The organism is Variovorax sp. YR566 (assembly GCF_051992195.1).
Lineage (GTDB): Bacteria > Pseudomonadota > Gammaproteobacteria > Burkholderiales > Burkholderiaceae_C > Variovorax.
This window is the reverse complement of the sequence record NZ_CP197092.1, coordinates 2,726,153-2,782,276: the sequence shown is the minus strand read 5'-3', so window position 1 is coordinate 2,782,276 and position 56,124 is coordinate 2,726,153. Positions and strand designations below refer to the sequence as shown.

The window sequence follows — 56,124 nt, the reverse complement described above, 5'->3', positions numbered from 1 at the left end:
GACACCACGCTGGTACAGACGGTCGTCGGCTCGTCGCTGAGCATGGGGCTGCGCAACGCGGTGATGGGCGTGGGCGCCCTGGCCGTGCTGATCTGGACCAATCCTTACGTGATGGTGCAGGTGCTGGGCATCCTCGTGCTGGTGGTTCTACCGAGCATGTGGTTTGGCCGCCGCGTGCGCAAGCTGTCGCGCGCCAGCCAGGACCGCGTGGCCGATTCGAGCGCCATTGCCGCCGAGGTGCTGAACGCCATCCCCGTGGTGCAGAGCTACACGGCCGAAGGCCGCGAGGCCGCGCGCTTCAACGGCTCGACCGAGAACGCCTTTCGCACCGCCGTGCGCCGCACCAAGGCACGCTCGGTGCTGGTGGCGTTCATCATCATCGCGACCTCGGCAGCGCTGCTCTGGGGCCTTTATCAGGGCACGCAGGCGGTGCTGCGCGGCGACATCACGGCCGGCCACCTGGGCCAGACCGTCGTCTACGTCGCCATCCTGGCCAGCGCGACTGCGGTGCTCGGCGAGGTGTACGGCGACCTGCTGCGTGCAGCCGGCGCGACCGAGCGGCTGATGGAGCTGCTGCATGCGCCCGCCGCCATCTTTTCACCGCCGAGCCCGACGGTCACGCCCGTCCCCGTGGCGGGCAGCACGATCAAGTTCGATGCGGTGACCTTCCATTACCCATCCCGACCAGGCACACCGGCACTGCGCGATTTCAGCCTCGAAGTCGCGCCGGGCGAAACCGTGGCCCTGGTGGGATCGAGCGGCGCGGGCAAGAGCACGGTGTTCCAGTTGCTGCTGCGCTACTACGACCCGCAATCGGGCCGCCTGCTGCTCGACGGCGCGCCGCTGGCCTCGCTCGCCCTGCCCGACCTGCGCACCCGCATCGGCCTCGTGCCGCAGGACGCGGTGATCTTCTCGACCACCGCGTTCGAGAACATCCGCTACGGCCGTCCCGAGGCGACAACCGAGGAAGTGCATGCCGCAGCACGCGCCGCCTTCGCCCACGACTTCCTCCAGGCGCTGCCCGAGGGCTACGACACCTTCCTCGGCGAGCGCGGCGTGCGGCTGTCGGGCGGGCAACGCCAGCGCATCGCGATCGCGCGCGCGATCCTGAAGAACCCGCCGCTGCTGCTGCTCGACGAAGCCACGAGCGCACTCGACGCGGAAAGCGAGCGCATGGTGCAGGCGGCACTGGAATCGGCAATGGAAAACCGGACCACGCTGGTCATCGCTCACCGGCTGGCAACAGTGCAGAAGGCCGACCGCATCGTGGTGCTGGACCACGGCGGAATCGTCGAGCAGGGAACGCATGCGACGCTGGTCGCGCAGGGCGGTGTGTACGCGCGCCTGGCTGCGCTTCAGTTCACGGCCTGAACGGCCGCAACCGGCCGGTCAATTACTGCAGGGTTTCTTTCAGCGCCGCCGGAATCGGCAGCGCCATCACCGGAATGCCTTCGTCGAGCAGCGCTTCGGTCTGCTCCGGCGTCGCCTGGCCGCGAATGCCGCGCTCCTGGGCTTCGCCGTAGTGCATCTTGCGGGCTTCGTCGGCAAAGCGGTCGCCGACGTCTTCGGTCTTTGCCAGCACCTCGCGCACAGCGCGCATCCAGCGGGCTTCGGGTGAGAGTTCGGCGGGAACGTTCGAGGCAGCAGCCGGTGCCGCAGCCTCAGGCGCCTTGGCATTGCCCAGATTGAGGCGCGGCGCGCTCAGCAGCTTGACGATGGCGGTGTCGCCACAGACCGGGCACTCGACCAGTCCGCTGGCCAACTGGCTGTCGAAGGCCTCGTTGGACGCGAACCAGCCCTCGAAGCCGTGGCCGTGCGCGCAGCGGAGATTGAGAACCTTCATCCGCGGATTATCCCGCGTGGCCTTCCGCAGGGGCAGCCTTCCAATCCAGTGTCCATGCGCCCGAAAGGACGTTCTGCAGCCAAAGCGTGCAGGTCAGGGTCTTGGCGTCGGTCACTTTGCCGTCACGGCACCAGCCGGCCAACTCATTGGGCGTGGCCGTGAACACGTCGAGAAACTCGCCATGATCGAGCTGCCGCTCACCGAGTGAAAGGCCGCGCGCAAAGTAGATGTGGATGATTTCGGTCGAGTACGCCACCGCCAAGTGCATCGCACCCGCATACGCCCATTCGCGCGCGGTATAGCCGGTTTCCTCAATCAGTTCACGCCGGCCGCAATCGAAAGGGTCTTCGCCCGCATCGAGCTTGCCCGCCGGAAATTCGATCATCACGTGGCCGACCGGGTAGCGGAACTGCCGCTCCAGCACCACTCGGCCGTCGTCCAGCAGCGGAATCACCACCACGGCGCCCGGATGCACCACGTATTCGCGCGTGGCGCTGTGGCCATCAGGCAGCCGGATGGTGTCGCGCCTGGCTTCCAGGAACTTGCCCTTGAACAGCTCTTCGCGGCTCGTGAGCTCTTCCTTCAGATGGGAATCGGTGGTGTCGATGGGCGTGGTCATGTCGTCCTCGTCAATGCCTGTGCTTCATCAGATAGCGCCAGGTGAATCCTGGAAAGGCCAGCACGATGAACAGCGCGCCAGTCACCGCATAGAACTCCCAGCCCTGCGGGGCAATCTGCCCTGCCCTGCGCTCGAACAGCAGCCCGATACCGCCGGCCAGAAAGTACAAGACCACCAGTTCGGCGAGACGCACCGCGAGCGACTTGGGCTTTGTCGCCAGCGGCACGACGCCGAACAGGCGGTCGTTGAAGAACGGCAGGTTGGCAGCCACCAGGGCCACCAGCAGAACGACCCAGACCGACGCGGTTTGCGACACCAGGCCGGGCCGCGTCAGTGGGCCAGGGTTGCCACGATCGCGTCGTAGCAAAGCGTCATCAGGCCGCCGGGCACGATGCCCAGGATCAGGATCAACGCGCCGTTGATCGTGAGCACCGTGCGCACGTCGCGCGGCGCCGACACGGTGGTGGCCGTGACGGGTGCGTCGAAGTACATGACCTTGACCACGCGCAGGTAGTAGAACGCGCCGATCAGCGACATCATCACCGCGAACACGGCCAGGCCGATGTAGATGGCGTGACCCGATGCAATCAGCGCCTGCAGCACGGCCAGCTTCGCGTAGAAGCCGACCAGCGGCGGCAGGCCGGCCAGCGAGAACATCGCAATGGCCATCACGCCGGCGTACAGCGGGCTGCGCTGGTTCAGGCCAGCCAGGTCGGTGATCTCTTCGCTTTCGAAGCCTTCGCGCGCCAGCAGCAGGATGATGCCGAAGCTGGCCAGCGTGGTCAGCACGTAGGTCACGATGTAGAACATCGAGGCGCTGTAGGCGTACTGGGCGTTGTAGGTGCCCTGCTGGTCCGAGCCGGCGACCAGGCCGAGGAGCATGAAGCCCATCTGCGAGATCGTCGAATAGGCCAGCATGCGCTTCAGGTTGCTCTGCGCAATGGCGGCCAGGTTGCCAACCAGCAGCGAGGCGATGGCGAGCACGGCCAGCATCTGCTGCCAGTCGATGGCAAGCGGCTGCAGAGCGTCGACCAGCAGGCGGATGATGATCGCGAAGGCAGCCAGCTCGGGCGCGGCGCCGATCAGCAGCGTGATCGCAGTCGGAGCGCCCTGGTAGACGTCAGGCACCCACATGTGGAACGGCGCAGCGCCCACCTTGAAGGCCAGGCCGGCGACGATGAACACCAGGCCGAACACCAGCACCTGGTGGTTCACCTTGCCGCTCGCGATGGTCTTGAACACTTCGTTGACGTCGAGCGAGCCGGTCGCGCCGTACATCATCGACAGGCCATACAGCAGGAAGCCGCTGGCCATGGCGCCGAGCACGAAGTACTTCATCGCCGCTTCGCTGGCCACCGCGTTGTCGCGGCGCAGCGCCACCAGCGCATAGCTCGACAGCGTGAGCAGTTCGAGTCCCAGGTAGATCAGCAGGAAGTTGCTGCCCGAGATCATCACGAACATGCCCAGCAGCGCGAACATGCTGACGGTGAACATCTCGCCGCCGCGCAGCATCTCGCGGTCGGCCGCATAGGGACGGCCGTAGACCAGAGTGACCATCAGGGCGACGGTGGCGAAGCACTTGAGCCAGTTGCCCATCGGGTCGCTGACGACCATGCCGCCGAAGCCGTAGATCGTCTTGGCGTCAAGGGCCTGCAGGCCCGACAGCACGGCGACCACGGCAAGCGTGGCCAGCGTCAACACATAGGTGCGGGTACGGCGCGGGCTCGTGTCCGACAGGTCGACCAGCGCAATGATGCAGGCCATGACCAGCAACACGATTTCGGGGTAGATCGTGACCCAGCTGAGTTTGTCAATCATCTCGTTCTCTTCTTCAGCGTGGCATCAGGAAGGCAGCTTCGAAACTGCCACGTGGCGCAGGAGCTCGGTCACCGAGGCGTCCATCGCGTCGGTGAACGGCTTCGGGAACAGGCCCATCCACAGCACAGCAATGGCCAGCAGTGCCAGCATCAGGAACTCGCGAGCGTTGATGTCGCTGAGTTCCTTGACGTGGTCGTTGCCGACCGGACCCAGGTACACGCGCTTGTACATCCAGAGGGTGTAGGCCGCGCCGAAAATCAGCGCGGTGGCGGCGCCAAGGCCGATCCAGAAGTTGGCCTTCACGGCGCCCAGGATCACCATCCACTCGCCCACGAAACCGGCGGTACCCGGCAGGCCGCAATTGGCCATGGCGAACAGCAGCGCGAACGCGGCGAACTTGGGCATGGTGTTGACCACGCCGCCGTAATCGGCGATCTGGCGCGAGTGCACGCGGTCGTACAGCACGCCGATGCCCAGGAACATGGCGCCCGACACGAAGCCGTGCGCAATCATCTGCACGATGCCGCCGGACACGCCGAGCTCGTTGAAGATGAAGAAGCCGAGCGTCACGAAGCCCATGTGGGCCACCGACGAATAAGCCACCAGCTTCTTCATGTCCTGCTGCACCAGCGCAACCAGGCCCACGTAGATCACGGCGATCAGCGACAGCGCGATCATGAGCCAGGCCCATTCGTGCGAGGCGTCGGGCGCGATGGGCATCGAGAAGCGCAGGAAGCCATAGGCGCCCAGCTTCAGCATGATCGCGGCCAGCACGGCGGAGCCACCGGTGGGCGCCTCGACGTGCACGTCGGGCAGCCAGGTGTGCACCGGCCACATCGGCACCTTCACGGCGAAGGCCGCGAAGAAAGCAAAGAACAGGAAGGTCTGCGCGGTCGAACCCAGCGGCAGCTTGTGCCAGGCCAGGATGTCGAAGCTGCCGCCCGACTTGTTGTACAGGAAGATCAGCGCAACCAGCATCAGCAGCGAGCCGAGCAAGGTGTAGAGGAAGAACTTGAACGCCGCGTAGATCTTGTTCGGGCCGCCCCAGATGCCGATGATCAGGTACATCGGGATCAGCGTGGCTTCGAAGAACACGTAGAACAGCACGCCGTCGAGCGCGGAGAACACGCCGATCATGAAGCCCGACAGGATCAGGAACGCGCCCATGTACTGGTTCACGCGCTCGGTGATCACTTCCCAGGCCGAGATCACGACGACGACCGTGATGAACGACGTCAGCAGCACCAGCCAGAGCGACAGGCCGTCGATCCCGAGGTGGTAGTTGACGTTGAAGCGTGCGATCCAGCCCGTCTTTTCGACGAACTGCATCGCGGCAGTGCCGTTCTGGAAACGCGTGAACAGCGGAACCGTGACCAGGAAGCTCACGATGGCACCGACTAGCGCGACCCAGCGCACGCCCTTGGCATGCTCGTCACGGCCAAACGCCAGCAGCACGGCGCCGAATGCGATCGGCACCCAGATGGCAAGGCTCAACAAACCCATTTTTCTTTTTCTCCAGCGCTAGGCTCAGCGTTTGAACCAGACGAAGTACGTCATCAGGATGAAGATGCCGAGCAGCATCGCGAAGGCATAGTGGTAGATGTAGCCAGACTGCATCCAGCGCACCACACCCGAAATCCGGCCGATCACTTTCCACGAACCGTTGACGACGGCTCCGTCGATCAGGGCCTGGTCGCCACCCTTCCACAGGCCGGTGCCAAGCGCGCGCGTGGCGCGGGCAATGACGTTCTCGTTGAACCAGTCCATGTAGTACTTGTTCTCGAGCAGGCGGTAGATCGGGCCGCAGGCGCGCTTGATCGCAGCCGGCAGCGCCGGGTTGATCATGTACATGTACCAGGACAGGACCACACCAGCCAGCGCCAGCCAGAACGGCGCAGCCTGCAGGCCGTGGATGGCCATGGCCACCGGGCCGTGGAAGGCTTCTTCCAGTTCCTTCATGGCGTGGTGCCTGGTGCCGTCCACGACGATCGCGTTCTTGAAGAACTCGCCGAACAGCATCGGCTCGATCGTCATGAAGCCGATCACCACCGAGGGGATGGCCAGCAGCACCAGCGGCAGCCAGACGACCCAAGGCGATTCGTGCGGCTTCTGGTCATGGCCGTGACCATGATCGTCATGACCGTGGCCATGGTCGTCATGGTGCGCATCGGGGTTCTGGTCGTAGCGTTCCTTGCCGTGGAAGACCAGGAAGTACATGCGGAACGAATAGAACGCCGTGATGAACACGCCGGCCAGCACCGCGTAGTACGCGAAGTTCGCGCCCCACAGGTGGCTTTCGTGCACCGCTTCGATGATGCTGTCCTTCGAGTAGAAGCCGGCAAAGAACGGCGTGCCGATCAGCGCGAGCGACCCTAGCAGCGAGGTGATCCAGGTAATCGGCATGTACTTGCGCACGCCGCCCATCCAGCGGATGTCCTGGTTGTGGTGCATGCCGATGATCACCGAGCCGGCGCCGAGGAACAGCAGCGCCTTGAAGAACGCGTGCGTCATCAGGTGGAACACCGCGACCGAGTAGGCCGAGGCACCGAGCGCCACCGTCATGTAGCCGAGCTGCGAGAGCGTCGAGTACGCGACCACGCGCTTGATGTCGTTCTGGATGATGCCCAGGAAGCCCATGAACAGCGCGGTGATGGCGCCGATCACGAGGATGAAGCTCAGTGCCGTGTCGCTCAGCTCGAACAGCGGCGACATGCGCGCCACCATGAAGATGCCGGCCGTCACCATCGTTGCCGCGTGGATCAGCGCGGAGATGGGCGTCGGGCCTTCCATCGAGTCGGGCAGCCACACGTGCAGCGGGAACTGGGCACTCTTGCCCATCGCGCCGATGAACAGGCAGATGCAGATCACGGTGATGAGCATCCACTCGGTGCCCGGGAACGTGATACCGGCCAGCGTACCCGCCTTGGCGAAGGCTTCGGTGTAGTTCAGCGTGCCGGCGTAGGCGGCGATCAGGCCGATGCCGAGGATGAAGCCGAAGTCGCCCACACGGTTGACCAGGAAGGCCTTCATGTTCGCGAAGATCGCGGTCGGCTTGTTGAACCAGAAACCGATCAGCAGGTACGACACCAAGCCCACCGCTTCCCAGCCGAAGAACAGCTGGAGCATGTTGTTGCTCATGACGAGCATCAGCATCGAGAAGGTGAACAGCGAGATGTACGCGAAGAAGCGGTTGTAGCCGTCGTCTTCTTCCATGTAGCCGATGGTGTAGATGTGGACCATCAGCGACACGAAGGTCACGACGCACATCATCATGGCGGTGAGGCCGTCGACCATGAAGCCGACTTCCATCTTCAGGCCGCCCACGACCATCCATTCATAGATGGTTTCGTTGAAGCGAGCGCCGTCGGCCACCACGCTCTTGAGCGTCATGGCCGAGATGATGAAGGCGACCAGCACGCCCAGGATGGTCAGCGAATGCGTGACCTTGCGGCCGATGTGATTGCCGCCGAACTTGGTGCCGAACAGGCCGGCGACAGCGGCGCCGACCAGGGGTGCCAGCGGCACGGCCAGCAAGGTGGATGCGGAAAGGGTTGCGCTCATGTTGCTTTCAACCCTTGAGCGAGTTGAGTTCGTCGACGTTGATGTTCGACTTGTTGCGGAACAGCAGAACCAGCAGCGCCAGCCCGATGGCCGACTCGGCCGCGGCCACCGTCAGGATGAAGAACACGAAGATCTGGCCGTGCATGTCGCCCAGGAAGTGCGAGAACGCCACGAAGTTCATGTTGACCGCGAGCAGCATCAGCTCGATGGCCATCAGCAGGACGATCAGGTTCTTGCGGTTCAGGAAGATGCCGATCACGGACAGCGCGAAGAGCATCGCGCCGAGCGAAAGAAAGTGTCCGAGCGTGAGCGTCATGCCTTGTTTTCCTTTGCAGCGTCCGCAGCTTCAACCACAGGCTCGGCAGCACGCGTTGCCGGCATCTGCACGATGCGCACGCGATCGCGCGCTTTCACGCGGACCTGGTCGGCTGGGTTGACGTACTTGCTGTCCTTGCGGGTGCGCAGCGTCAGCGCGATGGCGGCCACGATGGCCACGAGCAGGATGACCGCGGCAATTTCCAGCGGGTAGAGGTATTCGGAGTAAAGCAGCTTGCCGAGTTCGAGCGTATTGGAAGTGTTGGCCCCCAACGCACCGGCAGCAGCGCGCGGCTCGCCGAGGCGGAAACCGCCCATGAGCACGGCCGCCATTTCGAGCGCAATCAGCGCACCGACGCCTGCCGCCAGCGGAAAGTGCTTCCAGAAGCCCTCCCGCAAGCCGTCGACGTTGATGTCCAGCATCATCACCACGAACAGGAAGAGCACCATCACGGCGCCGACATACACCAGCACGAGCGAGATCGCGAGGAACTCGGCGCGCAGCAGCAGCCAGATGGCCGATGCCTGGAAGAAGGCCAGAACCAGGTACAGAGCGGCGTACACGGGGTTGCGGGCGGTGATGACGCGGAACGCTGCAAACAGCAGCACCACGGCAAACAGATAGAACAGACCGGTCTTGACGTCCATTGGAATTCGAATTGGTACGGGGTTCGGGCTGGTCGGAATCAGCGGTACTTGGCGTCAGCCGCCTTGTTCGCTGCGATTTCTTTTTCGTAGCGGTCGCCCACGGCCAGCAGCATGTCCTTGGTGAAGTACAGGTCGCCGCGCTTTTCGCCGTGGTATTCGAAGATGTGCGTCTCGACGATCGAGTCGACCGGGCAGCTCTCTTCGCAGAAGCCGCAGAAGATGCACTTGGTCAGGTCGATGTCGTAGCGCGTGGTGCGGCGCGAGCCGTCGTCGCGCACATCCGATTCGATGGTGATGGCCAGCGCCGGGCAGACAGCCTCGCAGAGCTTGCAGGCAATGCAGCGCTCTTCGCCGTTTTCATAGCGGCGCAGCGCGTGCAGGCCGCGGAATCGCGGCGACAGCGGCGTCTTCTCTTCGGGGAACTGCACCGTGATCTTGCGGGCAAAGGCGTACTTGCCGGTAATGGCCAGGCCCTTGAACAGCTCGAACAGCATGAAGCTGCCCAGGAAGTCCTTGAGCGAGAACGGCGCGGACGGTGTTGCGGTGTGCGCAGCAGACATGATGTTGGCGCTTCCTGTTATTTCCAGATGTTGAACGGCGTCTGCATCCAGCCACCGACCACGACCAGCCACACGAGGGTGACGGGAATGAAGATCTTCCAGCCCAGACGCATGATCTGGTCATAGCGGAAGCGCGGGAACGTCGAACGCACCCACAGGAACATGGTGACCACGCAGAAGGTCTTGAGGCCCAGCCAGATCCAGCCCGGAATGATGCTCAGGAATTCGAACGGCGGCAGCCATCCGCCGAGGAACAGCACGACGGTCAGGATCGAGACGAGCCACATGTTGGCGTACTCGGCCAGGAAGAACATCGCGAAGCTCATGCCCGAGTACTCGATCATGTGGCCGGCAACGATTTCGGACTCGCCTTCCACCACGTCGAACGGGTGGCGGTTGGTCTCGGCCAGGCCGGAGATGAAGTACACGACGAAGATCGGCAGCAGCGGCAGCCAGTTCCACGACAGGAAGCCGACGCCCATGTTGGCGAACATGCCCTTGCCTTGGACGTTCACGATCTCGCTCATGTTCAGGCTGCCGGTGACCATCAGCACCACGACGAAGCAAAAGCCCATCGCGATTTCGTAGCTCACCATCTGTGCCGAGGCGCGCAGCGCGCCCAGGAAGGCGTACTTCGAGTTCGAGGCCCAGCCGGCGATGATCACGCCGTACACCTCGAGGGAGGTGATGGCCATCACGAACAGCAGGCCGGCGTTGATGTTTGCCAGCGCCACGTCGGGGCCGAAGGGAATCACGGCCCATGCGGCGAGCGCCGGCATGATGGTCATGATCGGGCCCAGCAGGAACAGGCCCTTGTTGGCGACCGTCGGAAGAATGATTTCCTTGGTCATCAGCTTGAGCGCGTCGGCGATCGGCTGGAGCAGGCCCAGCGGTCCGATGCGGTTCGGGCCGATACGGATCTGCGTGAAGCCGATGGCCTTGCGTTCCCACAGCGTGAGGTACGCCACAGCCAGCATCAGCGGGATCACGACCACGATGATCTTGATCAGCGTCCAGATAAAGGGCCAGACCACGGCGGTCCACCAGCCTGCGGCAACCAGCCCCTGGCCGAAGCCATGAATGGTGTCGATGATCATGCCAGTGCCTCCTCGGCACGCGCCGACGCGTTCGATCCAGCCGATGCATTGCGCGCGTCGGCAGTCAGTTGCAGCGACGGTGCGCGGCGCACGATCGAGTCGAGCTGGTAGATGCTCGCGACCACGGGTGCAGCAGTTGCACCGCTGGAAGCGACGGCATTGGCGGAGGTGGCGTTGTTCAGCGCATTCGCCGGCACCGCGCCCTTGTCACCGATGCTGGCCAGCACCTCGGTGGTCGATTCGAACGCGAAGCCGGGCAGGCCCAGCAGGTTGGCCAGCACGCGCAGCACCTTCCACGCCGGGCGCGTTTCGCCTTGCGGCTTCACGACGGCATGGAAACCTTGCAGGCGGCCTTCGGCATTGACGAAGGTACCGGGGGTTTCCGTGAACGGAGCGATCGGGAGCAGCACGTCGCTGAACTCGAGGTTGGCCTTGAAGGGGCTCAGCGTGACGACCATTTGCGCATTGCCGATGACATCGGCAGCGGCGGCGCCAGCGGCCGAGTCGAACACCGGCTCGGTGTTCAGCAGCATCACGGCCTTCAGGCCGGAACCGGCAGCGAGCATGCGACCTGCATCGAGGCCGCCGTTCTTCGGAAAAGCGCCGACGATCTGCGCGCCAACGGTGTTGGCGGCTTCGGTCAGGTAGCCGACGGTGGCGCCCGTCTGCGCACCGATCCAGTTCGCCAGGGCCAGCAGGCTGCTGGCTTGTGCGTGATGGGCGGCGGCATTGCCGAGCAGGATGGCCTTGCGTTCGCCGCTCAGCAGCGAGGCTGCGATGGCTTGCGCGGCGGCGTCAGGCGCGTTCTTCGGTGCCAGGGGCGCGGCTGCGCCATTGGTCTGGCCGATGGCGGCAGCAACTGCGGCCAGCGCCTCGACCCATTGATCGGCTTCGACGATGGACGCCTGCGCCACGTCGATGGCCCAGGCGTCGCGGGCAGCCATCAGGCTGGCCGAGGTGATCACCGACAGCGCGGCGCCCTTGCGCACGGCCTGGCGGATGCGCTGTGCGAACAGCGGATGTTCCTTGCGCAGGTTCGAGCCGACGACCAGCGCGCGCTGCACTTGCGTGAGCGAAGCGATCGAGGTGCCGAGCCAGCGCACGCCTTCGAACGCCGTGAATTCGGCGTTGCGCAGGCGGTAGTCGATGTTGTCGCTGCCGAGTTCACGCGTGAGCAAGGCTGCGAGCTGCAGCTCCTCGAGCGTGCTGTGCGGGCTGACCAGCGTGCCGATGCTTTGCGCGCCGTGGTCGGCCTTGATCTGCTTCAGGCCATTGGCAACGTACTCGAGCGCCGTCTGCCAGTCGACCTGCTGCCACTGGCCGCCCTGCTTCAGCATGGGCTGCGTCAGGCGTTCCGGGCCGTTGAGCGCTTCGTACGAGAAGCGGTCGCGGTCGGCAATCCAGCATTCGTTGACGTCTTCGTTCTCGAGCGGCACCACGCGCATCACGCGGTTGTTCTTGACCTGGACGATCAGGTTGGCGCCGGTGGAGTCATGCGGGCTCACCGACTTGCGGCGCGACAGTTCCCAGGTGCGGGCGCTGTAGCGGAAGGGCTTGCTCGTGAGCGCGCCGACCGGGCAGATGTCGATCATGTTGCCCGACAGTTCGGAGTCGACCGAGTCGCCGAGGAAGGTTTCGATTTCGGAGTGTTCGCCGCGGTGCGACATGCCGAGCTCCATCACGCCGGCCACTTCCTGGCCAAAGCGGACGCAGCGCGTGCAATGGATGCAGCGGCTCATTTCTTCCATGCTGATCAGCGGGCCCACGTCCTTGTGGAACACGACGCGCTTTTCTTCTTCGTAGCGCGAAGAAGAACCGCCGTAGCCAACGGCCAGGTCCTGCAACTGGCATTCGCCGCCCTGGTCGCAGATGGGGCAATCCAGCGGGTGGTTGATCAGGAGGAACTCCATGACCGACTGCTGCGCCTTGATGGCCTTTTCGCTCTTGGTGCGGACGATCATGCCCTGCGTGACCGGCGTGGCGCAGGCCGGCATCGGCTTGGGCGCTTTTTCCACGTCGACGAGGCACATGCGGCAGTTGGCCGCGATGCTGAGTTTCTTGTGATAGCAGAAGTGCGGGATGTACGTGCCCGCCTTGTCGGCAGCATGCATCACCATGCTGCCTTCGGTCACTTCGACCTTCTTGCCGTCGAGTTCGATTTCGATCATGAGTATGTTTCTTCTCGCGCTCAGGCCTTGACGGGCGCCGTCGGAACGTAGCCCGGGATCAGGGCTTCGAACTCGTGACGGAAGTGCTTGATCATGGCGCGCACCGGCATCGCTGCCGCATCGCCGAGCGCACAGATGGTGCGGCCCATGATGTCGCCGGCGACGGAGTCCAGCAGTTGCAGGTCGCTGGGCTTGCCCTGGCCGTTGTGGATGCGGTCCACCACGCGGTAGAGCCAGCCCGTGCCTTCGCGGCACGGCGTGCACTGGCCGCAGGACTCGTGCATGTAGAAGTACGAGAGGCGCTTGAGCGACTCGACCATCGAGCGGCTGTCGTCCATGACGATCACCGCGCCCGAACCGAGCATGGAGCCGGCCTTGGCGATGGAGTCGTAGTCCATGGTGCAGGCCATCATGATGTCGGCCGGCAGCACCGGCGCCGACGATCCGCCGGGAATCACGGCCTTCAGCGTGCGACCCTTGCGCACGCCGCCGGCCAGCTCGAGGAGCTTGGAGAACGGCGTGCCCATGGGCACTTCGTAGTTGCCGGGCAGCTCGACGTCACCGCTCACCGAGTAGATCTTGGTACCGCCGTTGTTCGGCTTGCCGCATTCGAGGTAAGCCGGACCACCGTTGCGGATGATCCAGGGCACCGCCGCGAAGGTCTCGGTGTTGTTGATGGTGGTCGGCTTGCCGTACAGGCCGAAGCTGGCCGGGAACGGCGGCTTGAAGCGCGGCTGGCCCTTCTTGCCTTCGAGCGATTCGAGCAGCGCGGTTTCTTCGCCGCAGATGTAGGCACCGAAGCCGTGGGCGGCGTGCAACTGGAAGTTGTACGTGCTGCCCATGATCTTGTCGCCGAGGTAGCCGGCGGCGCGCGCTTCTTCGAGGGCTTCCTCGAAGCGGTCGTAGCTCTGGAAGATCTCGCCGTGGATGTAGTTGTAGCCCACGCTGATGCCCATCGCATACGCGGCGATGGCCATGCCTTCGATCACGATGTGCGGGTTGAACTGCAGGATGTCGCGGTCCTTGCACGTACCCGGCTCGCCCTCGTCCGAATTGCAGACGAGGTACTTCTGGCCCGGGAACTGGCGGGGCATGAAGCTCCACTTCAGGCCGGTCGGAAAACCGGCGCCGCCACGGCCGCGCAGGCCCGAAGCCTTGACTTCGGCGATCACCTGGTCGGGCGTGAGGCCCTCAGTGAGGATCTTGCGCAGCGCCTGGTAGCCGCCGCGCGCCTCGTAGTCGGCCAGACGCCAGTTGGTGCCGTCAAGGCCCGCATAAATCTGCGGCTCGATGTGACGGTCATGGAAGCAGGTCTGGACGCCCGTCGCCTGGAACTGCTGGAGCACTTGTTCGGGTGACATCAGGCAGCCTCCCCTTTGGTGGAACCGCGCAGGCCTTCGATGAGCTGGTCGAGCTTCTCGTTGCTCATGAAGCTGCACATGGTGCGGTCGTTGACCAGCATCACGGGCGAATCGGCGCAGGCGCCCAGGCATTCGCTCTGCTGCAGCGTGAACAGGCCGTCAGCCGTGGTCTCGCCCATCTTGATGCCGAGCTTCTTCTCGAGGTGTACGAGGGCGGTGACGCCGTCTCGCAGCTGGCAAGGCAGGTTGGTGCACACGTTGAGCTTGAACTTGCCCACCGGATGCTGGTTGTACATGTTGTAGAAGGTCGTCACTTCATGCACGGCGATGGGCGCCATGCCGAGGTACTCGGCAATCTCGCGCTCGCGCTGCAGGCTGACGTAGCCCTCGTCCTGCTGGACGATGGCGAGGCAGGCCATCACGGCGGATTGCTTGCCTGCTTCGGGGTACTTGGCGACCTCGCGCGCAAAGCGCTCGAGGATCGTAGTCTTCAACGGCGCCGAGGGCGCCGCGTCATGGTGGGTCGAGGAAGTCGTCATTCGCTCTTTCTCACCTGTCGATCTCGCCGAACACGATGTCCATCGTGCCGATCACCGCGACAGCGTCGGCGATCATGTGACCGCGCGACATTTCGTCGAGGGCGGCGAGGTGCGGGAAACCAGGGGCGCGGATCTTCAGGCGGTACGGCTTGTTGGCGCCGTCGCTCACGAGATAGATGCCGAACTCACCCTTCGGATGCTCGACGGCGGCATACGCCTCGCCTTCGGGCACGTGGAAGCCTTCGGTGAAGAGCTTGAAATGGTGGATCAGCTCCTCCATGTTCGCCTTCATCGATTCGCGCGCGGGCGCGGCGACCTTGTGGTTGTCAGTGATGACAGGGCCGGGGTTGGCACGCAGCCAGGCCGAGCACTGCTGGATGATCTTGTTGGCCTGGCGCATCTCTTCGACGCGGACCAGGTAGCGGTCGTAGCAGTCGCCGGTCTTGCCGACGGGCACGTCGAACTGCATCTGGTCGTAGACGTCGTAGGGCTGCTTCTTGCGCAGGTCCCATTCGATGCCCGAGCCGCGCAGCATGGGGCCGGTGAAGCCGAGGTTCAGCGCGCGCTCCGGCGTGACCACGCCGATGCCCACGGTGCGCTGCTTCCAGATGCGGTTGTCGGTGAGCAGCGTCTCGTACTCGTCGACCATCTTCGGGAAGCGCTTGCAGAAGTCGTCGACGAAGTCGAGCAGCGAGCCCTGGCGGTTCTCGTTGAGCTTCTCGATAGCCTTCGCGTTCTTGATCTTGCTGACCTTGTACTGCGGCATTGCATCCGGCAGGTCGCGGTAGACGCCACCCGGACGGAAGTACGCCGCGTGCATGCGCGCGCCGGACACGGCCTCGTACATGTCGAACAGGTCTTCGCGCTCGCGGAAGCAGTAGATGAGCATGTTCATCGCACCGCAATCCAGACCGTGCGCACCGAGCCACAGCAGGTGGTTCAGCAGGCGGGTGATCTCGGCGAACATCACGCGGATGTACTGCGCGCGGATCGGCACTTCGAGGCCCATCATCCGCTCGATGGCGAGGCAGTACGCGTGCTCGTTGCTCATCATCGACACGTAGTCGAGACGGTCCATGTACGGCAGCGACTGGATGAAGGTGCGCGATTCGGCAAGCTTCTCGGTCGCGCGGTGCAGCAGGCCGATGTGGGGGTCGGCGCGCTGGATCACTTCGCCGTCCAGCTCGAGCACCAGGCGCAGCACGCCGTGTGCCGCAGGGTGCTGGGGACCGAAGTTGAGTGTGTAGTTCTTGATTTCGGCCATATCAGTGCAAACCGCCGCCGTAGTTGTCTTCGCGGATCACGCGCGGGGTGATTTCGCGCGGCTCGATGGAAACCGGCTGGTAGACCACGCGCTTCTGTTCTTCGTCGTAACGCATCTCGACGTGACCCGACACCGGGAAGTCCTTGCGGAACGGATGGCCGATGAAGCCGTAGTCGGTCAGGATGCGGCGCAGGTCGTCGTGACCGTCGAACACGATGCCGTAGAGGTCGAAGGCTTCGCGCTCGAACCAGGTGGCGGCATTCCAGACGGGCTGCAGCGAATCGACCACAGGCAGGTCTTCGTTCGGCGCGAACACCTTCAGGCGCACGCGCTGGTTGAGGCTTACCGACAGCAGGTGCGTGACGACGCAGTAGCGTTCGCCCTGCCACTCACCTTCGCGGTAGTCGGAGTAGTCCATGCCGCAGAGGTCGATCAGCTGCTCGAAGCGGCAGCCGGGCGCATCGCGCAGCAGCAAGGCGGCTTCGATGTAGTCGGCGGCGCCGACCACCACGGTCACCTCTTCCAGGGCGAGCGTCACGCTCTTGGCCTTGGCGCCGAGCGTCTCGGCGATGGTGGCGCGCAGCACCTCCGGCGAAATTGCAAAGTCAGTCATCGTCGGCAATCCCTCAGGCGCGGGCAATGGTGTTGGTGCGGCGAATCTTCTGCTGCAACTGGATCACGCCGTAGAGCAAAGCCTCGGCGGTGGGCGGGCAACCCGGAACGTAGACATCGACCGGCACGATGCGGTCGCAGCCGCGCACGACGGAATAGCTGTAGTGGTAGTAGCCACCGCCATTCGCACACGAACCCATCGACAACACCCAGCGCGGCTCGGGCATCTGGTCGTAGACCTTGCGCAAGGCCGGAGCCATCTTGTTGCACAGCGTGCCGGCCACGATCATCAGATCGGACTGACGTGGGCTGGGGCGAAACAGCATGCCGAAACGATCGATGTCGTAGCGGGCGGCACCCGCGTGCATCATTTCCACCGCACAGCATGCGAGGCCGAAGGTCATCGGCCAGAGAGATCCGGTCTTCGCCCAATTCACCACCGAGTCGTAGGTGGTGGTGACGAAACCTTCTTTGAGAACGCCTTCAATGGCCATCGTGATTCCTTGTCATTCCCAGTCGAGCGCGCCTTTTTTCCACTCGTAGGCGAAGCCCACGACGAGGATGGCGAGAAAGATCATCATGGCCCAGAAGCCGACAGCACCAATCTCCTTGAGCGCAATGGCCCACGGAAAGAGAAAGGCAATTTCGAGGTCGAACAGGATGAAGAGAATCGCAACGAGGTAATAGCGCACGTCAAACTTCATGCGTGCGTCCTCGAAGGCTTCAAAGCCACACTCGTAGGGAGCGTTCTTTGCGGCGTCGGGCCTGTTGGGGCCGAGAATGTATCCGATGACCTGAGGGGCGACGCCTACGCCGACTCCGACCAGAATGAACAAAAGGACGGGGAGGTAGGAGTCGAGATTCATCGAGAGTTTTTCACCGCTTGCCACCGGCAAGAGAAGCCTCTGGATGAGGCTTTCTGCCGATGAGATTTGGTGCGGTCGGCGAGACTCGAACTCGCACAGCTTTCGCCACTACCCCCTCAAGATAGCGTGTCTACCAATTTCACCACGACCGCGGTTTTTGCTGTTCGGATGGCATGAGGTACCTGCAAGAGGCATTTGGCTTTCCGAACAGATTTAGAGTTTACCCTGAAATGAAGCCATTTCTCACAGGCAACTCATGAAAACGAGTTGATTACTTGCTCGGAATCTGACCCGCGCCCGAAACCGGGGCAGCAGGAGCCGAAGCAGGCGTACTGGGAGCCGCCGCACCAGGAATTTCACTCGCTGCACCAGAAGCCGGCGTGGCCGGCGCACCCACTGCAGCGCGCTCCAGAAGACTGCCGCCGCCCGCAGGACGCGCGTGGCTGAAATAGGCCAGCAGCAGCGTGCATGCGAAGAACACCGCAGCAAGCACAGCCGTGGTGCGCGAGAGGAAGTTGGCACTGCCGCTGGCACCGAACAGGCTGCCAGCACTTCCGCTGCCGAAGGCCGCACCCATGTCGGCGCCCTTGCCGTGCTGGATCAGGATCAGGCCGATCATTGCGAGGGCCGTCAGCATCTGCACACCGACCAGTAGATTGAGGACCAGGTTCATTCGTTCTTACTCCTAAGTGATACAGCCGTTGCGCGTTCAGCGCGCAGCGGCGGAAATGATCTGCAGAAAATCGGGCGCCTTGAGCGAAGCGCCACCGATGAGGCCGCCATCGATGTCGGCCTGCGCCAGCAGTTCTGCGGCGTTGGCGGCGTTCATGCTGCCGCCATAAAGAATCTGGATGCCGGCAGCATGCTCGCTCGCTGCGTGATGCAACTGCGCGCGCAGCACCGCATGCACCGCTTGCGCCTGCTCCGGCGTGGCCGTCTTGCCCGTACCGATGGCCCAGACAGGCTCGTACGCCACGACGATCTCACTGATGCAATGGCCGTTCACATGAATGACCGCTGCCAACTGACGCTTGACGACTTCTTCGGTCTGCCCTGCTTCGCGCTGTGCCAGCGTTTCGCCGACACAGACGATCGGCGTGATGCCATTGGCCAGCGCTGCCGCCGTCTTGGCCGCGACCGCTTCATCGGTCTCGCCGTGGTATTGCCGACGCTCGGAGTGACCGACGATGGCATAGCGCACGCCGAAGTCCTTCAGCATTGCCGCCGATTGCTCGCCGGTGAAGGCGCCTTGCGGATGAGCCGAAATGTCCTGCGCGCCCAGTGCCAGTGCCGGCGAACCCGCCAGCAGCGACTGCAGTTGCGCGAAGTACGGCGCAGGCGCGCACAGCGCCACATCGCAAGCCGCCGGACTTGCGGCCAGGCCTTGCTGCAAGGCCTTCACCAGCGCCTCGTTGGCAGCCAGGCTGCCGTTCATCTTCCAGTTGCCAGCGATCAGTTTCTTCTTGGTCGTCATCGCGTTCTTCTTCTCGTCACTCACCATGTCAGCACGATCTTGCCGATGTGCTGGTTCGATTCCATCAGCGCGTGAGCCTGGGCTGCGCCGCTGGGCTCGCCCGCCGCCGCAAAGATGCTGTGGATCACGGGCTTGATTGCACCGCTTTCCAGCAGCGGCCACACCTTCTCGCGCAGGGCCTTGGCAATGGCGCCCTTGAACGCCACCGGCCGCGGACGCAGCGTCGAGCCGGTGATCGTGAGCCGCCTGCGCAGCACAAGGCCCGCATTGATCTCGCTCTTCACGCCGCCCTGCACCGCGATGATCACGAGCCGGCCATCTTCGGCCAGGCACTCGATCTCGCGCGCCACGTAGTCGCCAGCAACCATGTCGAGCACCACGTCCACACCCTTGCCACCGGTGAGCTTCTTCGCCTCTTCGACGAAGTCGCTCGTGCGGTAGTTGATGGCATGGTCGGCGCCGAGCTTCAGGCAGGCTTCGCACTTGTCGTCGCTGCCGGCCGTGACGATCACGGTCGCACCGAGCGCCTTGGCGATCTGGATCGCCGTGACGCCGATGCCGCTCGAGCCGCCCTGGATCAGCAGCGTCTCACCCTTTTGCAGGCGGCCGCGGTCGAACACATTGCTCCAGACGGTGAAGAAGGTCTCGGGCAGCGAAGCTGCATCGATGTCGCTCCAGCCCTTGGGCACCGGCAGGCATTGCGCCACGGGCGCCACGCACAGCTCGGCATAGCCGCCACCGGCGATCAGCGCACAGACACGGTCACCAACCTTGAAGCCCGCCTCGGCCAGCGCCGCAGCGTCACCCGAGACGATCTCGCCGGCCACTTCGAGGCCCGGCAGATCGGAAGCGCCCGGCGGCACGGGGTAGTGCCCCTTGCGCTGCAGCACGTCCGGGCGATTGACGCCACTTGCCGCCACACGGATCAGCAGTTCGCCCGCACCCGCTACCGGGTCGGGACGCTGCGCAACGCGCAGCACCTCGGGGGCACCGTACGAAGTGATTTCAATGGCTTTCATGGTCTTTCGGCCTCCAACGCCCGCAGATGGGGCGAAGCTTGATGTTCAAAAGATAGCAACGGCAGCCGGAGGACCGCCGTTGCGCCCTTCTTACTCCTGAGGCTCGCGCGGGGCTTGTTGCTGCTGCTCGCCGGCCGGAGCCTGCGGCTGCTCGTTGCGCGGCTGCTGTTGCTCGTTGTTGAAGCGCGGTGCGCGCTCGCCACGGTCACCACCGCGGTCGCCGCGATCGCCACGGTCACGGCGCTCGCCACGGTCACCGCGGTCTTCGCGCGGCGGGCGCTCGCTGTATTCCATGCCGGCCGGACGCTCGGTCAGGGCCTTCATGGACAGCTTGACGCGGCCCTTCTCGTCCGTTTCCAGAACCTTGACCTTGACGATCTGGCCTTCGCTCAGATAGTCGGTCACCTTCTCGACGCGTTCGTGCGCAATCTGGCTGATGTGCAGCAGGCCGTCCTTGCCGGGCAGCAGGTTGATGAGCGCACCGAAGTCCAGGATCTTGGTGACCGGGCCTTCGTAGACCTTGCCGATTTCGACTTCGGCCGTGATCTGCTCGATGCGCTTCTTGGCCAGCTCGGCCTTTTCCGGATCGGTCGAAGCGATGGTGATGGTGCCGTCTTCGTCGATGTTGATCGTCGTGCCGGTTTCTTCCTGCAGGCCACGGATGACCGAGCCGCCCTTGCCGATCACGTCGCGGATCTTCTCGGGGTTGATCTTCAGCGTGGTCAGGCGCGGCGCGAAGCTGGAGACTTCGGCCTTGGCCTCGCCCATGGCTTCCTGCATCTTGCCCAGGATGTGCATGCGCGCTTCCTTGGCCTGTGCCAGTGCGACCTGCATGATTTCCTTGGTGATGCCCTGGATCTTGATGTCCATCTGCAGCGCGGTGATGCCGTTGGTGGTACCCGCAACCTTGAAGTCCATGTCGCCCAGGTGATCTTCGTCGCCCAGGATGTCGGTCAGCACCGCGAAGCGGTTGTCTTCCTTGATCAGGCCCATGGCGATACCAGCCACGTGCGCCTTCATGGGCACGCCGGCGTCCATCATCGAGAGGCAGCCGCCGCAGACAGAAGCCATCGACGACGAGCCGTTCGACTCGGTGATTTCCGACACCACGCGAACCGTGTACGGGAATTCTTCCTTGTTCGGCAACACGGCGACGAGCGCGCGCTTGGCCAGGCGGCCGTGGCCGATTTCGCGGCGCTTGGTCGATCCCATGCGGCCCACTTCGCCGGTGGCAAAGGGAGGCATGTTGTAGTGGAACAGGAAGCGGTCTTCGTATTCGCCGGCCAGCGCGTCGATGCGCTGTGCGTCGCGTTCGGTGCCGAGCGTGGTGATGACCAGCGCCTGGGTTTCGCCGCGCGTGAACAGCGCCGAACCGTGGGTGCGGGGCAGCACCGAGTTGCGGATTTCGATGGGACGCACGGTGCGCGTGTCACGGCCGTCGATGCGGGGCTCGCCCGACAGGATCTGGCTGCGCACGATCTTCGATTCGATGGCGAACAGCAGGTCGCTGACCTTGCCGGAGTCGAACTCGGCGCCTTCGGCCTTCAGTGCCTCGAGCACGCTGGCGTTGGCTTCGCGCAGGGCTTGCGTACGGGCTTGCTTGCTGCGAATTTGATAGACGGCGCGCAGCTTGTCTTCGGCCAGGCCCTTGACCTTGGCGACGAAGGCTTCGTCTTCGGCGGGAGCCTTCCAGTCCCACACCGGCTTGCCGGCGTCGCGCACGAGTTCATGGATCGCGTTGATGGCGATGTTGGCTTGCTCGTGGCCGAACACCACGCCGCCCAACATGATTTCTTCGCTGAGCTGCAGGGCTTCGGATTCGACCATCAGCACGGCGGATTGCGTGCCGGCGACGACGAGGTCCATCTGCGAATCCTTGCGAGCCGTCTGCCCCGGATTCAGCACGTACTGGCCGTTGATGTAGCCCACGCGGGCTGCACCGATCGGGCCGTTGAACGGCACGCCGGAGATCGACAGCGCGGCGCTCACGCCGATCATGGCGGCGATGTCGGCATCGACTTCAGGGTTGAGCGACACGGTGTGGATGACCACATGAACTTCGTTCAGGAAGCCTTCGGGGAACAGCGGGCGGATCGGGCGGTCGATCAGGCGGCTGGTCAGCGTTTCGTGTTCGCTGGGCTTGGCTTCGCGCTTGAAGAAGCTGCCGGGGATCTTGCCTGCGGCATAGGTCTTCTCGATGTAGTCGACGGTCAGCGGGAAGAAGTCCTGGCCGGCCTTGGCCGACTTGGAGGCGACCACGGTCGCGAGGATGACGGTGCCGTCGATGTCGACGAGCACGGCGCCGCTGGCCTGGCGGGCGATTTCACCCGTTTCCATGACGACGGTCTTGTCGCCCCATTGGAACGACTTGGTGACTTTGTTGAAGAGGCTCATGTTTTGCTCCTGTTTTGATAGCGGACTACACAGAGTCCGCAAGAGACGGAGGCTTCTCAGAACACGATGCCATTCCAGCGAAGCTCGGGGCGAACTTCATTGGAATGACACAGCTTCGCTCTGTTTGGGCACTCCGAAAGTGGATCGCGAAGTAAAAAACGCCTGAGCTAGCGGACTAACCCAGGCGTTTTTTCATGCGATTCGATTTACTTGCGCAGACCCAGCTTGGCGATCAGCGCGGTGTAACGGTCGGCGTCCTTGGACTTGAGGTAGTCGAGGAGCTTGCGGCGGCGGCTCACCATGCGCAGCAGGCCGCGACGGCCGTGGTGGTCCTTGGCGTGCGTCTTGAAGTGGGGGGTGAGCTCGTTGATGCGGGCGGTCAGCAGTGCGACTTGCACTTCGGGGCTGCCGGTGTCGTTGGCGGCGCGGGCGTTGTCCTTGACAACTTCTGCCTTGATGGAGGCTGCGATCATGTTGATTTCCTTGTTCCGGGATGTTTGACTTGCGGTGTGCGCTGGAACTGCACCCACCGTGCGCCTTGCGGCATGCAAAGCCTTGGAATTATAGCCCGACCGTCCTGATCGGGCTTTCAGGCCTCTTTGGGGGCCTTCCATCGAGTGAAGCCAGCCCCACGGCGCCCAGCACGCAGGCTGCCCCGCCGATCTGCGCCAGGCTGATGCTTTCGCCCAGCCAGAGCGCGGCCAGCGCCAGCGCCGAAACCGGTAGAACGGCCGTGAAAAGCGCCGCCTCGGCCCCGCGCAGCCGGGAAGATCCGGCAAACCACAGCACGAAGCCCAGCACCGTTGGCACCAACGCGTAGTAGGCGACACCAGCCAGCGCCTCCGCCGGCAAGGGGTGCTCCCAGGCTCGCTCGAGCAGCGCTGGTACCAGTGACAGCAGCAGCCCGAAGGCCGTCATCAGCGTCGACAGCGCCAGCGGACGCACCGGCACCCGCAGGCGCTTGTTGAGCAGGATGAACATCGCCTCGCAAACCACCGCGCCCAAAACCAGCAAGTTGCCGATCAGCGCCGCCAGGGATTTTGAGTCCCCCGCCGAAGCCTGGCCCGCCCCGGGCCAGCTGATCGCCAGCACCCCCGCCGTCGCCATCACGATGCTGCCCACCAGAAACCGCCCCGGCCGCTCGCGCAGCGCAATCACCGCCACCAGCGCCGCCACAGCCGGCAAGGTACCAGCCACCACGCCAGCACTGGCCGCCGGTGCCCAGCGCACGCCAAGGATCAGCAGCACGGTGTAGCCCACGCTCCCCAGCCCCGCCTGGCACACCAGCAGCGCCAGATCCCGCCGGCCGGGCCGCGGCCACGGCGTGCGGGTCAGCCGCAGCAGCACCAGGAACACCGGCAGCGCCATCGCGAACCGCAGCGCGGTCGCGGTGAACGGCGGCAGCCCGCCCGCGATGACCTTGCTGGCCACCACCGTGCTGCCGACCGTGACCATCGCCAGCGCGCACAGCGCCATCCCCTTCAACCGTTGCGACAACATGCAGAGCCTTTCGCTTTCGAGAAAAGCCCGAGCTTCGCGGCCCCGGCGCGCCGCGTATTGAACGAAATTGCAGCCGGCTCAGCCCTTGCCGGGTTGTTGTTCCGCCAGCCAGTTGCGCAACCGCTCCACGCCCTTCACCAGCCGCTGCGGGTCTTTCGACGCAAAGCACCAGCGCAGCCAGCCCTGCGCTTCAGGTGCGAAGGCGTTGCCCGGCGCGAGCCCCAGGCCCGCCTCTGCCACCAGCCGCTTGGCCACTTCGAGCGAATCGCCGAAGCCTTCGAGCCGGAAGAAGGCGTACATGCCGCCCTTAGCCGAGGCCACCTGCACGCCCGGCAGCGCCGCCAGCAGCGGCACCAGCGTGTCGCGGCATTGCTTCAGGTGCGCCACCACACGCGGCGTGATCTCGCTCGTGTGCTCGATGGCAGTGATGGCTGCGCGCTGCGTGAACACGCTGGCGCACGAGGTGTTGAACTCGATCAGCTTGCCGATGCCGTCCACCATCGACGGCGGCAGCACCAGCCAGCCGAGGCGCCAGCCCGTCATCAGGAAGCTCTTCGAGAAGCTGTGCGTGACGACGAGGCGGTCGTCAGGCTTCGAGATGTCGAGGAAGCTCGGCGCACAGCCATTGGGCGTCGGCTCGTAATACAGCCGCTCGTACACCTCGTCGGCCAGGATCCACGTGCCGGTCTTGCGGCAATGGTCGAGCACGGCCTGCTGCTCGTCGCGCGTCATGGTCCAGCCCGTGGGGTTGTTCGGCGCGTTGACGATCAGCAGCTTCGTCTTCGACGTGACCGCTGCGCGCAACGCGGGCAGGTCGAGCGTCCACCGGCCCTTCACCGGCACCAGCGACAGCGTGCGCACATGCGCGCCCATGATCGCGGGCTGCGCCGTCAGGTTGGGCCACACCGGCGTCACAGCGACCACTTCGTCGCCCGCATCGACCAGCGCCTGCACCGCGAGCATCAGCGCGCTCACGCCGCCCGAGGTGACGGCGATGCGCGAGGCATCGACCGCCGGATGCAGCCCGCTGGTGTAGCGCGCGATGGCTTCGCGCAGTTCGGGCAGGCCGAGGTTGTGGGCGTAGAAGGTTTCGCCCCGCTGCAGCGACTCGATGGCCGACTGGCGGATCACCTCGGGAGTGACTTCGTCGCTTTCGCCGAACCAGAAGGCCAGCACGTCGTCGCGGCCCATGCCGGCATTGGCGACTTCGCGGATCTTCGATGCTTCGAGGTTGTGGATGGCTTCACGCATGTCTGGTTGTCCTGTTCATCATCGTCATCATCAAGGTCTCTTCATCTTGCACGAGGTCGGCAGCTCGGCGCGCTCGGGGGCGATGGTCTTGACCACCCGAAAGCCGTAGCCGGAGCCTTCGACGTCGAACTGCACGCCCGGCCTGCCCTGCCTGTCCATCACGCCGACCACGAGCTGCTGCTGGAACTGGTGGTCCACAGCGCGCATGCGCCCGCGCTGGCCGTACAGGCTCACGTCGGCCTGCTCCAGCGCGCGTGCCACAGGCACCGCGTCGACACTGCCCGCGCGTTCGATGGCCTGTACAAGCGCTTCGATCATCAGCGCCAGCCGCATGTGCACATAGTCTTCGGCTGGCTTCGGAAAGCGCGCGCGGAAGGCGCGGTAGAAGGCTTCGGACTGCGTCGTCTGCACGTTGGGCAGCCAGTCGGCCACCGCGATCACGCGTCCGATGCCCGCATCGCCGATGGCTGCGGGCGCACCGAGCGCATTGCCGTAGAAGGTATAGAAGGTGCCGTTGAAGCCCGCTTCGCGCGCCGCCTTCACCAGCAGCGTGAGGTCGTTGCCCCAGTTGCCCGTGACCACGGCCTGCGCACCGCTCGCGATGATCTTGGTGGCATAGGGCGCAAAGTCTTTCACCTTGCCCATCGGATGCAGCTCGTCGCCGACGATCTCCACGTCGGGCCGCTGTGTGCCGAGCTGCCGGCGCGCCTCGCGCAGCACGGCCTGGCCGAAGCTGTAGTCCTGTCCGATCAGGTAGACGCGCTTGAGCGCTGCGTCGTCCTTCACCACGTCCATCAGCGCTGCCACGCGCATGTCGGCATGGGCGTCGAAGCGAAAGTGCCAGAAGCTGCAGCGCTCGTTCGTGAGCACCGGGTCGACCGCCGCGTAGTTGAGGAAGATCACGCGTCGCGACGGGTCGCGCTCGTTGTTCTTGTCGATGGCATCGACCAGCGCTGCGGCCGTGGCCGACGAGTTGCCCTGCAGCACGATGCGCGCGCCGTCGTCCATCGCGGCGCGCAGCGCGGAGAGCGCTTCTTCGTTCTGCCCCTTGCTGTCGTAGCGGTCGAGCTGCAGGGGCCGCGCGCCGCCGGGCAGCTTGATGCCGCCGCGCGCATTCACGCGCTCCACCGCCCACAGCAGATTGCGGAACACGGCCTCGCCGGTGTTGGCGAAGGGGCCGCTCATGCTTTCGATGAGAGCCAGTCGGATGGGCGCAGGTGGCGATGAAACCGATGCTTGTGCCAGCGCGGCGAAGGGCCTCGCGCATAGCGCCAGCGCCGCGAATTTCAAGGCCTCGCGACGCCAAATAAAGGGGGGATTCATTGTCTTGAAACGCGTGCGGCTGCGCCTAGATGAGGTCTCAAGCGGCACTCACGATTGAACGGCCGCGCAGTGTAAGGGACACACATTCCTTGTCCCCATTGTGTTGATTCAGGAGTTCTTCATCATGTTTTTCGCCCCCACCCTTCGCACCGCCCGCTTTGCTCCCCGCGCCTATGACCGCTCGTTCGAACGCTTCGTGAACGATGCCTTCGCCGGTGCCCGCCGCTCGCCGCTGGTCGAGCAGGACGACAAGAGCTGGACCCTCTCGCTCGACGTGCCGGGTTTCACGCGCGAAGACCTCGCGATCAGCATCGAAGGCGCCGTGCTGCGCATCGACAGCAAGGCCGAAGCCAAGCGCCAGTTCAAGGCGGCCTACGAGCTGCCGCAGGACATCGACGTGGCCACCAGCGAAGCAAAGCTCGAGAACGGCGTGCTCACGCTGAAGCTCGGCAAACTGGTCCCCGTGAACCAGGCCACTCAGTTACAAATCAACTAATTTGGCCTATGCCCACAAGAGGAAAATGTTAGTTAAGGCCTCGTTTTGACTTTAAACGAGCACCTTATTCACAATAGCGCTAGATAACGTCACATGATGTGACGTTTTCTTAGAACTTTCTTCTTCGTGGGCGTCTCGTAAACGCACCGAACTCGCTACGGTGCGGTTCGGGTGCCCCCAAAGGCACCATGAAAACGCACCTTCAATCCGCCAACCCCAACGAACAATCCGACACGCTCCTGGTGTTCCTGCCCGGGGCGTACCTGAAGCCCGACGAGTTCGAGCGCGAAGGGTTCATCGCAGCCGTGCGCGAACGCCATCTGGCGGCCGACTCCCTGCTGGTGGACGCGGATGTTTCCTACTACTACGAACAGACGCTGAGCGATCGCCTCCACACCGAGGTCATCGAGCCGCAGCGCGCCAAGGGCTACAAGTCGATCTGGCTCGTGGGCATTTCCATCGGCGGCTTCGGCGCGCTCATTCACGAACTGGCGCGGCCGGGCTCGGTGGACGGCATCGTGGCGCTCGCGCCCTACCTGGGACGCCGGGTGCTCGGCGCGGAGATCAAGAAGGCCGGCGGCCTGCGCACCTGGCAGGCGCCTACCGGGCCGCAGCCCGACGAAGAGCCCGACCGCAAGCTCTGGCCCTTCTTCCAGCAGTACCTGGAAGCCCAGCCGTCGCAGAACCTGCCGCCGCTGTACCTGGGCTTCGGGCTCGACGACCGCTTTGCCAGCAACCACAAGCTGCTGGCCGACGCCCTGCCGCCGGGACGCGTCTTCACGACCGAGGGTGGCCACGACTGGCCGCAGTGGCGCCAGCTGTGGCGCAATGTGCTGGACGTGCTGCCGCTGCCGGCAATCGGCCGATCAAAGCAACTGCTTACGCAGTCTCCGGTAGCAAAGCCATGGGCCATCGCGGCCTGACGTCGAAGGCATAGCGCTCGCTCGCCTGCGACAGCCCTGACTGCAGCCGCATTGCCGCAGCCATGGCGATCATCGCGCCGTTGTCGGTGCACAGGTGCAGCTCCGGGTAGTGCACGCGCACCTTGCGCTTCTCGCACGCAGCGTTCAGCTGTTCGCGCAGATTCCTGTTGGCTCCCACTCCTCCCGCCACCACCAGGCGCTTGAGCCCGGTCTGGTCGAGCGCGGCAAGCGACTTCTTCAGCAGCACCTCGACGATGGCCGCCTGCGTGGACGCGGCCAAGTCGGCCTTGTTCGCTTCGAGCTGGTCGCCGAGCTTCTTGGCCTGCGTGAGCACGGCCGTCTTCAGGCCGGCAAAGGAAAAATCGAGATCGCCGCTGTGCAGCAGCGGCCGCGGCAGCTTGAAGGCCGTGGCGTTGCCACCTTCGGCCAGCTTCGCGAGCCACGGCCCGCCCGGGTACGGCAGGCCCATGAGCTTGGCGCTCTTGTCGAAGGCCTCGCCGGCCGCGTCGTCGATGGTCTCACCGAGCAGTTCGTAGCGGCCCACGCCGTCCACCCGCATCAGCTGGGTGTGGCCGCCCGACACCAGCAGCGCGACGAACGGAAATTCCGGCGGATCGGCGCTCAGGAACGGCGACAGCAGATGCCCTTCGAGGTGATGCACGCCCAGCACCGGCTTGCCAAGCGCCACGCCCAGCGCACAGGCCACGCCGGCGCCCACCAGCAGCGCGCCCGCCAGGCCCGGCCCGCGCGTGTAGGCCACCACGTCGATCTCGCCCAGCGTGCGGCCGGCTTCGGCCATGACGGCTTCGGTCAGCGGCAGCACGCGGCGAATGTGGTCGCGGCTGGCCAGTTCGGGCACCACGCCGCCGTAGGCCTGGTGCATGGCGATCTGGCTGTGCAGCGCGTGCGAAAGCAGCAGCGGCAGCGCGTCGCCGTGCGACTCGACCAGCGCCACGCCGGTTTCATCGCAGGATGATTCGATTCCCAACAAGAGCATGCCGCCGAGTGTAGGCGGCGCCCTCCCCTGGCACCCGCGAAGGGGCAAACGGCGGCGCGCTCCACTCCCCGAGGCACGGATGTTGCGTTGACCATGCCAGAGCCCCGCGCCCTCCCACCATGAAATCCGGACTGAGTTTTCTGATCGCTGCCCGTCGCTGCGAAATCGACGAGCTGGATCAGCTCGCCCGCACCAGCGAACTGGTGAGCCTGATCGGCCGCCTCGTCCACGCGCTGCAGCGCGAGCGGGGCATGTCGAACATGTTCCTCACCTCTCGCGGCGCCCGCTTCGCCGACCAGCGCGGCCCGCAGATCGCCGAATGCATCGCGCTGGAGCAGGAGGTGCGCGCCGGCTTCGACCAGCTCGAGGCCGACAACCACCGCGGCGCGGGCACCGGCAACAGCGCGCGCCTGTTCAGCCGCATCGCATGGGTGCTCCCAGGGCTGGACGCGCTGCCCGGCCTGCGCCGCCGCATCGATGCGCTCGAACTGAAGCCGGCGCAATCCACCGCCGCGTTCGCCAAGCTCGTCGCCGGCCTGCTGTCGGTGGTGTTCGAGGCGGCCGACGGCGCCACCGACCCCGAGATCTCGCGCCTGCTGGTCGCGATGTTCAACTTCATGCAGGGCAAGGAATTCGCCGGCCAGGAACGCGCCTTCGGCTCCGCCGCGCTGGCGCTGGGCCGCAGCGACGAGGCGCAGCGCCTGCAGTGGCTGCACCTGATCGAATCGCAGGAGCGCTGCTTCCAGGTGTTCACCGATTTCTCCGGCGAGGCGGTGCTCGCGCTGTGGCGCAACAGCCAGCCCGATGCCGAAGTGGCCGAGCTCGAACGCATCCGCCGGCGCGGCGCCGCCTCCACGCCGGCTGACGTGCCGCTCAGCCAGGCCTGGTTCGACTGCTGCACCCGCCGCATCGACGCCATGAAGATCGTCGAGGACCGCCTGGCCGCCGACCTGCGCGCGCTGTGCGAGCGAAAGACCGTGCAGGCGCGCAGCGAGCTGCAGGAATACCGGCAGCTGCTCGACACGCTGGCCCCGCAGGCTGGCGCCCTGTTCTTCGACGACGCCGATGCGCAGTCGGCCGCTCCCGCGCAGTTCGGCCGCCATCTCGAACGCTCGGTGCTCGACATGGTCCAGGAACAGTCGCACCGCCTGCAGGCCATGAGCGACGAGCTCGAAACCGTGCGCGCCTCGCTCAACGAACGCAAGATCGTCGAACGCGCCAAGGGCCTGCTGATGGCGCACCGCCGGCTCAGCGAAGAAGACGCGCACAAGATGCTGCGCCAGACCGCCATGAACCAGAAGCGGCGGCTGGTCGACGTGGCCGAGTCGATGCTGGCAATGGCCGACTACCTGCCCATGCTCGACCGCGCGCCGCCGCGTTGAAGGGTCCGGACCGTTCAACTTGGTGCAGTGCACAACAACCGTGCCATCGGCGCTTCCCGGCCTGATCGGGCCCTCTTCCATGCTGTGCACCCGCATCCCGCTACTTTCTTGATAGCAGCCCATAGCATCCGAAGGCTGGCACACCGCTTGCAAGCAATAAGTTCGTAGGCCCCTCAATGGGTCTTCAGGCAGGCGGCACCCAACGGCGGGTGTCTCCCACCGAACCGGACAAAGGCGTCCCCATCCCGCAAGGGCTCGTTTTCGAGCAGCCCCTGCGCGGTGCGGACGCCTTTTCGTTTTTGTCTTTCTTGTTTGTTTGTCTTCAACCGGAGCCCCGCCCCATGACCGACCTGCTCAAAACCCGCCTCAGCCGACGCCGCGTATTGCAAGCCGCTGCCATTGGTGCCGTCGGCATCGACCCGGCGCTGCGCGCCGCCGTCTGGGCCCAGGGCTCGGACAAGCCCGAGAAGGAAGAAGTGAAGATCGGCTTCATCCCGCTGACCGACTGCGCCAGCGTGGTGATGGCCTCGGTGCTCGGCATCGACAAGAAGTACGGCGTGAAGATCGTCCCCAGCAAGGAAGCCAGTTGGGCCGGCGTGCGCGACAAGCTGGTCAACGGCGAGCTCGACATGGCGCACGTGCTCTACGGCCTGGTCTACGGTGTGCACCTCGGCGTGAGCGGCCCCAAGAAGGACATGGCCGTGCTCATGACGCTCAACAACAACGGCCAGGCCATCACGCTGTCGAAGAAGCTCTCGGACAAGGGCGCGGTCGATGCGGCCTCGCTCGCCAAGCTCATCGCCAGCGAGAAGCGCGAATACACCTTCGCGCAGACTTTCCCCACCGGCACGCACGCCATGTGGCTCTACTACTGGCTCGCCTCCGCCGGCATCGACCCGTTCAAGGACGTGAAGAACATCACCGTGCCGCCCCCGCAGATGGTGGCCAACATGCGCGTGGGCAACATGGACGGCTACTGCGTGGGCGAACCTTGGGGCCAGCGCGCGATCATGGACGGCATCGGCATCACGGCCATCACCACGCAGGACATCTGGAAGGACCACCCCGAGAAGGTGCTCGGCACCACGGCCGAGTTCACCAAGAAATACCCGAACACCGCGCGCGCCGTGACCGCCGCCATCCTCGAGGCCGGCAAGTGGATCGACACCGGCCTGCAGAACAAGAACAAGATGGCCGAGACCATCGCCGACAAGAGCTACGTCAACACCAGCGTGGACGCCATCAACCAGCGCATCCTGGGCCGCTACACCAACGGCCTGGGCAAGAGCTGGGACGACCCCAACCACATGAAGTTCTACAACGGCGGCGCCGTGAACTTCCCGTACCTGTCGGACGGCATGTGGTTCCTCACGCAGCACAAGCGCTGGGGCCTGCTGAAGGAACACCCCGACTACCTGAAGGTGGCCACCGAGATCAACCGCATCGACATCTACAAGCAGGCCGCCGCTGCCACGCAGACGCCGGTGCCCAAGGAAACGATGCGCACCAGCAAGCTGTTCGACGGCTCGGTCTGGGACGGCAAGGACCCGAAGAAGTACGCCGAGTCGTTCAAGCTTCATGCATAGGGAGAACAACATGGTCAGCGCAGTCTTTCACTCGCCGCTCGAAGCGACCACCGCGCAGGTGACGCAGGCGGCCCCTTCCATCGCCGCCAGGCCGGCAGCCCCCAAGCCCGCACCCGCCCCGGCGCCCGAGCCCCGGGTGCGCACGCCCATCGACCTGCGCGCCTTCTGGATGCGCGTGCTGCCGCCGCTGGCGGGCTTCGGCCTGCTGCTGCTGATCTGGGAAGTGGTGGCCATGAAAAGCACCACCGGCTTCCCCACGCCCGCTGCCACCTGGCAGCAGGCCGTGACGGTGTTCAGCGATCCGTTCTACAGCAAGGGCCCGAACGACCAGGGCGTGGGCTGGAACGTGCTCTCGTCGCTGCAGCGCGTGGCGCTGGGCTTCGGGCTGGCGGCGCTGGTCGGCATTCCGGCGGGCTTCGCGATCGGGCGCTTCGAATTTCTCGCGCGCATGTTCAACCCGCTGATCAGCCTGCTGCGCCCGGTGTCGCCGCTGGCCTGGCTGCCCATCGGCCTCTTGGTGTTCAAGGGCGCCAACCCGGCGGCCATCTGGACCATCTTCATCTGCTCGATCTGGCCGATGGTCATCAACACGGCCGTGGGCGTGCAGCGCGTGCCGAGCGACTACATGAACGTGGCCAAGGTGCTGAACCTCAGCGAATGGAAGATCCTCACCAAGATCCTGTTTCCCGCCGTGCTGCCCTACATGCTGACCGGCGTGCGCCTGGCCGTGGGCACCGCGTGGCTGGTGATCGTGGCGGCCGAGATGCTCACCGGCGGCGTCGGCATCGGCTTCTGGGTGTGGGACGAGTGGAACAACCTCAACGTCGCCAACATCATCATCGCGATCTTCGTGATCGGCATCGTCGGCCTGGTGCTGGAGTTCGCGCTCATCAAGCTCGCAACGGCGTTCACATTCGAAGAGGTGAAGTCATGATCGACGACAGCAAGTACATCGAGATCCACGGGGTCGAGCAGGCATTCAAGACGCCCAAGGGCCGCTTCGTCGCGCTGCGCGACGTGAACCTGAACGTGGCCAAGGGCGAGTTCATCACGCTCATCGGCCACTCGGGCTGCGGCAAGTCGACGCTGCTGAACCTGATTGCCGGGCTCACCACGCCCACCGAAGGCTCGCTGCTGTGCGCCAACAAGGAAATCAGGGGCCCCGGCCCCGAGCGCGCGGTGGTGTTCCAGAACCACTCTCTGCTGCCCTGGCTCACCTGCTTCGAGAATGTGTACCTCGCGGTCGAGCGCGTGTTCGCGGCCACCGAGAGCAAGGCGCAGCTGCGCGCGCGCACCGACGCGGCGCTGGCGCTGGTGGGCCTCACGCCCGCCGCGCAGAAGCGGCCCGGCGAAATCTCCGGCGGCATGAAGCAGCGCGTGGGCATTGCGCGCGCTCTGTCGATGGAGCCCAAGGTGCTGCTGATGGACGAGCCCTTCGGCGCGCTCGACGCCCTCACCCGCGCCAAGCTGCAGGACGAGCTTCTGGCCATCGTGCAGAAGACGCACAGCACCGTCGTCATGGTGACGCACGACGTCGACGAGGCAGTGCTGCTGAGCGACCGCATCGTGATGCTGACCAACGGCCCTGCCGCCACCATCGGCGACGTACTCGCAGTGAACCTTCCGCGCCCGCGCAACCGCGTCGAACTGGCCGAAGACCCGGCCTATGTGCACGCACGCAAGGCGGTGATCGATTTCCTCTACACGCGCCAGGCGCACGTGGAGAAGGTCGCGGCCTGACGCTGCGCCCGCGCCAGCACAACCGGCGTCAGGACATGATCACTTGCAGGCTGTGCTCGTACGACGCCGTGAGGCGCTCGAAGGTGTCGACCAGCGCGTCGCTGGAACGCACCAGCGTGGCACGGCCGTCAGCGCTGTCGAGCGTGCGCACGCCACCGACCAGCCGCAGCCATTCGTCGCGGGCGCTGGCCAGCGCGGCGCGGATCTCGGTGGTGCTGAGCGGCGCGTGCTCCAGCTCGAGCAATGCGGCCTCGAACTCGGCCATGGTCGGCACCAGCCGCGCGTTCGCGGCCTTCTCTTTCAGCGCGGCGGCCAGCAGCGCGTCCTTGGCCAGCCGCTGCGCACGCATGCGCTGCCGCCCGCAGATGTTGACGATGCGCAGCGCGCGCCGCGCGCCCGAGGTTTCGAGCGCCTCCGTCAAGGCCTCCGCTGCGTGGAGCAGCACTTCCGCGCGCTGGTCGATGTCGGCCAGCCCCGCTGCCGTCGGCCGTGCGGTCAAGGCAGTGGCCAGTCCGCTCCACGCGGCTTGCGCATCCCCCAGCGCCTGCGCACCAGCCGCACCGAGCCCGAGGGTCGCCAGATGATCGAGGTTCTGCTGCACCCGCTCGGCCGACTGCGTGCGCAGCACTCGCGCCCGCTGGGCGTCGATGTTGCCCAGCAGCTGCGCCGCCACGCGCACCAGCCGCTGCGAAAGCATGCGCAGTTGCCCGGCGCGGTTGATCGCGTCGGCCCACTGCGCCGCCTCGATGACCGAGCGCGACACCTCGCCCAGACGCAGGTTGGCGTGCATCGCAGCGCCGCGCAGCAGGCCGAAGGCTTCGTCCTCGCCGATGCCGCGCGCGGACATCAGCAGGCCCTTGGCGCGGTCGACCCACTTGCGCTCGTCCATGCGGGTGCGCAGGCTCTCCAGTTCGGTGCGCAAAGTGGCCTCGCGCTGCCAGCGCGACTGGGCGCGGGCGGCCAATGCGGCGAGCGATTCGGCATCGACGGCATCGGCCTGCATCCATGCGTGCACGCCGAGCGCGATCAGTTCTTCATGTTGAGCACCGCTCAACGGCGCGCTGACAAGGCTCAGCGCACACGGCGGCAGGCCGGCCCACGTGCACAAGGCGTCGAGCAGCGCGGGCGTGGGCAAAGGCAGGCAGATCAAGGCCTGCCGGGGGGCCAGCGCCTCGACCTGCCGCGCGAAGCTGCCGCAATCCGCGCAGCCGAGCACGTCGAGACCGGCGCCGGACAGCGCCCGCGCAAGCGCCTCGGGCAACACGAGGCCGGCGGGTTCATCGGGCAGGACTACGAGAAGGGACATCTTGGGGAAGCGGTGTGGGAACGCACCGCGAGCATAGGCCACGCCCGCGCGAACTCGCAGGCACGCCTCTTGCATGAAACGGAGCGCGGTGTAACGAAGCACCGCTTTGGTGATGAGGCTGCAGGCTCCTGCAGCCGGCCCGGCAATTCACACGCCGTGCACACCCCCACGCCGACAGCGTCCGCTGCCGGCACTCCGACCCCAACCCCGTCCGTCGACACGACCTCTCCAGGGTCGCGCCGCGGCTTTTCGCATCTTTGAACGCCATGTCCAGCTTCAGGAATTTCTTGCAATCAGGCCACAGCCCGACACTGTTCGCGGCCTTCCTGTACTTCTCGTTCTCCTGCTGCATCTGGGTGCTCAACGGCGCCATGGCGCCCTTCATCGGCGAAACCTTCAATCTCTCGCCCGCCCAGAAGGGCCTGATGCTGTCGGTGCCGATCATCGCGGGCGCGCTGATGCGCTTTCCGCTGGGCATCCTCTCGCAGTACATCGGCCGCAAGAAGGCCACGCTGGTCGAGATGGCGCTGATCGCGGTGGCGATGCTGTTCGGTTTCTTCTTCGTCAAGAGCTTCAACGACCTGCTCGCCATGGGTGTGCTGCTGGGCATTGCGGGCGCGAGCTTCGGCGTGGCGCTGTCGCTGGGCTCGGGCTGGTTCCCGCCGCAGCACAAGGGCCTGGCCATGGGCCTTGTGGGCGCGGGCAACGTGGGCACGGCGGTGTCGGTGCTGGTGGCGCCGCCGCTGGCGAACTGGCTGGGCTGGCAGGCGGTGTACGGCGTGGCCGCCGTCGCCATCCTCATTCCGATGGTCGTGATGGTGGTGTTCGCCAAGGAGCCACCGGACGTGAACGCCCATTCGAGCTTCCGCGAGCACATTGCTTGCCTGTTCGAGAAAGACGGCTGGGTGTTCAGCCTGATCTACGGCGTGACCTTCGGCGGCTTCATCGGCCTCACGACCTTCTTGCCCTCGTACTACTACGACCAATTCGGCGTGAGCAAGGTGCAGGCCGGCCAGCTGACCATGCTCGCGGCCTTCATGGGCGCGGCTGTGCGCGTCGTGGGCGGCTGGATCTCCGATCGTTGGGGCGGCGTCAACACGCTGACGGTGGTGCTGCTGGTGGTGGCCGTGAGCCTCGTGCTGGTGGGCTTCTCTTCAGGCTCGCTGGCCGTCACCACGCTGGTGCTGATCGTCTGCTTCGCCGCACTGGGCGCGGGCAACGGCGCGCTGTTCCAGCTGGTGCCGCTGCGCTGGCCTACGAGCACGGCGGTGGCCGGCTCGATGATCGGCGAGATCGGCGCACTGGGCGGCGGCCTCGTGCCCAACGCCATGGGCCTGTCGAAGCAATACCTGGGCAGCTATATCTGGGGCTTCGTGTTCTTCGCGGCGCTGTCGCTGGTGATGCTGGGCGTGATGCGCGTGATGCAGATCCGCTGGACGCGCACCTGGGCCGAAAAGGGGGGCCGTGCACGCGTCACGACGCCGCACGCAGCTGCCCCCCACATTCGAAAGACGGCACGCTCATGACACGCCCCGCCGTCTTCCGCTCAACGTGGCAAGAACAGCAGCCACACGATGAGCAGCACGTTGAACAGCACCGACACGCCGAGCGCGAGCTGGTAGAGCGCGAGCGGGTCGCGGCGGATCAACGGCGTGGCGGCGGGCGCGTTCACAGGGCGGGAGGCGCCGCGCTCCAGCGCGAGCAGCAGCTCCTCGGCGGTTTCGAAGCGCTCGCGCGGATCGCGGGCGACAGCCTTGCGCACCAGATGGTCGAGCCAGATCGGCACGTCGGGGCGGATGCGCGAGAGCGCGACCGGATCGCGCCGGTAGCGCGCCACCTGGTAGGGCTCGATCTCGCCGTAGGGCAAATGGCCGGTGAGCCACTGGTACAGCGTGACGCCGAGCGCGAACAGGTCGCTGGCCGCGTCGGCGGTGCCGCCCTCCTCCCACTGCTCGGGGTTGATGTAGCTGGGCGTGCCGGCATGCAGCTCGCGCTGGGCAGCACCTTCTCTTCCGGACAGGGCTACGCCGAGGTCGATGATGCGCCAGCGCCCGTCGTCGCCCAGGTGCAGGTTGCCGGGCTTGATATCGCGATGGATCACGCCCTGGCGGTGCAGCCGGCCGAGCGCACGGCTCAGCTCAACGCCGGCGGCCACCACCTCGGCCACCGCACCGCGCGCGTTCGCCTTGCGCAACTGCTCCAGCGTGCGCCCGCCATGCCAGTCGAACACGATGTACAGCGCGCTCGCGTTCTCGGCGCGCTCGTGCACACGAACAAAACCGCTGCCGCCAATACCTCCGACACGCAGCCCCAGCCACGCCTCGTGCGCCAGCATCGCGCGTTCCTGCGGATCGCCGGCACGCGAGGGATGCAGCGTCTTCAGCGCGACCAGCTCGCGCGTCTGCGGATGACGCGCCTGGTACAGCAGGTGCACGCCAGTGTCGGCCACCAGCGCGGTGATGGCGTAGCCGTCGAGCACGTCGCCCACCTTCAGCGCGGGCGGCGGTGCGAGCCGGCGGCCGTCGCCGAGCTCGTCGTCGAGCTGCCGCGCATCGAGCCCCACCACGCGGATGACCAGCGCGGTCGCGTTGTCGCGCGAGCCGGCGTCGAGCGCCGCATGTACCAGCGCCTCGCTGGCCGCTTCGGCATCGCCCTGCAGGGCCAGCGCGGCCACCTGCTGCGGCTTGAGCACGCCGTGCACGCCGTCGGAGCTCAGCACGAAGCAGTCGCCCACGCGCACGTCGCCCTGGGCGTAGTCGACGCGCACCTGGTCGTCGAGGCCGATGGCGCGCGTGAGCCGGCTGCGCATGTCGGGGTGATCGAAGGCGTGGTCCTGCGTGAGCGGCACGGCCGGCCCGCCGCCGGCGCGCACGCGCCAGGCGCGCGTGTCGCCCACGTGCGCCAGCGTGTAGCTCTGGCCGTGCAGCACCAGTGCGGTGAGCGTGGTGAGCGCCGTGCCGCCGTCCTGCTTGCTCTGGCGCCGGCGGTTGTGGTCGGCCAGCCAGCCGTTCTGCGCGCCGATCAGGCGGTCGAGCGCGGCGGTCGGCTCCCAGGTGGCGGGCGTGGCGAAGTAGTCGGCCAGCAGGCCCATCACCGTGGTCTGCGCGGCTTCGCGGCCGTGCCCGCCGCTGGACACCCCATCGGCAATGGCCGCAATGAGGCCGCGGGCCTCGTCGCCCGGCGGCGCATGCACTGCACCGGCGAAGTCTTCGTTCAGCTCGCGCGGTCCGCGCTGGCTGCTGTAGCCGATGTCCACTTCAAAGCTCATGGCGCGATTCTGAACGCGCGCCGCGGGCGCTCCTTTGCTTGATTTCCCTGAAAGGTCCAGCCCCATGAAGAAAATGAAACTCGTGATGGTCGGCAACGGCATGGCCGGCGTGCGCACGCTCGAAGAGCTGCTGAAGATCGCGCCCGAGCTGTACGACATCACCGTCTTCGGCGCGGAGCCGCATCCCAACTACAACCGCATCCTGCTGTCGCCGGTGCTGGCGGGCGAGCAGACGGTCGACGAGATCGTGCTCAACAGCTGGGAGTGGTACACGGACAACAACATCACGCTGCACGCCGGCAAGAAGGTGGTGGAAGTCGACCGCGTCAAGCGCATCGTGCGCGCCGTGGATTCGCAAGGCGATGTCACCGAGGCCGCCTACGACCGCCTGCTGATGTGCACCGGCTCCAACCCCTTCATGCTGCCGGTGCCCGGCAAGGACCTGAAGGGCGTGATCGCCTACCGCGACATCGCCGACACCGACTACATGATCGAGACCGCGCGCACGCACAAGAACGCGGTGGTCATCGGCGGCGGCCTGCTGGGCCTCGAAGCCGCCAACGGCCTGATGCTGCGCGGCATGAACGTGACGGTGGTGCACGTGATGCCTTGGCTGATGGAGCGCCAGCTCGACGACGTGGCGGGCAAGCTGTTGCAGAAGTCGCTGGAAGACCGGGGCCTGAAGTTCCGGATCGGTGCGCAGACGCAAGACCTGTTGGGCGGTGAAGACGGCCGCGTCAAGACCATCCGCTTCAAGGACGGCACCGAGGTGGCGGCCGACCTGGTGGTGATGGCCGTGGGCATCCGCCCCAACGTGGAGCTGGCCGAGAAGATGCGCCTGCACTGCAACCGCGGCATCGTCGTCACCGACACCATGCAGACGGTGACTGACGCGCGCATCTACTCGGTCGGCGAATGCGCGGCTCACCGCGGCATTGCCTACGGCCTGGTCGCGCCGCTGTTCGAGCAGGCCAAGGTGGCGGCCAACCACCTGGCGCAATTCGGCATCGGCCGCTACCTGGGCTCGCTCACCTCCACCAAGCTGAAGGTGACGGGTATCGACCTGTTCTCGGCCGGCGAGTTCATGGGCGGCGAAGGCACCGAAGAAATCGTCATGAGCGACCCCTTCGGTGGCGTCTACAAGAAGCTGGTGATCAAGGACGACAAGCTGGTGGGCGCCTGCCTCTACGGCGACACGGTGGACGGCAGCTGGTACTTCAAGCTGCTGCGCGACGGCCGCAGCGTGCACGACATCCGCGACAAGCTCATGTTCGGCGAATCGAACATCGGCGACACCGGCCACGAGGGCCACAACAAGGCCGCGACCATGCCCGACGACGCCGAGGTCTGCGGCTGCAACGGCGTGAGCAAGGGCACCATCTGCAAGGCCATCAAGGAAAAGGGCCTGTTCACGCTCGACGAGGTGAAGAAGCACACCAAGGCCAGTGCCAGCTGCGGCTCGTGCACCGGGCTGGTCGAGCAGATTTTGATGTTCACCGCCGGCGGCGACTACTCGGCCACGCCGAAGAAGAAGGCCGTGTGCGGCTGCACCGACGCGAGCCACCAGGACGTGCGCGACGCGATCCGCAAGGAGCACTACCTGACGCACGACGAGGTGTATCGCAACCTCGGCTGGCGCACGCCCAACGGCTGCGCCACCTGCCGCCCGGCCATCAACTACTACCTGATCAGCACCTGGCCGAAGGAGGCCAAGGACGATCCGCAGAGCCGCTTCATCAACGAGCGCAGCCACGCCAACATCCAGAAGGACGGCACCTATTCCGTCATTCCGCGCATGTGGGGCGGCCACACCACGCCCGACGAACTGCGCCGCATTGCCGACGCGGCCGACAAGTACAAGATTCCGACCGTCAAGGTCACGGGCGGCCAGCGCATCGACCTGCTGGGCGTGAAGAAGGAAGACCTGGAAAACGTCTGGAAGGACATCGGCATGCCCAGCGGCTTTGCCTACGCCAAGTCGCTGCGCACGGTAAAGACCTGCGTGGGCAGCGAGTGGTGCCGCTTCGGCACGCAGGACTCCACGCAGATGGGCAAGGACCTGGAGCGCGCGCTGTGGGCCATGTACTCGCCGCACAAGGTCAAGCTGGCGGTGTCGGGCTGCCCGCGCAACTGCGCGGAGGCCGGCATCAAGGACGTGGGCGTGATCGGCGTCGACTCGGGCTGGGAACTCTACGTGGGCGGCAACGGCGGCATCAAGACCGAGGTCGCGCAGTTCCTCGTGAAGGTGAAGACGGCCGAGGAAGTGATGGAGTACTCGGGCGCCTTCCTGCAGCTGTACCGCGAAGAGGGCTGGTACCTGGAGCGCACGGTGCACTACATCGGCCGCGTGGGGCTGGACTACGTGAAGAAGAAGATCCTCGACGACGCCGAAGGCCGCAAGGCGCTGTGGGAACGCCTGCAGTTCGCGCTCGACGGCGAGCCCGATCCGTGGTTCGAGTCAGCGCAGGCTTCGGTCGATGTGCGGCAGTTCACGCCGCTGACGGCGCCGATCGACACCCACCAGACCGCCTGAAAGGAGACACCATGAGCGATTGGAAAGTCATCTGCCGCATCGACGACATCCCCGTGCTCGGCGCCCGCCGCGTGGCGCGGCCTGCCGGCGTGGACGTTGCCGTGTTCCGCAACGCCGAGAACGAGGTGTTCGCGCTGCTCGACCGCTGCCCGCACAAGGGTGGCCCGCTGAGCCAGGGCATCGTGTTCGGCACCAGCGTGGCCTGCCCGCTGCACAACTGGGCCATCGGGCTGGACGACGGCTGCGCCAGGTCGCCCGACGAAGGCTGCACGCCGAAGTTCGCCGTGAAGGTGGAAGACGGCGTGGTGCACCTGGACGCGGGCGAACTGGCCACGCACGCCATCGACCTGGAGCGCCCGGTCGCCGGCCCGAAGCCGTTCGCGGTGCTGACGGTTCTGCCGCTGGAATAACCCATGACGCTTGAGACCCGCTCCACCTGCCCCTACTGCGGCGTCGGTTGCGGCGTCATCATCGAATCGCAGGGCAGCGAGATCACCGGCGTGCGCGGCGACCCTGACCACCCGGCGAACTTCGGCCGGCTGTGCACCAAGGGCTCGACGCTGCACCTCACGGCCAGCGCCACGGTCACGCGGCAGACGCGGCTGCTGCAGCCCATGCAGCGCCTCGTGCGCGCAGAAGCGCCCACCGCGGTGACGTGGGACACCGCGCTCGACAACGCCGCCGGCAAGTTCGCGCAGGTGATCCGCGACCACGGCCCGGACTCGGTCGGCTTCTATGTGTCCGGCCAGCTGCTGACCGAGGACTACTACGTCTTCAACAAGCTCGCCAAGGGCCTGATCGGCACCAACAACGTCGACACCAACTCGCGCCTGTGCATGAGCAGCGCCGTGGCCGGCTACAAGCAGACGCTGGGCGCCGACGCGCCGCCGGCCTGCTACGACGACCTGAAGCATGCCGATTGCCTGTTCATCGTGGGCAGCAACACGGCGTGGGCGCACCCCATTCTTTTTCGCCGCATCGAGGACGCGAAGGCCGCGAACCCGGCGCTGAAGATCGTGGTGGCCGACCCGCGCCGCACCGACACGGTCGAGATCGCCGACCTGTTCCTGCCCATCCAGCCCGGCACCGACGTGATGCTGTTCAACGGCATGCTGCACCTGATGCTGTGGGAAGGCTGGATCGACGCGAAGTACATCGCGGCGCACACCAACGGCTTCGACGCATTGAAGGCGACGGTGCGCGAGTGCACGCCGGACAAGGTGGCGCAGGTGTGCGGCATCCCGAAGGAAGACCTGCTCGAAGCGGCGCGGCTGTTCGCCACGTCGCCCGCCACGCTGAGCCTGTACTGCCAGGGCCTGAACCAGTCGTCGAGCGGCACGGCGAAGAACGCTGCGCTCATCAACCTGCACCTGGCGACCGCGCAGATCGGCCGCGCCGGCGCGGGCCCGTTCTCGCTGACGGGCCAGCCCAATGCGATGGGCGGGCGCGAAGTCGGCGGCCTCGCCAACCTGCTGAGCGCGCACCGCGACCTGGCGAACCCCGATCACCGCGCCGAAGTGGCCGCGCTGTGGGGCGTGCCCTCGGTGCCCGAGAAGCCGGGCAAGACGGCTGTCGAGATGTTCCAGGCCGCGGCCGACGGCGAGATCCGCGCGCTGTGGATCGCCTGCACCAACCCGGCGCAGTCGATGCCCGACCAGGCCACGGTGCGCCGCGCACTGGAACGCGCCGAGTTCGTCGTGGTGCAGGAAGCCTTTGCCACCACCGCCACCTGCGCCTTTGCCGACCTGCTGCTGCCAGCCACCACCTGGGGCGAGAAGGAAGGCACCGTGACCAACAGCGAGCGCCGCATCTCGCGCGTGCGCCCGGCCGTGCCGGCGCCCGGCGAGGCGCGCAACGACTGGTCGATTGCAGTGGCCTTCGCGCACCGGCTCGAAAGGCAGTTGAGTCGCGCGTTCACGCTGTTCCCGTACGAGACGGCCGAATCGGTCTGGAACGAGCATCGCGAATCCACGCGCGGGCGCGACCTCGACATCACCGGCATGAGCTACGCGATGCTGGAAACCGCCGGCCCGCAGCAATGGCCGCTGAAGGAAGGCGAAAGCACCGGCCGCGTGCGCCTCTATGAAGACGGCGTCTTCCCCACGCCCGATGGCCGCGCCCGCTTCGTCGACACGGTCTACAAGCCGGTGGCCGAAGCCCGCGAGGCCCGTTACCCTTTCTCGCTGAACACCGGCCGCCTGCGCGACCAGTGGCACGGAATGAGCCGCACCGGCACCGTCGGGCGCCTGTTCGGCCATGTGTCTGAGCCGGTGGTGCAGATGAACGCGCAGGACATGGCGCGCCGCCAGATCCGCGAAGGCGACCTGGTGCACCTGACGTCGAAGCGCGGCTCGATCATGCTGCCCGCGCGTGCCAGCGCCGAGGTGGGGCTGAGCCAGGCGTTCGTCGCCATGCACTGGGGCGAGGAGTACCTGAGCGGCTGCTCGTCGAACGGCACGCGGCTCGCGGGCATCAACGCGCTGACCACGCCGGCCTACTGCCCGACCTCGAAGCAGCCCGAGCTGAAGCACACGCCGGTGAAGATCCTCAAGGCCGAGCTGCCGTGGTCGCTGCTGGCCATGGCCTGGCTGCCCGATGGCGACGCGCTGGCCGCGCACCGCGCGCTGCAGCCGATGATGGCGCTGTTTCCTTTTGCGACCTGCGTGCCGTTTGCCGGCAACACGCAGGGCGCCGAACGCAGCGGCCTGCTCTTTCGCGCCGCCGCGCACGACGCGCCCGACGACGCGCTGGTCGAGAAGATCGAAGCCCTGCTCGGCCTGCAGACCGCCGACACCCTGCGCTACGCCGACCGCCGCCGGGGCCAGCGCCGCTCGGCCCGGCTGGTGCGCCGTGCCGACGGCAGCGCGGGCCTCGAAGCCTTCCTGCTGGGCGGCGACACCAGCGCCGAAACCTGGATCTCCACGCTGCTGCGCGAGGAACTGCCGGCGCAGAGCTACGGCCGCCTGCTGCTGTCGCCGGGCTCGAAAGCGCCGGTGGCGGTGCAGTCGCGCGGCAAGACGGTGTGCACCTGCTTCAACGTGGCGGACGTGGCGATCCAGACCGAACTGGGCCGCTGCACCGGCACCGCCGACGAGCGGCTGGCCAAGCTGCAGGGCGCGCTGAAGTGCGGCACCAACTGCGGGTCGTGCATTCCGGAACTCAGGCGCATGGTGCGGGCTACGCCAGCCGAAGCGATGGTGGAAGCCCCATGACAGCCCTGTGCATAAGCCGAATGACATTCCGGCATAAGCGTTGCAGGACAATCCGCCTACCCATGGGAATCAGCCAATACATCAAGGAAATCGGCCGCGGCGCGCGAGGCGCCAAACCGCTCACGCGCGAACAGGCCACCGACCTGTTCGGCCAGGTGCTGGACGGCACCGTCACCGACCTCGAAATCGGCGGCTTCTGCCTGGCCATGCGCATCAAGGGCGAAACGCCCGAGGAAATGGCCGGTTTTCTCGATGCCACCCATGCGCGGCTGAACCGCATTCCGGCGGGCGACCGGGCGCTGGTCGTGCTGCCCAGCTACAACGGCGCGCGCAAGCTGCCGGTGCTCACGCCGCTGCTGGCGCTGCTGCTGGCGCGCGAAGGCCTGCCGGTGCTGGTGCACGGCAGTGCGAGCGAAACCTCGCGCGTGCTGGCGTCGAACGTGCTCTCGGCGCTCGATGTTCCGCCCATGACCGCCATCCGCCCCATCGCCAACGGCGAAGCGGCCTTTGCGCCCACCGAACTGCTGAACCCCGCGCTCAAGCGCCTGCTCGATGTGCGCCGCGTGGTCGGCCTGCGCAACCCGGGCCACAGCGTGGTGAAGCTGATGCAGCCCACCGCCGGCCCCTGCGTGGTGGTGGCCAGCTACACACACCCCGAATACGCCCGCACCATGGGCGAGACCTTCGAGCTCACGGGCATGACCGCCCTGCTCTCGCGCGGCCTCGAAGGCGAAGTGGTGTCCGACCCGCGCCGCACCGCGCAGATCGACGGCTTCGTGCGCGGCGTGCGCACCGAACTGCAGGCGCAGCAGGCCGGCACCACCGCCGAAGTGCCGGGCCTGCCGAAGGAAATCGACGTCGCCACCACCGCCGACTACACGCGCCGCGTGCTGGCCGGCGAGCTTCCCGTGCCCGAGGCCATTGCGGCGCAAGTCAGGCACATCACGCAACTGGCATCCCACGCATGAACAACGACACCCCCACCTCCCTCATCACCGGCCGCTGCACGCTGGTGGGCGCCGGCCCCGGCGACCCGGAGCTGCTGACCGTCAAGGCCGTGAAGGCAATCCAGGCCGCGACGGTGCTGCTGGTCGACGACCTCGTGAACGACGAGATCCTGGCCTACAGCCGCCCCGGAGCGCGCATCGTGCACGTGGGCAAGCGCGGCGGCTGCAAGAGCACGCCGCAGGCATTCATCGAGCGGCTGATGATCACCGCGGTGCGCGAAGGCGAGACGGTAGTGCGCCTCAAGGGCGGCGACCCGTTCATCTTCGGCCGCGGCGGCGAAGAAGTGGAGCACCTGCGCGAAGCCGGCATCGAATGCACCGTGGTCAACGGCATCACCGCCGGCCTGGCGGCCGTGACCGCGCTGGGCGTGCCGCTCACGCACCGCGACCATGCGCAGGGCGTGGTGTTCGTCACCGGCCATGCCAAGACAGGGGCCGGCGCAGCCGAGGACCCGACCGACTGGCGCGCGCTGGCCGCGACCGCGTACAACGCGCGGCTCACGCTCGTTATCTACATGGGCGTGTCGGGCGCCGGGCACATCGAACGCGAACTGCTGCAAGGCCTGCCGGGCGACACGCCGGTGGCCGTCATCCAGCATGCGAGCCTGCCGCACCAGCGGCACATCGCGACCACGCTGGGCAACCTGCAGAACGGCATCGCCGAGGCCGGCCTGGCCAGCCCGGCTGTGATCGTGGTGGGCGACGTGCTGCGCGGACTGGCAGCCGTCGAGGTACCGGTGGACGCGGACAAGTTCGGTACCTGATCGGCACCTGACCAGGGCGAGGACAGCACGAGCGGCACGGGCGCCGCGCACCACAACGTGGCATGGATCGTGCTGAGCCACCGGCAATGAATGCCGTCGCCACGCCCGAACCCGCCGCCGTCGAGATCGTCGCGCTCACCAAGCGCTATGCCCCCGGCACACCGGCCGCCGTCGACCAGATAGACCTGCGCATTGCCAGCGGCAGCTACTGCTGCCTGCTCGGCCCGTCGGGCTGCGGCAAGAGCACCACGCTGCGCATGATCGCGGGCCACGAGTCCGTCACCAGCGGCGACATCCTGCTGGACAACCGCAACATCACCGACCTGCCCGCGGCCGCGCGCGGCACGGCGATGATGTTCCAGAGCTTCGCCCTGTTCCCGCACCTCTCGGCCACCGACAACGTGGCCTTCAGCCTCAAGATGAAAGGCGTCGGCAAGGCCGAGCGCCACAAGCGTGCCAACGACCTGCTCGAACGCGTGGCGATGGGTCACCTGGCCAACCGCAAGCCCGGTGAGCTTTCCGGCGGCCAGCAGCAGCGCGTGGCACTGGCGCGAGCACTCATCACCGAGCCGCGCGTGCTGCTGCTCGACGAGCCGCTGTCGGCGCTCGACCCCTTCCTGCGCATCCAGATGCGCGCCGAGTTGCGGCGCTGGCAGAAGGAACTGGGCCTGACCTTCGTGCACGTCACGCACTCGCAGGAAGAGGCGATGGCGCTGGCCGACACCATGGTGGTGATGAACCACGGAGTGATCGAGCAGGTCGGCTCGCCGCACGCGGTCTACAACCACCCGGCGAGCGAGTTCGTGGCGCGCTTCATGGGCGGCCACAACGTGTTCGACACGCCGGCCGGCCCGATCGCGGTGCGCAACGACCGCATGCGGATCGCCGCGGCTTCGGAGGGCGACGCGGCTGGCACTGCCCTTGCCGCCACCGTTACCGACGTCGAATACCAGGGCACCTACGTGCTGCTCGGCCTGGCGCTCGAAGGCGCTGCCGCCGGGCGCCAGAACGTCTCTGTGCTGCTCGGCGAAGCCGCTTTCCTCGCGCGCCCCTATGCGCACGGCGAGGCGGTGCGCCTCTCATGGGCCGAAGCCGACGCGCGCGTGCTCGGCCCCGGCGTCAAGCCGCCGGGCGAGCGGGCTTCGGCGCCCGCCAACGCCGGGGCTCGCCAGCGCGACGACACGGCCGCGCTCGCCATGACCCTGTGAGCGCATCCGCAACCTGCTTCTCTTTTTCCTGCGTTCGTTTCTTTCCACTTTTTTCTCTGGAGACTCAGCCATGACCGATTCCATCGACTCGTCCAACGGCGTCAAGCGCCGCACCCTCCTGCAAGGCACCGCCGGCATCCTGGCCACGGGCATCGCGCCCTTCGTACATGCGCAGGAAAAGATCGTGCTGCGCTACCTCGGCACCGCGGTGAACCAGGACAAGGCGATTGCCGAAAAATTCAAGGCCGACACCGGCATCGAGATCCAGTACGTGGCCGTGACCACCGACGACGTGACCAAGCGCGCCGTGACCGCCCCCAACAGCTTCGACCTGATCGATACCGAGTTCTTCTCGCTCAAGAAGATCGTGCCGACCGGCAACCTGAAGGGCATCGACACCAAGCGCGTGAAGAACGCCGACAAGATCACCTCGCTCTTCACCAAGGGCGAAGTTGCGGGCAAGAAGGTCGGCAGCCAGGGCACGGCGCCGGTCAAGGTGATCTATCTCGAGGGCGAGAAGAGCAAGGTCTTCGCGAAGTCGGCCACGCAGTTCATGTCGCTGATCCCGACCACCTACAACGCCGACACCCTGGGCATCCGGCCCGACCTGATCAAGCGCCCGATCTCTTCGTGGGCCGAGCTGCTGAACCCCGAGTTCAAGGGCAAGACCGCGATCCTGAACATTCCGTCGATCGGCATCATGGACGCCGCGATGGTGGTGGAGGCCAAGGGCATCCACAAGTACGCCGACAAGGGCAACATGACCAAGGCCGAGATCGACCTGACGATCAAGACCCTGATCGAAGCCAAGAAGGCCGGCCAGTTCCGCGCGCTGTGGAAAGACTTCAACGAGTCGGTGAACCTCATGGCCTCGGGCGAGGTTGTGATCCAGTCGATGTGGTCGCCCGCCGTCACGGCCGTGCGCAGCAAGGGCATCGACTGCACCTTCCAGCCGCTGAAGGAAGGCTATCGCGCCTGGGCCTCGGGCTTCGGGCTGCCGGCCACGCTCTCGGGCAAGAAGCTCGACGGCGCCTATGAGTTCATCAACTGGTTCCTCGACGGCTGGGCTGGTGCGTACCTCAACCGCCAGGGCTACTACAGCGCCGTGCTCGACACCGCCAAGACCAAGATGGAAGCCTACGAGTGGGCCTACTGGATGGAAGGCAAGCCCGCCGCGCAGGACATCAAGAGCCCGCAGGGCGACGTGATCGCCAAGGCGGGCTCGGTGCGCGACGGCGGCAGCTACGAACAGCGCATGGGCGGCATCGCCTGCTGGAACGCCGTGATGGACGAGAACGAGTACATGGTCCGCAAGTGGAACGAGTTCGTCGCGGCCTGACCTTCGACCTGAGCTTGTGAGCGCCCCCTCGACCAGCGCGTCCGTCGCCACCACGCCCATCCATGCTGTGAAAGCATGGTGGCAGGCGGCGCCGTTCGCGCTGGTGTTCCTGCTGTTCTTCCTGGTTCCGCTGGCGCTGGTCGCGATGGTCAGCCTGTGGAACTTCAACGAATACGAGCTGATCCCTGCGGTCACGCTGCGCAACTACCTGAGCCTGTTCGAGGGCTGCTCGCGCCTCACCGATAACGGCGACCTGTGCGTCACGCTCAACACCTACCTGAGCACGTTCAAGTTCTGCGTGCTGGTGTGGGGCATCACGCTGCTGATCGGCTTTTCGGTTGCGTACTTCCTGGCGTTCCACGTGCGCTCGTCGACCATGCAGACGGTGCTGTTCGTGCTGTGCACGGTGCCCTTCTGGACTTCGAACGTGATCCGCATGATCTCGTGGGTGCCGCTCTTGGGACGCAACGGGCTGGTCAACCAGGCGCTCATGGGCCTGGGCCTCGTGAACCAGCCTGTGGAGTGGCTGCTGTTCTCCGATTTCTCGGTGGTGCTGGCCTTCGTGCACCTCTACACGATGTTCATGATCGTGCCGATCTTCAACAGCATGATGCGCATCGACCGCTCGTTGCTCGAAGCAGCCAGCGACGCGGGCGCCTCGGGCTGGCAAACGCTGTGGAACGTGGTGGTGCCGCTGTCGCGCACCGGCATCCTGATCGGGTCGATCTTCGTCATCACCATCGTGATGGGCGACTTCGTCACCATCGGCGTGATGGGCGGCCAGCAGATCGCCTCCATCGGCAAGATCATCCAGGTGCAGACCTCGTACCTGCAGTTTCCGCTGGCTGCGGCCAACGCGATGATCCTGCTGGCTGTCGTGCTGATGATCATCTGGGGGCTGACGCGGCTGGTCGACATTCGAAAGGAGCTCTAGGGTGAACCTGGATTCTTCCGTTCTGTTTGGGGTGCGTCGTTCGGGGCGCGCTCACGCCCTGAAGGAAAAATACAAATGAGCCAACGCATAGGCGAACAACGCAGCCCTGGCTTCTGGCCTCTCGCTACGGTCTTCGCCCTGTTCGTGCTGTTCCTCTACGGCCCGATGATCACGATCTTCGTGCTCAGCTTCCAGGGCCCCGAGGGCGGTCTCACCTTCCCGTTGCGCGGCGTCTCGCTGCACTGGTTCTACAAGCTGGCTGAAGGGCTGGGCACAGTGGACATCGGCGCGGCCTTCAGGCGCTCGCTGGCGCTGGGCGCGGTGGTGATGGCCTTCACTGTCGTGCTGTCGGTGCTGGCGGGCCTGGCGTTCCGCAAGAAGCTCGCGGGCAGCAACGCCCTGTTCTTCGTCACGGTGGCCAGCCTCATCATGCCGTCGATCATCATCTCGCTCGGCATCGGCCTGCAGTTCCGGCTGATCGACACGGGCATCAAGAGCGTGCTGACGGCGATGGACGCGACCACGCTGCTCGAAGGCTACGGCACCGCGCTGGGCCTGTTCAGTTCCGCCCTCGGCGCGCACCTGACCTGGACGCTGCCCTTCGGCTTGCTCATCATGTTCGCGGTGTTCAACCGCTTCAACCCCGCCTACGAAGAAGCCGCGCGCGACCTCGGCGCCACGCCGTGGCAGACCTTTCGCTTCGTGGTGCTGCCGCTGATCGGCCCGTCGATCGTGGGCATCGGCATGTTCGGCTTCACGCTGTCGTGGGACGAGATCGCCCGCACCTCGCAGGCCATCGGCGACGTCAACACGCTGCCGCTCGAGCTGCAGGGCCTGACGTCGACCGTCACCACGCCGTCGATCTATGCGCTGGGCACGGTGACCACCGTCGTGTCGTTGCTCGTGATGGCCGTGGCGCTGGGCTCGGCCGCGCTGCTGCGCCGCAGGGCTGTGCGGCCCAGGTGAGATTTTTCCTACAGCCGCCTCTAAAATCGCGCTCCAACACAAAGTACAAGCGAGAGAGGCGGGCATGCTGGACATCGACAAACTCAACGAATTCACCCATAACCACGGCGAACTGCGCCGTGGCCAAGGGCTGGTCACAGGCACCATCGCGCTGAGCCTGGCCATCCTGTGCTTCCTCGGCGTACTGGCCTTCCACTTTCCGCAGTACCTCACCACGCCCGAACTGCGCAAGAGCTACAACGTCGACGTGATGCGCTACATCCTGCTGGCGGCGCTGGTCATCGCGGGTGGGCTGTCGCTGGTCAACATCATCTTCAACCGCTCGCGCTGGCTCTCGTCGGCGGCGTTCCTGCTGGTGGTGGCGTCGGCGCTGCTCGGCGGGCACAAGGTGCCGGTGCACGACTTCGCGGACAACACGCCGTACATCGGGCTCGACTGGTTCATCCTCGACCTGCTGGGCTCGTCGCTGATCTTCATCTTCATCGAGAAACTCTTTGCGCTGCGCAAAGACCAGCCCGTGTTCCGCGAAGAGTGGCAGACCGACTTCCATCACTTCGTGGTGAACCACATGATCGTGGGCTTCGTGCTGCTGGCCACCAACCTGATGGTGCACAAGCTCTTCGGCTGGGCCGCCAATGACGGCATTCGTGGCTGGGTGGGCAACCTGCCGTTCTGGGCGGGGCTGCTGCTGATCGTTCTGGTGGCCGACCTCGTGCAGTACTGGACGCATCGCGCCTACCACGAGGTGCCGGTGCTGTGGCGCCTGCACGCGGTGCACCACAGCGTGAAGAGCATGGACTGGATGGCGGGCTCGCGCCAGCACATCCTCGAACTGCTGATCACGCGCACGCTGGTGCTGGCGCCCATCTACGTGCTGGGCTTCAGCAAGGACGTGATCGACGCCTACATCGTGGTGGTCGGCTTCCAGGCGGTGTTCAACCACTGCAACGTGAGCGTGCGGCTCGGTCCGCTGCGCTACCTGATCGTGACGCCCAACTTCCACCACTGGCACCACAGCCAGGACCAGGAAGCACTCGACAAGAACTACGCGGCGCACTACGCCTTTCTCGACTACATCTTCGGCACCGCGGTGAAGAGCACCAAGCTCTGGCCCGAAAAATACGGCGTGCTGGGCGACTACGTGCCCAACGGCTTCTTCAAGCAGCTGAAGTTTCCGTTCATCTGGAAGGGCTGATGCGCGCCGCGTTCAAGACCGCCGCGGTCGTCGTTGCCGCGGGCGCAGCCCTGCTGCTCACGGCCTGCGCCACCCGCATCGACCTGCCGACCAAGGATGCCGGCTTGCGCCTACGGGTGCAGAGCTCGGTCATCGCGCCGGGCAACGGCGGCGAACTCATCGCGGCCGACGCACTGGAGCCCGGCGACATCCTGCTGACCTCCATCGCCACGGTGAATTCCTTCGGCATCCGGCTGGGCACCTTCTCGCCGGTGAGCCACGCGGTGCTGTACCTCGGCGACGGCCAGATCGCCGAAGCCGTGGGCACCGGCGTGCGCGCGCGGCCACTGGCCGATCTGGTCGATGAAGAGCAGATGGTGGTGGCCTTTCGCGTGCCGGGCGTCGACGAAGCCGGTGCCGGGCGCATGCGCGAATGGGCGCTGTCGCAGGTCGGCGCGCGCTACAACACCGTGGGCGTGCTGCTGAACGCGCCTTTCGTGCTGAACCGGCGCCTGTGCGAACTACCGCTGGTGCCAAGCGCGGTCAGCAACTACTGCGTGAGCGGCATGGCCATGGTGCAGCTGGGTGCGAGCCGCGACGACCAGTTCTTCTGCTCGCAGTTCGTGCTCGAGGCCTACAAACAGGCTGGCCTGCCGATCACCAGCGCCGACCCGCGCTGGGTGAGCCCGTCCGACCTGCTGCACATGCGCGAGGGCGACGTGCCCTCCATTGCCGCCACGCAGCCGCTGCGCTACGTGGGCCACCTGAAATACAACCCGCCGCCGCTGCTCGCGGCAGACGGCCCTTGAGCGCGGCCGCTTCATCGCGCTTCGACGTCGTCGTGATCGGCGCCGGGGCTGCCGGGCTGTTCTGCGCCGGCGTGGCGGGCCAGCGCGGGCTCAGGGTGCTGGTGGTGGACCACAGCGAAAAGGTGGGCGAGAAGATCCGCATCTCGGGCGGCGGGCGAGCCAATTTCACGAACCGCGACCTCGACGTGCGCGCACCGCAGCGCCACTTCATCGGCGACAACCCGAATTTCTGCCGCTCGGCGCTGTCGCGCTATGCGCCGCAGCAGTTCATCGAGCTGGTGCAGAAGCACGGCATCGCCTTCCACGAGAAGCACAAGGGGCAGCTGTTCTGCGACGGCTCGTCGCAGCAGATCGTCGACATGCTGCTGGCGGAATGCGCGGCGGGTGGGGTGGAGCGGTGGCAGCCGTGCAAGGTCGGGAAGATTGCGTTTTCTGGCGCTGACGCCGATGGATCGGGTGCTGGCAGCTATCAAATCGAGAGCGATCGCGGGCTGATCGAAACGCCGAAGATCGTGGTGGCCACGGGCGGCCTGTCGATCCCGCAGATCGGTGCCAGCGACTTTGGCTACCGCCTTGCCGAGCAGTTCGGCCTGCGCCTCGTCACCCCCCGTCCGGCACTGGTGCCGCTGACCTTCGGCGGCGAAGGCTGGGCGCCGTATGCCGAACTGGCCGGCCTGGCGCTGCCGGTGCGCATCGAGACCGGGGCGAAGAAGGAAAAAATGGCCTTCCTCGAGGACCTGCTCTTCACCCACCGAGGCCTGTCGGGCCCGGCGGTGCTGCAGATTTCGAGCTACTGGAAGCCCGGCACCCCGCTCACGCTGGATTTCGCGCCCGGCGTGAACGTGGCAGAGGCGCTGGGCGAAGCCAAGCTGCGCTCGAAGAAACGCATCGCCAACGAACTGGCCACGCTGGTGCCCTCCCGGCTGGCCGACGCCTGGGTCGGGCAGGATCCGGCGCTGCAGCGCCCCGTCAACGAAGCTGCGGACAAGGCGCTGGCGGCCCTGTCGGAGCGCATCGCCCGCTGGCAGATCACCCCCAGCGGCACCGAAGGTTACAAAAAAGCCGAGGTCACGGCCGGCGGTGTCGACACCCGCGACCTGTCGTCCCAGACCATGGAATCGAAGCAGCCGGGCCTGTATTTCATCGGCGAAGTGGTCGATGTGACCGGCTGGTTGGGCGGATACAACTTCCAATGGGCCTGGGCGAGCGCCCACGCGTGCGCAACCGCGCTATAATCGCGGGCTAACTCTTGGCCTCCCCTCAACGGCCGCAAAAAGTTTTCAGTTGAGGAACCCCGGCTTGGGGCCTCGATCTCTCCAGGCCAAATTCATTTCAACGATTCATCAATGACCACCATCCGCGTTAAAGAAAACGAGCCCTTCGACGTCGCACTGCGCCGTTTCAAGCGCACCATCGAAAAGCTCGGCCTGCTGACCGACCTGCGCGCCCGCGAGTTCTACGAAAAGCCGACCGCCGAGCGCAAGCGCAAGAAGGCCGCCGCGGTCAAGCGCCACTACAAGCGCGTGCGCAGCATGCAGCTGCCCAAGAAGCTGTACTAAGCAACACCCAGGGCGGCCGGCTCCAGACGAAAGTCAGCACCGCCGCCCCGTTGCCTCAGCCGCGCCAGGGAAACCTGCCGCGGCTTTTGTTTTTTCCGAAAGGTTGCCGAATGACTCTCAAAGAACAAATCACCGAAGACATGAAGACGGCGATGCGCGCCAAGGACTCCGAGCGCCTGGCCACCATCCGCCTGCTGCTCGCGGCCCTGAAGCAAAAGGAAGTCGACGAGCGCGTGGAACTCGACGACACCATGGTCGTCGCCATCGTCGACAAGATGGTCAAGCAGCGCAAGGACTCGATCGCGGCCTTCACCACCGGTGGCCGCCCCGATCTGGCCGACAAGGAAGCTGCCGAGATCAAGGTGCTGGAGGCCTACCTGCCCCAGCGCATGAGCGCCGATGAAACGGTGGCCGCCGTGAAGGCCATCGTGGCCGAGCTGGGCGCCAGCGGCCCCGGCGACATGGGCAAGGTGATGGGCGTGGTCAAGACCCGCCTCGCCGGCAAGGCCGACATGGGCCAGGTCAGCGCAGCGGTCAAGGCCGCTCTGACGGGCGCCTGATGATGAACAGCACCGGCAGCAGCCCCTCCGCCACGATCCCCAAGGCCTGCGCCTGCATGGTTGACGCGCGGGGCCGGCTGCTGGTGTTCCGCCATCCCGAGGATGGCAACATGCAGCTGCCCAAGGGCACCATCGAGCCCGGCGAATCGCCTGAAGTGGCGGTGCGCCGCGAGCTGCTCGAGGAATCGGGCCTCGACTACACCGGCCCGCTGCAATCGCTGGGCACGCTGCACCGCGAATGCGAAGCCGGCGTCGAAGGCAACACGCACCGCCACCCGCAGCTGTGGCACCTGTTCCTGATGCGCGCCCAAGGCGCCCTGCCTGAAACCTTCACGCACATGGCCACGGGCAGCCCTGAAGAGGAAGGCCTGGTGTTCGCGTTCCGCTGGCTCGAAGCGGGCGATGCACTCGATGACTTCGCCCTGCCCTACCGCCAGACCATCGAGCGCGTTCGCGCTGCCCTGCTGCTGGCAGCCTGACTTCGGCTCACAGCCCGGCGCGCGCGGCCATGTAAAGCCCCAGCAGCGCCAGCCCGATCAGGAAGCAGCGCTTGAACACCGCCACCGACAGCCGCTGCCGCAGCCAGGTCCCGAGCACCATGCCGCCGATGGCCGGCACCAGCATGGCGATCGACCCGCCCATCGCCGACATCGGATAGCCCCCGTTCCCGACCAGCCCGATGGCCAGCACCACCGTCGAGGTGGTGAAAGAGATCCCCATCGCCTGGATGAGCGAATCGCGCTGGAACCCCAGCGCCTGCAGGTACGGCACCGCCGGCACCGCGAACACCCCGGTCCCCGCCGTCACCAGCCCCGTGACGATGCCCACCAGCGGCCCCATCCAGCGCGCCTGCGCGTCGGTCACGTGAAGCTGCCGCCCGGTCAGCCCCCAGACCGCGTAGACGACCAGCGCCACCCCGAGCGCGAACGAAGCCCAGGCCCCCGCCGGCACGCCCAGCCACAGCGCCCCGCCCAGCGTGCCGATCACCACCCCCACCTGCATGCCGCCGATGCGCCGCAGCACCGGCATGAAGGTCGCGCGCGGCCCGGTCTGCCAGATGTTGGTGACGAGCGACGGCACGATCAGCAGCGCCGCGGCCTGCACCGGCGACATCCACAGCGCGAGCAGCGCCATCGACACCGTCGGCAGCCCGAGGCCGACCACGCCCTTGATCACCCCGGCCAGCAGGTACACCGCCGCGGCGGCGGCCCAGAAACTCGTTGTGTCGATCGAATGCGTCATCGGGACACGACTCTGCCGACGAAGCCGGCCTCTGGAAATCGGGCATTCGCAGAGGTAGCCTCAGGCTGCGGCTGAGGCTCCTGGTGCACACTCCGCCGAACCATGCGATTCGATCTCACCGACCTGCGGCTCTTCCTCAACGTCGTCGAAGCCGGCAGCCTCACCGGAGGCGCCGGGCGCTCGCACATGACGCTGGCCTCCGCCAGCCAGCGCGTGCGCGGCATGGAAGACGCGCTCGGCAGCCCGCTGCTCACCCGCCACGCGCAGGGCGTGCGCCCCACCGAGGCCGGCCGCACGCTGCTGCACCACGCGCGCGTCGTGCTGCAGCAGATGGAGCGGCTGCGCGGCGAACTCGGCGAATACGGCCAGGGCCTCAAGGGACACGTGCGCTTCATGTGCGGCACTTCGGCGCTGACCGAGCACCTGCCCGAGGTGCTGAGCCGCTTTCTCGCCGAGCATCCACGCATCTCGGTCGACCTCGAGGAGCGTCCCAGCCCCGACACGGTGGACGCGCTGCGCGCCGGCCTGTGCGACATCGGCATCGTCTCGGACGCCATCGACAGCGAAGGCCTCGAATGCCACCCCTTCCGCCGCGACGACCTCGTGCTCGTGATGCCACGCGGCCACTCCCTTGCCGGACGCCGGCGTCTGCAGCTGGCCGACGTGGTCGACAGCGAATTCGTGGGCCTGCCCGCGGACAGCGCGCTGCAGCTGCTGATCACCCAGCATGTGCGTGCGCTGGGCAAGCACCTGGCCTACCGGGTGCGCGTGCGCAACTTCGAGGCCGTGTGCCGCATGGTGGAGTACGGCATTGGCGTCGGCATCGTGCCGCAGACCGCGGCTGAGCGCTGCGCCCGCTCGATGAAGATCGCGCGCGCCTCGCTCGC

53 protein-coding genes and 1 tRNA gene (2 of these 54 only partly in view) are annotated in these 56,124 nt (G+C 66.1%); 24 read left to right on the top strand and 30 right to left on the bottom strand.

What is annotated here, in order from left to right; all coding sequences use genetic code 11:
- Positions 1-1,371: the 3' portion of an ABC transporter transmembrane domain-containing protein gene (locus ACTG4X_RS13035; protein ID WP_307617093.1), read on the top strand. 414 nt of this gene lie to the left of the window's left edge; only the last 1,371 of its 1,785 coding nucleotides appear in the window; its start codon lies beyond the left edge, outside the window; it ends in the stop codon at positions 1,369-1,371.
- Between the two features lie 22 nt (positions 1,372-1,393).
- On the opposite strand, the gene ACTG4X_RS13030 is transcribed toward ACTG4X_RS13035, so the two are convergent.
- The 26 genes from ACTG4X_RS13030 to ACTG4X_RS12905 form a co-directional block, all read right to left on the bottom strand.
- Positions 1,394-1,843, bottom strand: coding sequence for a DUF1178 family protein (locus tag ACTG4X_RS13030; protein ID WP_093057839.1), 450 nt, complete (start codon positions 1,841-1,843; stop codon positions 1,394-1,396).
- A gap of 7 nt (positions 1,844-1,850) precedes the next feature.
- Positions 1,851-2,462 carry an NUDIX domain-containing protein gene (locus tag ACTG4X_RS13025; protein ID WP_440533960.1) on the bottom strand — a complete coding sequence of 204 codons (612 nt, stop codon included), beginning with the start codon at positions 2,460-2,462 and terminating at the stop codon, positions 1,851-1,853.
- Between the two features lie 10 nt (positions 2,463-2,472).
- On the bottom strand, positions 2,473-2,778 hold the full coding sequence (locus ACTG4X_RS13020; RefSeq protein WP_093057841.1) for a DUF2818 family protein: 306 nt from the start codon (positions 2,776-2,778) through the stop codon (positions 2,473-2,475).
- A gap of 14 nt (positions 2,779-2,792) precedes the next feature.
- A complete protein-coding gene (gene nuoN, locus ACTG4X_RS13015; RefSeq protein ID WP_093057842.1) occupies positions 2,793-4,280 on the bottom strand; it encodes an NADH-quinone oxidoreductase subunit NuoN in 1,488 nt (495 codons plus the stop codon).
- A gap of 24 nt (positions 4,281-4,304) precedes the next feature.
- The gene (locus ACTG4X_RS13010) at positions 4,305-5,783 is read right to left on the bottom strand and encodes an NADH-quinone oxidoreductase subunit M (protein ID WP_440533959.1); all 1,479 of its coding nucleotides are present in this window, start codon (positions 5,781-5,783) and stop codon (positions 4,305-4,307) included.
- 24 nt (positions 5,784-5,807) lie between these two features.
- Positions 5,808-7,841: an NADH-quinone oxidoreductase subunit L gene (nuoL, locus tag ACTG4X_RS13005; protein ID WP_093057844.1), complete on the bottom strand. Its 2,034-nt coding sequence runs from the start codon at positions 7,839-7,841 to the stop codon at positions 5,808-5,810.
- Between the two features lie 7 nt (positions 7,842-7,848).
- Complete coding sequence (gene nuoK, locus ACTG4X_RS13000) at positions 7,849-8,157, bottom strand: NADH-quinone oxidoreductase subunit NuoK (RefSeq protein ID WP_019653383.1); 309 nt, start codon at positions 8,155-8,157, stop codon at positions 7,849-7,851.
- The gene (locus ACTG4X_RS12995; RefSeq protein ID WP_093057845.1) at positions 8,154-8,804 is read right to left on the bottom strand and encodes an NADH-quinone oxidoreductase subunit J; all 651 of its coding nucleotides are present in this window, start codon (positions 8,802-8,804) and stop codon (positions 8,154-8,156) included. The genes nuoK and ACTG4X_RS12995 overlap by 4 nt, the downstream gene beginning before the upstream one ends.
- Before the next feature lie 38 nt (positions 8,805-8,842).
- Positions 8,843-9,364 (bottom strand): NADH-quinone oxidoreductase subunit NuoI, encoded by a 522-nt coding sequence (gene nuoI / locus ACTG4X_RS12990; RefSeq protein ID WP_042579825.1) that lies wholly within the window; start codon positions 9,362-9,364, stop codon positions 8,843-8,845.
- A 17-nt stretch (positions 9,365-9,381) separates the two neighbouring features.
- Complete coding sequence (gene nuoH, locus ACTG4X_RS12985; RefSeq protein WP_440533958.1) at positions 9,382-10,461, bottom strand: NADH-quinone oxidoreductase subunit NuoH; 1,080 nt, start codon at positions 10,459-10,461, stop codon at positions 9,382-9,384.
- On the bottom strand, positions 10,458-12,629 hold the full coding sequence (nuoG, locus tag ACTG4X_RS12980) for an NADH-quinone oxidoreductase subunit NuoG (protein WP_440533957.1): 2,172 nt from the start codon (positions 12,627-12,629) through the stop codon (positions 10,458-10,460). Before nuoG ends, nuoH begins: the two co-directional genes overlap by 4 nt.
- Before the next feature lie 20 nt (positions 12,630-12,649).
- The gene (nuoF, locus tag ACTG4X_RS12975; RefSeq protein ID WP_093057847.1) at positions 12,650-13,990 is read right to left on the bottom strand and encodes an NADH-quinone oxidoreductase subunit NuoF; all 1,341 of its coding nucleotides are present in this window, start codon (positions 13,988-13,990) and stop codon (positions 12,650-12,652) included.
- Positions 13,990-14,529 carry an NADH-quinone oxidoreductase subunit NuoE family protein gene (locus tag ACTG4X_RS12970; protein ID WP_093079910.1) on the bottom strand — a complete coding sequence of 180 codons (540 nt, stop codon included), beginning with the start codon at positions 14,527-14,529 and terminating at the stop codon, positions 13,990-13,992. The genes nuoF and ACTG4X_RS12970 overlap by 1 nt, the downstream gene beginning before the upstream one ends.
- 10 nt (positions 14,530-14,539) lie before the next feature.
- Entirely contained in the window at positions 14,540-15,793 is a 1,254-nt protein-coding gene (locus ACTG4X_RS12965) for an NADH-quinone oxidoreductase subunit D (RefSeq protein WP_093057849.1), read from the bottom strand.
- Between the two features lies 1 nt (position 15,794).
- Entirely contained in the window at positions 15,795-16,406 is a 612-nt protein-coding gene (locus ACTG4X_RS12960; RefSeq protein ID WP_093057850.1) for an NADH-quinone oxidoreductase subunit C, read from the bottom strand.
- Positions 16,407-16,419: 13 nt separating this feature from the next.
- Positions 16,420-16,899 (bottom strand): NuoB/complex I 20 kDa subunit family protein, encoded by a 480-nt coding sequence (locus ACTG4X_RS12955; protein WP_007837763.1) that lies wholly within the window; start codon positions 16,897-16,899, stop codon positions 16,420-16,422.
- A 12-nt stretch (positions 16,900-16,911) separates the two neighbouring features.
- Positions 16,912-17,271 carry an NADH-quinone oxidoreductase subunit A gene (locus tag ACTG4X_RS12950; RefSeq protein WP_012748607.1) on the bottom strand — a complete coding sequence of 120 codons (360 nt, stop codon included), beginning with the start codon at positions 17,269-17,271 and terminating at the stop codon, positions 16,912-16,914.
- A gap of 67 nt (positions 17,272-17,338) precedes the next feature.
- A tRNA-Leu gene (locus ACTG4X_RS12945) sits at positions 17,339-17,423 on the bottom strand.
- 119 nt (positions 17,424-17,542) lie between these two features.
- A complete protein-coding gene (gene secG / locus ACTG4X_RS12940) occupies positions 17,543-17,944 on the bottom strand; it encodes a preprotein translocase subunit SecG (protein ID WP_093079907.1) in 402 nt (133 codons plus the stop codon).
- Positions 17,945-17,980: 36 nt separating this feature from the next.
- Entirely contained in the window at positions 17,981-18,772 is a 792-nt protein-coding gene (gene tpiA, locus ACTG4X_RS12935; RefSeq protein ID WP_440533956.1) for a triose-phosphate isomerase, read from the bottom strand.
- Positions 18,766-19,764 (bottom strand): NAD(P)H-quinone oxidoreductase, encoded by a 999-nt coding sequence (locus ACTG4X_RS12930; protein ID WP_093057853.1) that lies wholly within the window; start codon positions 19,762-19,764, stop codon positions 18,766-18,768. The genes tpiA and ACTG4X_RS12930 overlap by 7 nt, the downstream gene beginning before the upstream one ends.
- A gap of 90 nt (positions 19,765-19,854) precedes the next feature.
- On the bottom strand, positions 19,855-22,158 hold the full coding sequence (gene pnp / locus ACTG4X_RS12925; RefSeq protein ID WP_093057854.1) for a polyribonucleotide nucleotidyltransferase: 2,304 nt from the start codon (positions 22,156-22,158) through the stop codon (positions 19,855-19,857).
- Between the two features lie 206 nt (positions 22,159-22,364).
- On the bottom strand, positions 22,365-22,631 hold the full coding sequence (gene rpsO, locus ACTG4X_RS12920) for a 30S ribosomal protein S15 (RefSeq protein ID WP_007837783.1): 267 nt from the start codon (positions 22,629-22,631) through the stop codon (positions 22,365-22,367).
- An 88-nt stretch (positions 22,632-22,719) separates the two neighbouring features.
- A complete protein-coding gene (locus ACTG4X_RS12915) occupies positions 22,720-23,655 on the bottom strand; it encodes a DMT family transporter (protein WP_440534387.1) in 936 nt (311 codons plus the stop codon).
- Between the two features lie 81 nt (positions 23,656-23,736).
- Entirely contained in the window at positions 23,737-24,909 is a 1,173-nt protein-coding gene (locus ACTG4X_RS12910; RefSeq protein WP_440533955.1) for a pyridoxal phosphate-dependent aminotransferase, read from the bottom strand.
- 30 nt (positions 24,910-24,939) lie between these two features.
- On the bottom strand, positions 24,940-26,232 hold the full coding sequence (locus ACTG4X_RS12905) for a branched-chain amino acid ABC transporter substrate-binding protein (protein WP_440533954.1): 1,293 nt from the start codon (positions 26,230-26,232) through the stop codon (positions 24,940-24,942).
- 124 nt (positions 26,233-26,356) lie between these two features.
- Here ACTG4X_RS12905 and ACTG4X_RS12900 point away from each other — a divergent pair, with 124 nt between their 5' ends.
- Together ACTG4X_RS12900 and ACTG4X_RS12895 are read left to right on the top strand one after the other, a co-directional pair.
- Positions 26,357-26,728 (top strand): Hsp20/alpha crystallin family protein, encoded by a 372-nt coding sequence (locus ACTG4X_RS12900; RefSeq protein ID WP_440533953.1) that lies wholly within the window; start codon positions 26,357-26,359, stop codon positions 26,726-26,728.
- Positions 26,729-26,916: 188 nt separating this feature from the next.
- The gene (locus ACTG4X_RS12895; RefSeq protein WP_093057858.1) at positions 26,917-27,651 is read left to right on the top strand and encodes an alpha/beta hydrolase-fold protein; all 735 of its coding nucleotides are present in this window, start codon (positions 26,917-26,919) and stop codon (positions 27,649-27,651) included.
- Here the strand turns inward: ACTG4X_RS12895 and tsaD are convergent.
- Positions 27,608-28,648 (bottom strand): tRNA (adenosine(37)-N6)-threonylcarbamoyltransferase complex transferase subunit TsaD, encoded by a 1,041-nt coding sequence (gene tsaD / locus ACTG4X_RS12890; protein WP_440533952.1) that lies wholly within the window; start codon positions 28,646-28,648, stop codon positions 27,608-27,610. The two genes, ACTG4X_RS12895 and tsaD, sit on opposite strands and share 44 nt — an antisense overlap.
- 119 nt (positions 28,649-28,767) lie before the next feature.
- Between tsaD and ACTG4X_RS12885 the strand changes: the two genes are divergently transcribed.
- From ACTG4X_RS12885 to ACTG4X_RS12870, 4 genes are all read left to right on the top strand, one after another.
- On the top strand, positions 28,768-30,030 hold the full coding sequence (locus ACTG4X_RS12885; protein ID WP_093057860.1) for a nitrate regulatory protein: 1,263 nt from the start codon (positions 28,768-28,770) through the stop codon (positions 30,028-30,030).
- Between the two features lie 341 nt (positions 30,031-30,371).
- Positions 30,372-31,616 carry a CmpA/NrtA family ABC transporter substrate-binding protein gene (locus ACTG4X_RS12880; protein WP_093079892.1) on the top strand — a complete coding sequence of 415 codons (1,245 nt, stop codon included), beginning with the start codon at positions 30,372-30,374 and terminating at the stop codon, positions 31,614-31,616.
- Between the two features lie 10 nt (positions 31,617-31,626).
- The gene (ntrB, locus tag ACTG4X_RS12875) at positions 31,627-32,550 is read left to right on the top strand and encodes a nitrate ABC transporter permease (RefSeq protein ID WP_440533951.1); all 924 of its coding nucleotides are present in this window, start codon (positions 31,627-31,629) and stop codon (positions 32,548-32,550) included.
- Positions 32,547-33,356: an ABC transporter ATP-binding protein gene (locus tag ACTG4X_RS12870; protein WP_440533950.1), complete on the top strand. Its 810-nt coding sequence runs from the start codon at positions 32,547-32,549 to the stop codon at positions 33,354-33,356. Before ntrB ends, ACTG4X_RS12870 begins: the two co-directional genes overlap by 4 nt.
- Before the next feature lie 28 nt (positions 33,357-33,384).
- Here the strand turns inward: ACTG4X_RS12870 and ACTG4X_RS12865 are convergent, their stop codons facing one another.
- On the bottom strand, positions 33,385-34,662 hold the full coding sequence (locus ACTG4X_RS12865; RefSeq protein ID WP_440533949.1) for an ANTAR domain-containing protein: 1,278 nt from the start codon (positions 34,660-34,662) through the stop codon (positions 33,385-33,387).
- 266 nt (positions 34,663-34,928) lie between these two features.
- On the opposite strand from ACTG4X_RS12865, the gene ACTG4X_RS12860 reads away from it, so the two are divergent.
- Positions 34,929-36,188, top strand: coding sequence for an MFS transporter (locus tag ACTG4X_RS12860; protein ID WP_093057865.1), 1,260 nt, complete (start codon positions 34,929-34,931; stop codon positions 36,186-36,188).
- A gap of 20 nt (positions 36,189-36,208) precedes the next feature.
- On the opposite strand, the gene ACTG4X_RS12855 is transcribed toward ACTG4X_RS12860, so the two are convergent.
- Positions 36,209-37,930 carry a protein kinase domain-containing protein gene (locus ACTG4X_RS12855; protein ID WP_440533948.1) on the bottom strand — a complete coding sequence of 574 codons (1,722 nt, stop codon included), beginning with the start codon at positions 37,928-37,930 and terminating at the stop codon, positions 36,209-36,211.
- Between the two features lie 64 nt (positions 37,931-37,994).
- On the opposite strand from ACTG4X_RS12855, the gene nirB reads away from it, so the two are divergent.
- The 15 genes from nirB (at position 37,995) to ACTG4X_RS12780 (ending at position 54,474) form a co-directional block, all read left to right on the top strand.
- The gene (gene nirB, locus ACTG4X_RS12850; RefSeq protein ID WP_354337490.1) at positions 37,995-40,463 is read left to right on the top strand and encodes a nitrite reductase large subunit NirB; all 2,469 of its coding nucleotides are present in this window, start codon (positions 37,995-37,997) and stop codon (positions 40,461-40,463) included.
- A gap of 11 nt (positions 40,464-40,474) precedes the next feature.
- Positions 40,475-40,873, top strand: a complete 399-nt coding sequence (gene nirD / locus ACTG4X_RS12845; protein WP_093057868.1) for a nitrite reductase small subunit NirD — start codon at positions 40,475-40,477, stop codon at positions 40,871-40,873.
- Between the two features lie 3 nt (positions 40,874-40,876).
- The gene (locus tag ACTG4X_RS12840) at positions 40,877-43,675 is read left to right on the top strand and encodes a nitrate reductase (protein ID WP_440533947.1); all 2,799 of its coding nucleotides are present in this window, start codon (positions 40,877-40,879) and stop codon (positions 43,673-43,675) included.
- 62 nt (positions 43,676-43,737) lie between these two features.
- A complete protein-coding gene (gene ybiB, locus ACTG4X_RS12835; protein ID WP_426392324.1) occupies positions 43,738-44,643 on the top strand; it encodes a DNA-binding protein YbiB in 906 nt (301 codons plus the stop codon).
- Positions 44,640-45,446, top strand: coding sequence for a uroporphyrinogen-III C-methyltransferase (cobA, locus tag ACTG4X_RS12830; protein ID WP_093057871.1), 807 nt, complete (start codon positions 44,640-44,642; stop codon positions 45,444-45,446). Before ybiB ends, cobA begins: the two co-directional genes overlap by 4 nt.
- A gap of 86 nt (positions 45,447-45,532) precedes the next feature.
- On the top strand, positions 45,533-46,654 hold the full coding sequence (locus ACTG4X_RS12825; RefSeq protein ID WP_093057872.1) for an ABC transporter ATP-binding protein: 1,122 nt from the start codon (positions 45,533-45,535) through the stop codon (positions 46,652-46,654).
- 70 nt (positions 46,655-46,724) lie between these two features.
- A complete protein-coding gene (locus ACTG4X_RS12820; protein WP_093057873.1) occupies positions 46,725-47,993 on the top strand; it encodes an ABC transporter substrate-binding protein in 1,269 nt (422 codons plus the stop codon).
- Positions 47,994-48,009: 16 nt separating this feature from the next.
- Complete coding sequence (locus ACTG4X_RS12815; RefSeq protein ID WP_093057874.1) at positions 48,010-48,927, top strand: ABC transporter permease; 918 nt, start codon at positions 48,010-48,012, stop codon at positions 48,925-48,927.
- A 75-nt stretch (positions 48,928-49,002) separates the two neighbouring features.
- Positions 49,003-49,893 carry an ABC transporter permease gene (locus ACTG4X_RS12810; protein ID WP_093057875.1) on the top strand — a complete coding sequence of 297 codons (891 nt, stop codon included), beginning with the start codon at positions 49,003-49,005 and terminating at the stop codon, positions 49,891-49,893.
- A gap of 64 nt (positions 49,894-49,957) precedes the next feature.
- Positions 49,958-51,088 (top strand): sterol desaturase family protein, encoded by a 1,131-nt coding sequence (locus tag ACTG4X_RS12805; protein WP_093177663.1) that lies wholly within the window; start codon positions 49,958-49,960, stop codon positions 51,086-51,088.
- Positions 51,088-51,876: a YaeF family permuted papain-like enzyme gene (locus ACTG4X_RS12800; RefSeq protein ID WP_093177664.1), complete on the top strand. Its 789-nt coding sequence runs from the start codon at positions 51,088-51,090 to the stop codon at positions 51,874-51,876. The genes ACTG4X_RS12805 and ACTG4X_RS12800 overlap by 1 nt, the downstream gene beginning before the upstream one ends.
- Entirely contained in the window at positions 51,873-53,111 is a 1,239-nt protein-coding gene (locus tag ACTG4X_RS12795) for an NAD(P)/FAD-dependent oxidoreductase (protein WP_307617113.1), read from the top strand. Before ACTG4X_RS12800 ends, ACTG4X_RS12795 begins: the two co-directional genes overlap by 4 nt.
- Positions 53,112-53,222: 111 nt before the next feature.
- Positions 53,223-53,435: a 30S ribosomal protein S21 gene (gene rpsU / locus ACTG4X_RS12790; RefSeq protein WP_007833691.1), complete on the top strand. Its 213-nt coding sequence runs from the start codon at positions 53,223-53,225 to the stop codon at positions 53,433-53,435.
- A 110-nt stretch (positions 53,436-53,545) separates the two neighbouring features.
- Positions 53,546-53,995 carry a GatB/YqeY domain-containing protein gene (locus ACTG4X_RS12785; protein ID WP_093057879.1) on the top strand — a complete coding sequence of 150 codons (450 nt, stop codon included), beginning with the start codon at positions 53,546-53,548 and terminating at the stop codon, positions 53,993-53,995.
- Complete coding sequence (locus ACTG4X_RS12780) at positions 53,995-54,474, top strand: NUDIX domain-containing protein (RefSeq protein WP_256216920.1); 480 nt, start codon at positions 53,995-53,997, stop codon at positions 54,472-54,474. Before ACTG4X_RS12785 ends, ACTG4X_RS12780 begins: the two co-directional genes overlap by 1 nt.
- 7 nt (positions 54,475-54,481) lie before the next feature.
- On the opposite strand, the gene ACTG4X_RS12775 is transcribed toward ACTG4X_RS12780, so the two are convergent.
- The gene (locus ACTG4X_RS12775) at positions 54,482-55,237 is read right to left on the bottom strand and encodes a sulfite exporter TauE/SafE family protein (protein ID WP_440533946.1); all 756 of its coding nucleotides are present in this window, start codon (positions 55,235-55,237) and stop codon (positions 54,482-54,484) included.
- A 102-nt stretch (positions 55,238-55,339) separates the two neighbouring features.
- Between ACTG4X_RS12775 and ACTG4X_RS12770 the strand changes: the two genes are divergently transcribed.
- On the top strand, positions 55,340-56,124 hold the 5' portion of the coding sequence (locus ACTG4X_RS12770) for a LysR family transcriptional regulator (RefSeq protein WP_440533945.1). It continues 121 nt past the right edge of the window; the window shows 785 of its 906 coding nt (coding positions 1-785); the start codon lies at positions 55,340-55,342; the stop codon falls past the right edge of the window.

Coding starts and splice junctions, on each gene's coding strand:
- ACTG4X_RS12855 (WP_440533948.1), bottom strand. CDS start 37,930: ATGAGCTTTGAAGTGGACATCGGCTACAGCAGCCAGCGCGGACCGCGC.
- ACTG4X_RS12805 (WP_093177663.1), top strand. CDS start 49,958: ATGCTGGACATCGACAAACTCAACGAATTCACCCATAACCACGGCGAA.
- nuoG (WP_440533957.1), bottom strand. CDS start 12,629: ATGATCGAAATCGAACTCGACGGCAAGAAGGTCGAAGTGACCGAAGGC.
- nuoL (WP_093057844.1), bottom strand. CDS start 7,841: ATGAGCGCAACCCTTTCCGCATCCACCTTGCTGGCCGTGCCGCTGGCA.
- tsaD (WP_440533952.1), bottom strand. CDS start 28,648: ATGCTCTTGTTGGGAATCGAATCATCCTGCGATGAAACCGGCGTGGCG.
- ACTG4X_RS12930 (WP_093057853.1), bottom strand. CDS start 19,764: ATGAAAGCCATTGAAATCACTTCGTACGGTGCCCCCGAGGTGCTGCGC.
- tpiA (WP_440533956.1), bottom strand. CDS start 18,772: ATGGTGAGTGACGAGAAGAAGAACGCGATGACGACCAAGAAGAAACTG.
- ACTG4X_RS12870 (WP_440533950.1), top strand. CDS start 32,547: ATGATCGACGACAGCAAGTACATCGAGATCCACGGGGTCGAGCAGGCA.
- ACTG4X_RS12785 (WP_093057879.1), top strand. CDS start 53,546: ATGACTCTCAAAGAACAAATCACCGAAGACATGAAGACGGCGATGCGC.
- nuoH (WP_440533958.1), bottom strand. CDS start 10,461: ATGATCATCGACACCATTCATGGCTTCGGCCAGGGGCTGGTTGCCGCA.
- ACTG4X_RS12885 (WP_093057860.1), top strand. CDS start 28,768: ATGAAATCCGGACTGAGTTTTCTGATCGCTGCCCGTCGCTGCGAAATC.
- ACTG4X_RS12860 (WP_093057865.1), top strand. CDS start 34,929: ATGTCCAGCTTCAGGAATTTCTTGCAATCAGGCCACAGCCCGACACTG.
- ACTG4X_RS12970 (WP_093079910.1), bottom strand. CDS start 14,529: ATGACGACTTCCTCGACCCACCATGACGCGGCGCCCTCGGCGCCGTTG.
- ACTG4X_RS12900 (WP_440533953.1), top strand. CDS start 26,357: ATGTTTTTCGCCCCCACCCTTCGCACCGCCCGCTTTGCTCCCCGCGCC.
- ACTG4X_RS12955 (WP_007837763.1), bottom strand. CDS start 16,899: ATGGCCATTGAAGGCGTTCTCAAAGAAGGTTTCGTCACCACCACCTAC.
- ybiB (WP_426392324.1), top strand. CDS start 43,738: ATGGGAATCAGCCAATACATCAAGGAAATCGGCCGCGGCGCGCGAGGC.
- ACTG4X_RS12810 (WP_093057875.1), top strand. CDS start 49,003: ATGAGCCAACGCATAGGCGAACAACGCAGCCCTGGCTTCTGGCCTCTC.
- rpsU (WP_007833691.1), top strand. CDS start 53,223: ATGACCACCATCCGCGTTAAAGAAAACGAGCCCTTCGACGTCGCACTG.
- ACTG4X_RS12820 (WP_093057873.1), top strand. CDS start 46,725: ATGACCGATTCCATCGACTCGTCCAACGGCGTCAAGCGCCGCACCCTC.
- ACTG4X_RS13025 (WP_440533960.1), bottom strand. CDS start 2,462: ATGACCACGCCCATCGACACCACCGATTCCCATCTGAAGGAAGAGCTC.
- nuoK (WP_019653383.1), bottom strand. CDS start 8,157: ATGACGCTCACGCTCGGACACTTTCTTTCGCTCGGCGCGATGCTCTTC.
- ACTG4X_RS12960 (WP_093057850.1), bottom strand. CDS start 16,406: ATGACTGACTTTGCAATTTCGCCGGAGGTGCTGCGCGCCACCATCGCC.
- nirD (WP_093057868.1), top strand. CDS start 40,475: ATGAGCGATTGGAAAGTCATCTGCCGCATCGACGACATCCCCGTGCTC.
- pnp (WP_093057854.1), bottom strand. CDS start 22,158: ATGAGCCTCTTCAACAAAGTCACCAAGTCGTTCCAATGGGGCGACAAG.
- ACTG4X_RS12895 (WP_093057858.1), top strand. CDS start 26,917: ATGAAAACGCACCTTCAATCCGCCAACCCCAACGAACAATCCGACACG.
- ACTG4X_RS12880 (WP_093079892.1), top strand. CDS start 30,372: ATGACCGACCTGCTCAAAACCCGCCTCAGCCGACGCCGCGTATTGCAA.
- nuoN (WP_093057842.1), bottom strand. CDS start 4,280: ATGATTGACAAACTCAGCTGGGTCACGATCTACCCCGAAATCGTGTTG.
- ACTG4X_RS13030 (WP_093057839.1), bottom strand. CDS start 1,843: ATGAAGGTTCTCAATCTCCGCTGCGCGCACGGCCACGGCTTCGAGGGC.
- ACTG4X_RS12780 (WP_256216920.1), top strand. CDS start 53,995: ATGATGAACAGCACCGGCAGCAGCCCCTCCGCCACGATCCCCAAGGCC.
- ACTG4X_RS12950 (WP_012748607.1), bottom strand. CDS start 17,271: ATGAATCTCGACTCCTACCTCCCCGTCCTTTTGTTCATTCTGGTCGGA.
- secG (WP_093079907.1), bottom strand. CDS start 17,944: ATGAACCTGGTCCTCAATCTACTGGTCGGTGTGCAGATGCTGACGGCC.
- ACTG4X_RS13010 (WP_440533959.1), bottom strand. CDS start 5,783: ATGGGTTTGTTGAGCCTTGCCATCTGGGTGCCGATCGCATTCGGCGCC.
- ACTG4X_RS12865 (WP_440533949.1), bottom strand. CDS start 34,662: ATGTCCCTTCTCGTAGTCCTGCCCGATGAACCCGCCGGCCTCGTGTTG.
- ACTG4X_RS12995 (WP_093057845.1), bottom strand. CDS start 8,804: ATGGACGTCAAGACCGGTCTGTTCTATCTGTTTGCCGTGGTGCTGCTG.
- ntrB (WP_440533951.1), top strand. CDS start 31,627: ATGGTCAGCGCAGTCTTTCACTCGCCGCTCGAAGCGACCACCGCGCAG.
- ACTG4X_RS12800 (WP_093177664.1), top strand. CDS start 51,088: ATGCGCGCCGCGTTCAAGACCGCCGCGGTCGTCGTTGCCGCGGGCGCA.
- ACTG4X_RS12905 (WP_440533954.1), bottom strand. CDS start 26,232: ATGAATCCCCCCTTTATTTGGCGTCGCGAGGCCTTGAAATTCGCGGCG.
- rpsO (WP_007837783.1), bottom strand. CDS start 22,631: ATGATCGCAGCCTCCATCAAGGCAGAAGTTGTCAAGGACAACGCCCGC.
- ACTG4X_RS12825 (WP_093057872.1), top strand. CDS start 45,533: ATGAATGCCGTCGCCACGCCCGAACCCGCCGCCGTCGAGATCGTCGCG.
- ACTG4X_RS12965 (WP_093057849.1), bottom strand. CDS start 15,793: ATGGCCGAAATCAAGAACTACACACTCAACTTCGGTCCCCAGCACCCT.
- ACTG4X_RS12910 (WP_440533955.1), bottom strand. CDS start 24,909: ATGCGTGAAGCCATCCACAACCTCGAAGCATCGAAGATCCGCGAAGTC.
- nuoI (WP_042579825.1), bottom strand. CDS start 9,364: ATGTCTGCTGCGCACACCGCAACACCGTCCGCGCCGTTCTCGCTCAAG.
- ACTG4X_RS12775 (WP_440533946.1), bottom strand. CDS start 55,237: ATGACGCATTCGATCGACACAACGAGTTTCTGGGCCGCCGCCGCGGCG.
- cobA (WP_093057871.1), top strand. CDS start 44,640: ATGAACAACGACACCCCCACCTCCCTCATCACCGGCCGCTGCACGCTG.
- nuoF (WP_093057847.1), bottom strand. CDS start 13,990: ATGTCACCCGAACAAGTGCTCCAGCAGTTCCAGGCGACGGGCGTCCAG.
- ACTG4X_RS12840 (WP_440533947.1), top strand. CDS start 40,877: ATGACGCTTGAGACCCGCTCCACCTGCCCCTACTGCGGCGTCGGTTGC.
- nirB (WP_354337490.1), top strand. CDS start 37,995: ATGAAGAAAATGAAACTCGTGATGGTCGGCAACGGCATGGCCGGCGTG.